General features: G+C 62.3%; 49 protein-coding genes (1 of these 49 running past the window's edge). 21 read left to right on the plus strand and 28 right to left on the minus strand.

Annotation, left to right across the window (positions count from 1 at the left end; all coding sequences use genetic code 11):
* The 11 genes from N2A41_RS31285 to N2A41_RS31335 form a co-directional block, all read right to left on the minus strand.
* Positions 1-698: the 5' portion of a heme-dependent oxidative N-demethylase family protein gene (locus tag N2A41_RS31285; RefSeq protein ID WP_170261551.1), read on the minus strand. The gene continues 343 nt to the left of window position 1, outside the view; the window shows 698 of its 1,041 coding nt (coding positions 1-698); its start codon is at positions 696-698; the stop codon falls past the left edge of the window.
* 31 nt (positions 699-729) lie between these two features.
* A complete protein-coding gene (locus N2A41_RS31290; protein WP_222385305.1) occupies positions 730-1,695 on the minus strand; it encodes a PDR/VanB family oxidoreductase in 966 nt (321 codons plus the stop codon).
* Entirely contained in the window at positions 1,692-2,297 is a 606-nt protein-coding gene (locus N2A41_RS31295) for a dimethylamine monooxygenase subunit DmmA family protein (protein ID WP_017968477.1), read from the minus strand. Before N2A41_RS31295 ends, N2A41_RS31290 begins: the two co-directional genes overlap by 4 nt.
* Positions 2,298-2,308: 11 nt before the next feature.
* Entirely contained in the window at positions 2,309-3,442 is a 1,134-nt protein-coding gene (locus tag N2A41_RS31300) for an aminomethyltransferase family protein (protein WP_222385306.1), read from the minus strand.
* 150 nt (positions 3,443-3,592) lie between these two features.
* Positions 3,593-4,477: a formyltetrahydrofolate deformylase gene (gene purU, locus N2A41_RS31305; protein ID WP_222385307.1), complete on the minus strand. Its 885-nt coding sequence runs from the start codon at positions 4,475-4,477 to the stop codon at positions 3,593-3,595.
* A 94-nt stretch (positions 4,478-4,571) separates the two neighbouring features.
* Complete coding sequence (gene glnT / locus N2A41_RS31310) at positions 4,572-5,879, minus strand: type III glutamate--ammonia ligase (RefSeq protein WP_017968480.1); 1,308 nt, start codon at positions 5,877-5,879, stop codon at positions 4,572-4,574.
* Between the two features lie 79 nt (positions 5,880-5,958).
* Positions 5,959-7,287: an FMN-binding glutamate synthase family protein gene (locus N2A41_RS31315; protein ID WP_027690125.1), complete on the minus strand. Its 1,329-nt coding sequence runs from the start codon at positions 7,285-7,287 to the stop codon at positions 5,959-5,961.
* A 14-nt stretch (positions 7,288-7,301) separates the two neighbouring features.
* On the minus strand, positions 7,302-7,988 hold the full coding sequence (locus N2A41_RS31320) for a GXGXG domain-containing protein (protein WP_260111871.1): 687 nt from the start codon (positions 7,986-7,988) through the stop codon (positions 7,302-7,304).
* Between the two features lie 38 nt (positions 7,989-8,026).
* Positions 8,027-8,935, minus strand: a complete 909-nt coding sequence (locus tag N2A41_RS31325; protein WP_170278951.1) for a class II glutamine amidotransferase — start codon at positions 8,933-8,935, stop codon at positions 8,027-8,029.
* Positions 8,936-9,024: 89 nt separating this feature from the next.
* Positions 9,025-9,708: a helix-turn-helix domain-containing protein gene (locus N2A41_RS31330; protein ID WP_162115110.1), complete on the minus strand. Its 684-nt coding sequence runs from the start codon at positions 9,706-9,708 to the stop codon at positions 9,025-9,027.
* Between the two features lie 79 nt (positions 9,709-9,787).
* On the minus strand, positions 9,788-10,747 hold the full coding sequence (locus tag N2A41_RS31335; protein WP_260111872.1) for a GlxA family transcriptional regulator: 960 nt from the start codon (positions 10,745-10,747) through the stop codon (positions 9,788-9,790).
* 87 nt (positions 10,748-10,834) lie between these two features.
* On the opposite strand from N2A41_RS31335, the gene N2A41_RS31340 reads away from it, so the two are divergent.
* Genes N2A41_RS31340 through N2A41_RS31355 form a run of 4 tightly spaced genes read left to right on the plus strand, consistent with a single transcriptional unit; the run spans position 10,835 to position 15,871 of the window.
* Positions 10,835-12,085, plus strand: coding sequence for a sarcosine oxidase subunit beta family protein (locus tag N2A41_RS31340; RefSeq protein ID WP_260111873.1), 1,251 nt, complete (start codon positions 10,835-10,837; stop codon positions 12,083-12,085).
* 12 nt (positions 12,086-12,097) lie between these two features.
* Positions 12,098-12,379, plus strand: coding sequence for a sarcosine oxidase subunit delta (locus tag N2A41_RS31345; protein WP_162115113.1), 282 nt, complete (start codon positions 12,098-12,100; stop codon positions 12,377-12,379).
* Positions 12,376-15,333, plus strand: coding sequence for a sarcosine oxidase subunit alpha family protein (locus tag N2A41_RS31350; protein WP_260111874.1), 2,958 nt, complete (start codon positions 12,376-12,378; stop codon positions 15,331-15,333). Before N2A41_RS31345 ends, N2A41_RS31350 begins: the two co-directional genes overlap by 4 nt.
* Positions 15,326-15,871 (plus strand): sarcosine oxidase subunit gamma, encoded by a 546-nt coding sequence (locus N2A41_RS31355; RefSeq protein ID WP_162115115.1) that lies wholly within the window; start codon positions 15,326-15,328, stop codon positions 15,869-15,871. Before N2A41_RS31350 ends, N2A41_RS31355 begins: the two co-directional genes overlap by 8 nt.
* Before the next feature lie 23 nt (positions 15,872-15,894).
* Here N2A41_RS31355 and N2A41_RS31360 read toward each other — a convergent pair whose 3' ends face one another.
* Positions 15,895-17,037, minus strand: a complete 1,143-nt coding sequence (locus tag N2A41_RS31360; protein ID WP_032985809.1) for a CpaF family protein — start codon at positions 17,035-17,037, stop codon at positions 15,895-15,897.
* The gene (locus N2A41_RS31365) at positions 17,037-17,159 is read right to left on the minus strand and encodes a hypothetical protein (protein ID WP_260060310.1); all 123 of its coding nucleotides are present in this window, start codon (positions 17,157-17,159) and stop codon (positions 17,037-17,039) included. The genes N2A41_RS31360 and N2A41_RS31365 overlap by 1 nt, the downstream gene beginning before the upstream one ends.
* A 517-nt stretch (positions 17,160-17,676) precedes the next feature.
* Between N2A41_RS31365 and N2A41_RS31370 the strand changes: the two genes are divergently transcribed.
* The 11 genes from N2A41_RS31370 (at position 17,677) to N2A41_RS31420 (ending at position 28,093) form a co-directional block, all read left to right on the plus strand.
* Positions 17,677-17,880 carry a hypothetical protein gene (locus N2A41_RS31370; RefSeq protein WP_018246152.1) on the plus strand — a complete coding sequence of 68 codons (204 nt, stop codon included), beginning with the start codon at positions 17,677-17,679 and terminating at the stop codon, positions 17,878-17,880.
* A 13-nt stretch (positions 17,881-17,893) separates the two neighbouring features.
* The gene (locus N2A41_RS31375) at positions 17,894-18,457 is read left to right on the plus strand and encodes an A24 family peptidase (protein ID WP_162115116.1); all 564 of its coding nucleotides are present in this window, start codon (positions 17,894-17,896) and stop codon (positions 18,455-18,457) included.
* A 5-nt stretch (positions 18,458-18,462) separates the two neighbouring features.
* Positions 18,463-19,260 (plus strand): TadE/TadG family type IV pilus assembly protein, encoded by a 798-nt coding sequence (locus N2A41_RS31380; RefSeq protein ID WP_162115117.1) that lies wholly within the window; start codon positions 18,463-18,465, stop codon positions 19,258-19,260.
* Positions 19,257-20,900, plus strand: a complete 1,644-nt coding sequence (locus N2A41_RS31385) for a TadE/TadG family type IV pilus assembly protein (RefSeq protein ID WP_162115118.1) — start codon at positions 19,257-19,259, stop codon at positions 20,898-20,900. Before N2A41_RS31380 ends, N2A41_RS31385 begins: the two co-directional genes overlap by 4 nt.
* Positions 20,872-21,552 (plus strand): TadE/TadG family type IV pilus assembly protein, encoded by a 681-nt coding sequence (locus N2A41_RS31390; RefSeq protein WP_260111875.1) that lies wholly within the window; start codon positions 20,872-20,874, stop codon positions 21,550-21,552. Before N2A41_RS31385 ends, N2A41_RS31390 begins: the two co-directional genes overlap by 29 nt.
* A gap of 1 nt (position 21,553) precedes the next feature.
* Complete coding sequence (locus N2A41_RS31395; RefSeq protein ID WP_260111876.1) at positions 21,554-22,480, plus strand: hypothetical protein; 927 nt, start codon at positions 21,554-21,556, stop codon at positions 22,478-22,480.
* The gene (gene cpaB / locus N2A41_RS31400) at positions 22,477-23,433 is read left to right on the plus strand and encodes a Flp pilus assembly protein CpaB (RefSeq protein ID WP_260111877.1); all 957 of its coding nucleotides are present in this window, start codon (positions 22,477-22,479) and stop codon (positions 23,431-23,433) included. Before N2A41_RS31395 ends, cpaB begins: the two co-directional genes overlap by 4 nt.
* A 20-nt stretch (positions 23,434-23,453) precedes the next feature.
* Positions 23,454-25,352, plus strand: coding sequence for an ATPase, T2SS/T4P/T4SS family (locus N2A41_RS31405; RefSeq protein ID WP_162115122.1), 1,899 nt, complete (start codon positions 23,454-23,456; stop codon positions 25,350-25,352).
* 94 nt (positions 25,353-25,446) lie between these two features.
* The gene (locus tag N2A41_RS31410) at positions 25,447-26,310 is read left to right on the plus strand and encodes a type II secretion system F family protein (protein ID WP_162115123.1); all 864 of its coding nucleotides are present in this window, start codon (positions 25,447-25,449) and stop codon (positions 26,308-26,310) included.
* Positions 26,307-27,212: a type II secretion system F family protein gene (locus tag N2A41_RS31415; RefSeq protein ID WP_260111878.1), complete on the plus strand. Its 906-nt coding sequence runs from the start codon at positions 26,307-26,309 to the stop codon at positions 27,210-27,212. Before N2A41_RS31410 ends, N2A41_RS31415 begins: the two co-directional genes overlap by 4 nt.
* A 2-nt stretch (positions 27,213-27,214) precedes the next feature.
* Positions 27,215-28,093 (plus strand): FHA domain-containing protein, encoded by an 879-nt coding sequence (locus N2A41_RS31420; protein ID WP_260111879.1) that lies wholly within the window; start codon positions 27,215-27,217, stop codon positions 28,091-28,093.
* A 266-nt stretch (positions 28,094-28,359) separates the two neighbouring features.
* On the opposite strand, the gene N2A41_RS31425 is transcribed toward N2A41_RS31420, so the two are convergent.
* Positions 28,360-28,965: a LysE family transporter gene (locus N2A41_RS31425; protein WP_222385311.1), complete on the minus strand. Its 606-nt coding sequence runs from the start codon at positions 28,963-28,965 to the stop codon at positions 28,360-28,362.
* A gap of 7 nt (positions 28,966-28,972) precedes the next feature.
* The gene (locus N2A41_RS33380; protein WP_311202895.1) at positions 28,973-32,044 is read right to left on the minus strand and encodes a M10 family metallopeptidase C-terminal domain-containing protein; all 3,072 of its coding nucleotides are present in this window, start codon (positions 32,042-32,044) and stop codon (positions 28,973-28,975) included.
* Positions 32,045-32,678: 634 nt separating this feature from the next.
* On the opposite strand from N2A41_RS33380, the gene N2A41_RS31440 reads away from it, so the two are divergent.
* Positions 32,679-33,584, plus strand: coding sequence for a helix-turn-helix transcriptional regulator (locus N2A41_RS31440; RefSeq protein ID WP_260111880.1), 906 nt, complete (start codon positions 32,679-32,681; stop codon positions 33,582-33,584).
* Between the two features lie 9 nt (positions 33,585-33,593).
* Positions 33,594-34,736, plus strand: coding sequence for a helix-turn-helix transcriptional regulator (locus tag N2A41_RS31445; protein WP_260111881.1), 1,143 nt, complete (start codon positions 33,594-33,596; stop codon positions 34,734-34,736).
* A 212-nt stretch (positions 34,737-34,948) separates the two neighbouring features.
* Here N2A41_RS31445 and N2A41_RS31450 read toward each other — a convergent pair whose 3' ends face one another.
* Complete coding sequence (locus N2A41_RS31450) at positions 34,949-35,833, minus strand: LysR family transcriptional regulator (protein ID WP_222385315.1); 885 nt, start codon at positions 35,831-35,833, stop codon at positions 34,949-34,951.
* 125 nt (positions 35,834-35,958) lie between these two features.
* Between N2A41_RS31450 and N2A41_RS31455 the strand changes: the two genes are divergently transcribed.
* Entirely contained in the window at positions 35,959-36,144 is a 186-nt protein-coding gene (locus N2A41_RS31455; protein ID WP_003553363.1) for a 4-oxalocrotonate tautomerase, read from the plus strand.
* A 285-nt stretch (positions 36,145-36,429) separates the two neighbouring features.
* On the opposite strand, the gene N2A41_RS31460 is transcribed toward N2A41_RS31455, so the two are convergent.
* Positions 36,430-37,378 (minus strand): IS630 family transposase gene (locus N2A41_RS31460; protein WP_162115351.1). Its coding sequence is split into 2 segments (ribosomal slippage): positions 36,430-37,041 and positions 37,043-37,378, totalling 948 coding nucleotides; the frame shifts between segments, so codons are not numbered across the junction.
* 307 nt (positions 37,379-37,685) lie between these two features.
* On the opposite strand from N2A41_RS31460, the gene N2A41_RS31465 reads away from it, so the two are divergent.
* The gene (locus N2A41_RS31465; RefSeq protein WP_017968504.1) at positions 37,686-38,126 is read left to right on the plus strand and encodes a hypothetical protein; all 441 of its coding nucleotides are present in this window, start codon (positions 37,686-37,688) and stop codon (positions 38,124-38,126) included.
* A 171-nt stretch (positions 38,127-38,297) separates the two neighbouring features.
* Here N2A41_RS31465 and N2A41_RS31470 read toward each other — a convergent pair whose 3' ends face one another.
* From N2A41_RS31470 to N2A41_RS31505, 8 genes are all read right to left on the minus strand, one after another.
* Positions 38,298-38,609, minus strand: coding sequence for a DUF982 domain-containing protein (locus N2A41_RS31470; RefSeq protein WP_017968505.1), 312 nt, complete (start codon positions 38,607-38,609; stop codon positions 38,298-38,300).
* 168 nt (positions 38,610-38,777) lie between these two features.
* Positions 38,778-41,183: a protein kinase domain-containing protein gene (locus tag N2A41_RS31475; protein WP_260111882.1), complete on the minus strand. Its 2,406-nt coding sequence runs from the start codon at positions 41,181-41,183 to the stop codon at positions 38,778-38,780.
* Between the two features lie 42 nt (positions 41,184-41,225).
* Positions 41,226-42,410 carry a serpin family protein gene (locus N2A41_RS31480; protein WP_260111883.1) on the minus strand — a complete coding sequence of 395 codons (1,185 nt, stop codon included), beginning with the start codon at positions 42,408-42,410 and terminating at the stop codon, positions 41,226-41,228.
* 13 nt (positions 42,411-42,423) lie between these two features.
* Positions 42,424-44,940, minus strand: a complete 2,517-nt coding sequence (locus N2A41_RS31485) for a trypsin-like serine protease (protein ID WP_260111884.1) — start codon at positions 44,938-44,940, stop codon at positions 42,424-42,426.
* Positions 44,937-46,553 carry a caspase family protein gene (locus tag N2A41_RS31490; RefSeq protein ID WP_260111885.1) on the minus strand — a complete coding sequence of 539 codons (1,617 nt, stop codon included), beginning with the start codon at positions 46,551-46,553 and terminating at the stop codon, positions 44,937-44,939. Before N2A41_RS31490 ends, N2A41_RS31485 begins: the two co-directional genes overlap by 4 nt.
* A gap of 22 nt (positions 46,554-46,575) precedes the next feature.
* Positions 46,576-48,504 carry a DUF4384 domain-containing protein gene (locus tag N2A41_RS31495; RefSeq protein WP_260111886.1) on the minus strand — a complete coding sequence of 643 codons (1,929 nt, stop codon included), beginning with the start codon at positions 48,502-48,504 and terminating at the stop codon, positions 46,576-46,578.
* Positions 48,505-48,714: 210 nt separating this feature from the next.
* Positions 48,715-49,092 (minus strand): hypothetical protein, encoded by a 378-nt coding sequence (locus tag N2A41_RS31500; protein WP_260111887.1) that lies wholly within the window; start codon positions 49,090-49,092, stop codon positions 48,715-48,717.
* Between the two features lie 184 nt (positions 49,093-49,276).
* Positions 49,277-49,867 carry a hypothetical protein gene (locus N2A41_RS31505; RefSeq protein ID WP_018071626.1) on the minus strand — a complete coding sequence of 197 codons (591 nt, stop codon included), beginning with the start codon at positions 49,865-49,867 and terminating at the stop codon, positions 49,277-49,279.
* Between the two features lie 258 nt (positions 49,868-50,125).
* Between N2A41_RS31505 and N2A41_RS31510 the strand changes: the two genes are divergently transcribed.
* Both N2A41_RS31510 and N2A41_RS31515 read left to right on the plus strand, forming a co-directional pair.
* Complete coding sequence (locus N2A41_RS31510) at positions 50,126-51,733, plus strand: hypothetical protein (protein ID WP_260111888.1); 1,608 nt, start codon at positions 50,126-50,128, stop codon at positions 51,731-51,733.
* A 547-nt stretch (positions 51,734-52,280) separates the two neighbouring features.
* Positions 52,281-53,354, plus strand: a complete 1,074-nt coding sequence (locus N2A41_RS31515) for an IS4 family transposase (protein ID WP_260111889.1) — start codon at positions 52,281-52,283, stop codon at positions 53,352-53,354.
* Between the two features lie 137 nt (positions 53,355-53,491).
* On the opposite strand, the gene N2A41_RS31520 is transcribed toward N2A41_RS31515, so the two are convergent.
* Genes N2A41_RS31520 through N2A41_RS31530 form a run of 3 tightly spaced genes read right to left on the minus strand, consistent with a single transcriptional unit; the run spans position 53,492 to position 57,612 of the window.
* A complete protein-coding gene (locus N2A41_RS31520) occupies positions 53,492-54,709 on the minus strand; it encodes a methyltransferase family protein (RefSeq protein WP_260111890.1) in 1,218 nt (405 codons plus the stop codon).
* A 14-nt stretch (positions 54,710-54,723) separates the two neighbouring features.
* Positions 54,724-55,008, minus strand: a complete 285-nt coding sequence (locus tag N2A41_RS31525) for a hypothetical protein (protein ID WP_260111891.1) — start codon at positions 55,006-55,008, stop codon at positions 54,724-54,726.
* 24 nt (positions 55,009-55,032) lie between these two features.
* Positions 55,033-57,612 carry a caspase family protein gene (locus N2A41_RS31530; protein WP_260111892.1) on the minus strand — a complete coding sequence of 860 codons (2,580 nt, stop codon included), beginning with the start codon at positions 57,610-57,612 and terminating at the stop codon, positions 55,033-55,035.
* Positions 57,613-57,671: the final 59 nt, after the last annotated feature.

Below are 57,671 nucleotides of genomic sequence, written 5' to 3' on the forward strand. Positions count from 1 at the left end.
CGCGGATTGATCGTCATCGTCCAGTTGAAGCGCCGTGTCGGCTTGCCCTGCTGCAGGTTCAACAGGAATTTCAGCGCCCGGTCGAAGACGCCGATCTGGTGGGCGAGCGGCACCGGCCCGTGCCATTCCATGAAATTCATGCCGATATCGAAATCGAGCGACCAGTCGGCCTGCGTCGTCACCATGCCGGCGTCCATCCAGAGATTGCCGTCGCGTTGGTCGACGATGCAGAAATCGCCCTGGGCCTGGCGGGTGATATATTCGAAGGGCTCATAGGGCAGCGTCGAGGCATCGCCAAAGGTGAAGCTGTCGTCGATGCCGAGCGGGCGGTTGATCCAGCGCCACTGGTCGCCGTTGCGGATCAGCGTGAAATGATCGGGATAACCCGCCGCCTGCTCTTCCATCAAAAGTTCGAGCGTATCCCATTGCGCGCTCATCATGTGCGGCAGGGCCTGATAGCGTAGCGGATCTTCCTTCAGGACCAGCGCCCGGTCGTGCATCTCGGCGACGTAATGCTCGTCGACATCGATCAGGCTTTCGTAGACGGTTCCCGCCCGGCCGTGCACATGCGGCTCCATATTGACGGAATACATGTATTCGTCGCGGTCGAAGGGAAACGGGAAACGCCGAATGTTCTCGGGGCTGTTCCGATAGCTGAAATCGTTCCGGAAGGTTTCCTGCTTGAAGACGATTGCCATGTCCGGTCTCCTTGTTCCGCTTCCGATGCCGCTAGAGATCAAGATGCAGCGTGTTTCCCTCGAAGCGGGAAACGCAGATCATCACCTTGCGGCCGGATGCTTTTTCTTCGTTCGTCAGATATACGTCATGGTGCAGCAGTTTGCCGTCGCAGGTGACGACCCCGGTCTCGCATTGACCGCAGGCGCCGCCGCGACAGAGGAAGGGCGCGTCGACACCCGCCGCCTCGATTGCTTCCAGCATGCTCTCGTGATGGCCGACCTTCACGGTCTTGCCGGACCGCAGCAGATCGATCGCGAAGGGCTTGCCGGGCAGCGACGACAGGAACCGTTCCGAGTGCAGGTTCTGTTCCGGCCAGCCGGCGTCCAGTCCCGCCTTCAGCACGCCGTCGATCATCCCGGATGGGCCGCAGACATAAAGATGCGTGCCGAGCGGCTGGGTGCCGAGCAGGCTCGTCAGGGGCATGGCGTCGCCTTCGGCATCGCAATAGATCTTGATGCGATGTCCGCCATAGCGCTCGGTGAGTTCCCGCCAATAGGCGCCGCGGTCGCGCGTACGGATGGCATAATGCAGCTCGAAATTGGCGCCTTCGCGGGAAAACTGCTCCATCATCGCGATGAAGGGGGTAATGCCGATGCCGCCGGCGATCAGAAGGTGCTTGCGCCCGCGCCAGTCCGGCTGGAAGAGGTTGACGGGATAACTGACCTTGAGCTCGTCGCCTTCGCTGAGCTTCTCATGCATGAAGGTGGAGCCGCCGCGCGAATCCTCGACGTGCAGCACGCTGATTTCATAGGCTGCGCAATCATGCGGCGGCGACATCAGCGAATAGGCATTGCGGCGCATATGGCCGCCATCGTTCATCAAAACGATGACGTGGGCGCCGCCGGAGAAATAAGGCATTGGCTTGCAGTCAAGGCGCTCGAAACGGAAGCGCTTGACGCGCTCGGCGATCGGCGTGATCCGCGTCACGCGGACAGGAATTTCAGTACCACCGCTCAAAGGAACAACTCCTCCGGGTCAGGCGCGCTGCCCGGTTCTTCCGCATCGATATTGACGCCCTGGAAGGCGGCGAGCCGGCGCGAATAATGGTCGCGCACCAGAAGCGGCAGCCCGCAATGGCTACAAGTGAAAGGGCTGGTGGTGACGTCGTCGGTGATGCCCTTGCAATGGACGCATTGCACACGCCGGGCGAGCGAACCGCGATGCTCGGTGATGACGGAGGCATGGTCCATGCCGTAATCGAGCGCCACCAGCATTGCCTGGCCGATGAAGCCTTCCGTGCCCGACAGATAAAGCCGCGTGCCCATATGGGCGGTGGCGAGCGACCCCTTCAATCGGAAGAGCAGCGTGGCGATCGTCGGCGCCGTGAAGAACATGTCGGCGCCGAGGCGGGCCAGCGCCTCGTCCAGGCCGGTGCCTTGCGAGCCGCGGGCGACATAGAGGATCTCGCTGCGGGAAAGCGCCGTTTCGTCAAGCGCCGGCTGCTGATCGAGCAGAGCCTTGGCGCCCTCCCCTTCGAGCGCGAAAATGTGCCGCCGGGCGCGCGGCTGGATGGTCAGGCCCGTGTAGACTGGTCGGCTCTTGATGCCTGCAACGAGCATTTCCGTGCTCCCTAACCTACGGCAATCCTCTTTTTCTTCTCCGGATCGTCGAAGGGAAGTGTATGGGCGGTGGCGCTTGCCTGCACTGTCTTGCCGCGGACTTCGAGTTTCGTCCCATGCACCGCCTTGTCAACGTCCAGGCGGGCAATCGCCATGGATTTCTTCGTCAGCGACGAATAGCTCGGGCAGGTAATGACGCCGACCTTTTTGCCGTCGGCAAAGACGTCGTCGCCGAGATCGGCCGGTCCGTCGGCATTGATCAGCATGCCGAAGATCTTGAAGCGTTCCTTGCCTTTGAGGCGGTCATGTTCCTCGGCGCCACGGAAACCCGTCTTGCCGGGGCTGACGGTAAAGTCGAGGCCGAGTTCCCAGAGACTGTCGCCGGGCGGCTGATCGGCGAAGGGATACATTTGCGAATTGTCGTAGGGGTAGAAGAGCAGGTAGCTTTCGACCCGCAGCATGTCGAGAACCGAGAAGCAGCAGGGGATGATGCCCATCTCCTTGCCTTCCTCGACGATCCGGTCCCAGACCATGACGGCGTCCTGGCCGCGCACGAAGATCTCGTAGCCGCGTTCGCCGGTATAGCCGGTGCGCGAGATCATCACCGGCGCGCCGAACAGTGTCGTCTGCATGTGGTGGAAATATTTGAGATCGCGGATGCCGGGCACATATTTGGCGAGATAATCGACCGCAATCGGCCCCTGCAGCGACAGGTCATGCAGGTCGTCATCGAAGAGCACGGCGCAATTGCGGCCGGCCGCCTGCTTGACGAGTTCCTCGTGGCCGGAGCCGGAGCCATGCACCAGCATCCAGGAATTCGGGCCGGTGCGATAGACGATGCAGTCGTCGGTGAAGTGGCCGCGCTCGTTCAGCATGGTCGCATAGACCGAGCGGCCGGGGTAGATCTTCGTCAGGTCGCGGCTGGTAATATAGTCGAGCACGGCGATGGCGTGCGGCCCGACCAGGTGCACCTTCTTCAGGCCCGAGACATCCATGATGCCGGCCTTGGTGCGGACGGCGACATGTTCTTCCGACATGTCCTTGTCGTAGGTCCAGGCGGTGCCCATGCCGCTCCAGTCCTCGAGCTTCGATCCCAGAGCACGATGCCGATCCGCCAAGACGGAGAAACGCCATGATAAAGCCATTGTCCGTTCCCTTTTATTTCCTCTATGGAATATTTATTTCCTGACTATATAAGTCTTTCGCGCCGTGGCAAGCCCGTCCGGCATGCATTTCCCAAAACTTTGACGGTATCTGTCCTGCGGCGCGATGGGTGCGATGACGCCAATCATCTCTCAGCCCATCCGCTCCGACGCGTAACTTCCGGGGCTTGCCGGGAAAACCACGGTGCGGTTGCCGTTGATGAAGGTGCGGTGGTGGATATGGGCGTGGATGGCACGGGCCAGCACCTGGCTTTCGACATCGCGGCCGATCGAGACGTAATCGTCGGGCGACTGCGCATGGGTGATGCGCGCCGTGTCCTGCTCGATGATCGGGCCTTCGTCGAGATCGGCGGTGACGTAATGCGCCGTCGCCCCGATCAGCTTCACGCCACGTTGATAGGCCTGCTTATAAGGATTGGCGCCCTTGAAGCTCGGCAGGAAAGAATGGTGGATGTTGATGATCCGGCCAGACATCTTCTGGCACATTTCGTCCGACAGGATCTGCATGTAGCGCGCCAGCACGATCAGCTCCGTGCCGGTCTGCTCGGCCACATCAAGGATATGGGCCTCGGCCTGTACCTTGTTGGCCTTGGTGACCGGAATATGATGGAAGGGGATGTCGTGGTTGACCACGACCTTCTGGTAATCGAAATGGTTGGAGACGACGCCGACGATATCGATCGGCAGGGCGCCGATCTTCCAGCGGTAGAGCAGGTCGTTCAGGCAATGGCCGAAGCGCGACACCATCAGCAGCACCTTCATGCGCTTTTCGCTGTCATGAAAATCGTAATCCATTTCGAAGGGAGCGGCGACGGCGGCAAAACCGATGTCGATATCGGTGCCCGAAAGCCCCTCTTCCGAAATGAAGCTGACGCGCATGAAGAACTTGCCGGTATCGAGATCGTCGAACTGCGAGCTGTCGATGATGTTGCAACCCTTGTCGGCCAGATAGCTCGAAATCGCCGCCACGATGCCGCGCGTCGATTTGCAGGATACGGTGAGTACGAAACTCTTCATGCTGTCGCTTCCTTCGCTATCCCAAGCGCAGAGGGCTAGATGACGCCGGAGCCTGTCCGCTCCGGCGTGATGAGCGTGTCTTCAGAAGGTCCACTCAGATGTCGAGCGTACTGTCGCGTTCCCACTGGGTGAAATGCGAGCAGTAAGCGTTCCACTCCTGATGCTTGAGCTTGAGATAGGCGGCGGAAAACTCGGCCCCGATCGCCTGCTTCAAGCCCTCGTCGGCATCATAAGCGCGCAGCGCGTCGAGCAGATTGAGTGGCAGGCGCGGCGCATCCTTCACCAGGTACCCCTCGGCATACATGTCGATATCGTAGTGGCGGCCGGGATCGGCTTGGCTGCGGATGCCGTCAAGGCCGGCAGCGATGATGATCGCCTGCAGCAGGTACGGATTGACCGCACCATCAGGCAGGCGCAGCTCGAAGCGGCCCGGTCCCGGCACGCGCACCATGTGGGTGCGGTTGTTGCCGGTCCAGGTGACCGTGTTCGGCGCCCAGGTGGCGCCCGATGTGGTGCGCGGCGCGTTGATGCGCTTGTAGGAATTGACCGTCGGATTGGTGATCGCGGCCAGCGCGGAGGCGTGTTTCATGATGCCGCCGAGGAAGGTTTTACCCTGAGCGGAGAGCCCAAAGGCCATTTCCTTGTCCGCGAAGGCGTTGACCTTGCCATCGATGTCCCAGACCGAGATGTGGGCATGGCAGCCGTTTCCGGTCAGGCCTTTGAAGGGCTTCGGCATGAAGGTGGCGCGAAGGCCGTGTTTTTCGGCGACCGACTTGACCATGAACTTGAAGAAGGAGTGCTTGTCCGCCGTCTGAAGCGCGTCGTCATATTCCCAGTTCATCTCGAACTGGCCGTTCGCGTCCTCGTGGTCGTTCTGATAGGGCTTCCAGCCGAGCTCGAGCATGTAGTCGCAAATCTCGGCGATGACGTCATACCGACGCATCACGGCCTGCTGATCGTAGCAGGGTTTCTCGGCTGTATCGAACTGGTCCGAAATCACCGAGCCGTCCGAGGAGATGAGAAAGAATTCGGGCTCCACGCCGGTTTTTACCCGGAGCCCTTCTTTCGCAGCTTCAGCGACCAGTCTTTTCAGCACCACACGTGGTGCCTGTTCGACAGGCTGGTCGTCCATGACGCAGTCGGCGGCAACCCATGCGACGTCCTTCTTCCAGGGTAGCTGGATGACGGAGGAAGCATCGGGAAGCGCGAACAGGTCGGGATGGGCAGGCGTCAAATCCAGCCAGGTTGCGAAGCCCGCGAAGCCGGCGCCATCCTTCTGCATATCGGCGATGGCTTCGGCGGGGACCAGCTTGGCGCGTTGGCCGCCGAACAGGTCAGTATAGCTGATCATGAAATATTTGATGCCTTTGTCTCTGGCAAAAGCAGCAAGGTCCAGTGTCATTTCGTTCCCCTTTGGATTTCTTGGAGACACTTTGCTTATGGATGCGAGACGGCCGGGACATTTGCCCGGCCGGTAGAAATCAGTAGCCTCCCTTGCCGGGATACCAGTTTGTGCCGGCGAGCGGGATCTGCGCCATGGCGGCGGCCTCCATCGTCAGGGCGCAAAGATCTTCCGGTTCTAGGTTGTGCAGGTGGTTCTTGCCGCAGGCGCGCGCGATGGTCTGGGCTTCCAGCGTCATGACCTTCAGATAGTTGGCGAGACGGCGGCCGGCGGCGACCGGATCAAGCCGCTTCATCAGTTCCGGGTCCTGCGTCGTGATGCCAGCCGGGTCCTTGCCTTCGTGCCAGTCGTCGTAGGCCCCGGCCGTCGTGCCGAGCTTTTGATACTCTTCTTCCCAATGCGGATCGTTGTCGCCGATCGCAACGAGTGCCGCCGTGCCGATGGCAACGGCATCGGCGCCCAGCGCCAGTGCCTTGGCCACGTCGGCGCCGGAACGGATGCCGCCCGAGATGATCAGTTGCACCTTGCGATGCATGCCGAGATCCTGCAGCGCCTGGACAGCGGGGCGGATGCAGGCGAGCGTCGGCATGCCGACATTCTCGATGAAGACATCCTGCGTTGCCGCGGTTCCGCCCTGCATGCCATCGAGCACCACCACGTCGGCGCCGGCCTTCACGGCAAGCGCTGTATCGTAATAAGGGCGCGCGCCGCCGACCTTCACATAGATCGGCTTTTCCCAGTCGGTGATCTCGCGCAGTTCCAGGATCTTGATTTCGAGATCGTCGGGGCCCGTCCAATCCGGATGGCGGCAGGCCGAGCGCTGGTCGATGCCCTTCGGCAGGTTGCGCATGTTGGCGACGCGATCGGAGATCTTCTGGCCGAGCAGCATGCCGCCGCCGCCGGGTTTTGCGCCTTGACCGACAACCACCTCGATCGCATCGGCGCGACGCAGGTCTTTGGGATTCATGCCGTATCGCGACGGCAGATACTGGTAGACCAGCGTCTGCGAATGGCCGCGCTCTTCATCGGTCATCCCGCCGTCGCCTGTCGTGGTGGAGGTTCCGGCAATCGTCGCGCCGCGTCCGAGCGCTTCCTTGGCATTGCCGGAGAGCGCGCCGAAGCTCATGCCGGCAATGGTGATCGGCGTCTTCAGGTGAATGGGCTTTTTGGCAAAGCGCGCGCCGAGGACGACCGACGTGTCGCACTTCTCGCGGTATCCTTCGAGCGGATAGCGCGAGATCGATGCGCCGAGAAACAGCAGGTCGTCGAAATGCGGCACCTTCCGTTTGGTGCCGGCGCCACGAATGTCGTAAATGCCGGTCGCAGCGGCGCGGCGGATTTCCGCCAGCGTGTAATCGTCGAAGGTCGCTGACTTGCGCGGCGGGGTATAGGGGTTGTGATAGCTCATGATGGTCCCTCGCCTTAATACGCGTCGGCGTTGTCGATTTTGAAGTTGTACAGCTTGCGGGCGGAGCCGTAGCGCTTGAATTCCTCGGGCCTCACTTCGGTCACGCCCGCCTTTTCGAGAAGTTCGGCGAGCTTCGTCAGATGCTCGGGACGCAGCTCCTTTTCGATGCAATCGGCACCCAGGCTCTTGACCGAACCGCGCACGAAGAGCTTTGCCTCGTAGAGCGAATCCCCAAGCGCATCGCCGGCATCGCCGAGTACCACGAGGTGGCCGGACTGGCCCATGAAGGCGGACATGTGGCCGATATTGCCATGAACGACGATGTCGATGCCTTTCATCGAGATGCCGCAGCGCGATGCCGCATTGCCCTTGATGACAAGCAGGCCGCCGCGGCCGGTTGCGCCGGCATACTGGCTGGCATCGCCCTCGATGACGACGGTTCCAGACATCATGTTTTCCGCAACGCCCGGACCTGCCGAACCGTGAACGGTGACGGTCCCGCCATCATTCATCCCGGCGCAGTAATAGCCGACGGACCCCTTCACATCGACCGTCACGGGCGCATCGATGCCGACGGCAACCGAATGGCTGCCGCGCGGATTGACGACTTCGAAGGAAAGATCGTTCGAACCGTTCTGGATGTTGTGCAGGGCGCTGTTGAGTTCACGCAACGGCGTAGTGGCAAGATCAATGACAGGCATGTTTCGATAACCCTTGGAGAATAGGCATGAGGCGCTGGTCAAGCGACCTTCTGGTGATCCCAGAAATAAACCGTTGCAGGCTCCGGCTCCCAGACCCGGGCGTTCTCGATGCCGGGTAGGTTGACCAGCGCCCGGTATTCCGAACCGAAGGCGACATACTGGTCCGTTTCGGCCATGACGGCGGGCTTGCAGGCAATCGCATCGCGCACGACGCCGAAGCCGGATTTCGTGCCGACGACGAAGGTGAAGAAGCCGTCGAGGTCATCCACCGCGCCTTCCAGCGCCTGGCCGAGATTCTTGCCCTTGGCCATCTCGGCCGTCAGATAGGCGGCGGCGACCTCGGTGTCGTTTTCCGTTTCGAAGGTCATGCCTTCGCGCTTCAGTTCGCGGCGGAGATTGTTGTGGTTGGACAGCGAGCCATTATGCACCAGGCATTGGTCGGAGCCGGTGGAGAAAGGATGGGCGCCGAGCGTCGTGACGGCTGATTCCGTCGCCATGCGGGTATGGCCGATGCCGTGGGTGCCGGCCATTGAATTGACCGCGAAGCGCGAGACGACATCCTTCGGCAGACCCGTTTCCTTATAGATCTCGATGGCGTCGCCGCTGCTCATGATGCGAACGTTCGGACGCAATTCCGAAACGGCTGCCTTGCCCGTTTCGAGCAGGTCCCTCGCAAGCGTGATGACGGCATGCGTGCTCTTCACCTGGACGGCGACCGATGCGCCAACCGCCTGGCCGAGCTCGGCCTCGAGGCCGGCGAAATCCTTCTTCGGATTGGACGACTGGATGGTGATCTTGCCGCTGTTGCCGCTGGCGTCGCCATAGATCGCAATACCGGCGCTGTCCGGCCCCCGATCCGTCATCGTCACCAGCATGGAGGACAGCAATGCCCCGAGCTCCGGTTCGAGACTTTTATCCTTGAGGAAGAGACCCACAATTCCGCACATGACCAGACCTCCGTTCGTGTTGAAAAAAGGACTAGCAGGTCTATTTTGAGTTTTCAACTGGGAAGAAAGATTTTTTCCTTTTAGGCAAGTCAGCTTTTCGAGCTCTGCTGTGGATAGCTGATGATCGAGAGGTATTTGCTCGGTAGTTTCACCAGTTGCTCCGGCCCATGCGGCGCATCGGCGTCGAAGAACAGGCTATCGCCGGGCTGCATCTGAAAAAGCTGGTCGCCGTGGCGGTAAACGACTTCGCCCTCAAGCATATAGAGAAATTCCATCCCCTCGTGCTGGAAGGTCGGGAAGATGTCGGAGTCAGTCGTCAGGGTGATGAGGTAAGGCTCGACGATGACGCCGCTGGTATTGTTGTCGATATGGCCGAGCAGATTATATTGGTGGCCGGCGCGCGTGCCGCGCCGTTCGAGCTCGATGCCCTGGCCTGCCTTGACGAAGACGGCGTTGCGCGGTTCCTCGAAACGGCGGAAGAAGGCCGTCAGCGGCACGCCGAGCGCCCGCGACAGCGATTGCAGCGTCGTCAGCGACGGCGAGATGTTGCCGTTCTCGATCTTCGAGAGCATGCCGAGCGAAATGCCGGTCGCTGCCGCCAGATCGGTCACGGTAATGCCGAGTTTCTTGCGGTAGGCGCGCACCTCATGGCCGATCGCCATTTCGAGGTTGTTTTCCTTCGGCTCGCGAACGGCGTGCGGGTCCTGGGAAAAGGGAGCGCGTCCGCCAAGCGCCTGTTCCGGTTGCTCTGCCGCTTCACGCTTGGATTTCATAGGTTTTCCCCTGCCGCCTTCTCTTTTGTTCAAGGCAACCCTATCGCCATAGTGAAAATTCCTCAACCGTGAAGAAAACCTATTCCCGCCGCGCCGCGCGCGGAGCGATGCCGTAGAGGGCACGGAACATCCGGGAAAAATGGCTCAGGCTGGAAAAGCCGGTGGCCACCGCGATTTCCGAGACGGAAAGCGGGCTCTGCTTCAGCAGCCGATGGGCATGCTGCAGCCTGATCCTGCGGTACTGCTTGAGGAAGGTACTGCCGAGGTGAGCCGAAAAGAGCCGGTCGAGATGGCGGGTGGTGACGCCGGCAATGCGCGCCATGGCGGCGCGCTCGAGCGGCATCTCGATCGTCTCCTCCATCCGTTCGAGAACGCTGAGCAGGCCGGGATGATAGACGCCATAGCGCTGCGCCAGCGAGGCGCGCTGCGGGGCTGCAGGCTCGTTGACCTCGGTATGAAGATACCAGTCGCTGACGCGGCGGGCGAAATCCGGCCCCATGCGCTCGGCGATCAGCACATGCATCATGTCGAGCGGTGCGATGCCGCCGCCACAGGTAATCCGGTTGCCGTCGATCAGGAAGCGCGCCTGGCGCGGCGTGAGATCCGGGAAGGCTTCGAGAAGGGCGGCCGCATGCTCCCAATGGATGGTGAAGTCGCGACCGCCAAGCAGTCCGGCGGCCGCCATCAGATAGGGACCGCCCGAGATGCCGCCGATCCTCACACCTTCGCGCGACAGCTGCCTCAAGCAGGACAGCACGCCGGGATAGCGCCAGTCGCGGGGCAAACCGCCGGCGCAGACGAAGGCCGTGCCGAGCCCCGAGCCCCTGACAGGGAGAGGTTCGGCGGGGACGCTGACGCCCGAGGAGGAGAGTGCCGCTGCGCCATCCGGTGAGAAGATCTGCAGCCGATAGATCTCACGTCCGGCCAGAAGATTTGCCGCCCTGAGCGGCTCCGTCGCCGAGGCATAGGACATCAGCGCAAATCCCGGGATGAGGATAAAGCCGATCGTCTGCACATTTCTGCTATCAAGCGAGGACATGTCTCTTTCTTAGCCAATCATGTCCCTTTAGTGCAAGTCCGCCCTCCCCTTTCTGGCATCATGCAGCTGTTCTTTCCGGGGTGACCCATGCGCTATTCCGCTCTTTCGATTTTCCTCAACGGCCTTCGCGGCAACAAAAGCTGGTTGCCTGCCTGGCGCGACCCGGCGCCGAAGCCGCATTACGACGTCATCATCGTCGGTGGCGGCGGCCATGGTCTTGCCACCGCCTATTATCTTGCCAAGGAATTCGGCGTCACCAATGTCGCCGTCCTCGAAAAGGGCTATCTCGGCTCCGGCAATATCGGCAGGAACACGACGATCATCCGCTCGAACTACCTGTTGCCGGGCAATAATCCCTTCTACGAGCTGTCGATGAAGCTCTGGGAAGGGCTGGAGCAGGACTTCAACTTCAACGCCATGGTCTCGCAGCGCGGCGTGCTCAACCTCTTCCATTCCGACGCCCAGCGCGACGCTTATACGCGCCGCGGCAACGCCATGCGGCTGCACGGCGTCGACGCCGAGCTTCTCGACCGGCAGGCGGTGCGCAAGAAATTGCCCTTCCTCGACTTCGACAATGCCCGTTTCCCCATCATGGGCGGCCTGTTCCAGCCGCGCGGCGGCACGGTGCGCCATGATGCGGTCGCCTGGGGTTATGCGCGCGGCGCAGACAGCCGCGGTGTCGACATCATTACCCAGTGCGAGGTGACCGGCATCCGCAGCGAAAACGGTCAGGTGACCGGCGTCGAGACCAGCAAGGGGTTCATCGGCTGCGGCAAGCTGGCGCTGGCGGCCGCCGGCAATTCCACCGTCGTCGCCGATATGGCCGGCCTGCGGCTGCCGATCGAAAGCCATGTGCTGCAGGCCTTCGTTTCCGAAGGACTGAAGCCGTTTATCGACACGGTCGTCACCTTTGGCGCCGGGCATTTCTACGCGTCCCAGTCTGACAAGGGCGGCCTGGTCTTCGGCGGCGATATTGACGGCTACAATTCCTATGCCCAGCGCGGCAATCTCGCTTCGGTCGAGCACGTCGCGGAAGCCGGGCTGGCGCTGATCCCGTCGCTGTCGCGCGTGCGTTATCTGCGCTCCTGGGGCGGCGTCATGGATATGAGCATGGACGGCTCGCCGATCATCGACCGCACCCATATCGACAATCTCTATCTCAACGCCGGCTGGTGTTACGGCGGCTTCAAGGCCACGCCGGCCTCCGGCTTCTGCTACGCCCATCTGATCGCCCGCAATACGCCGCATCAGACCGCCCGCGCCTTCCGGCTCGACCGCTTCGCGCGCGGCTATCCGATCGACGAAAAGGGCGTCGGCGCCCAGCCCAACCTGCACTGAGGACATTTGACGATGGCAAGCCTGATTTCCTGTCCCCATTGCGGCGCCCGACCGAAGGAGGAATTTTCGATCCGCGGCGATGCGGGCCTTATCAGGCCGGCGCCGGATGCCGGTGCGGATGCCTGGTTCGATTATGTCTATCTGCGCGACAATCCGCGCGGCCGGCACAGTGAATACTGGCACCATTCCTCCGGATGCCGGCGCTGGCTGATCGTCGAACGTGATACCGTCACCCATGCGGTCCACGGCGTCAGGGACGCCGCCCTTTCCAAGCTCGGCGGAGAACCGGCATGACGAGCTTCCGTCTTTCCTCCGGCGGCCGCATCGACCGCACGACTTCGCTCGGTTTCACCTTTGACGGCAGGCCGCTCGAAGGCCATCCGGGCGACACACTCGCCTCGGCGCTGCTTGCCAACGGCGTCCAGCTCGTCGGCCGCAGCTTCAAATATCATCGCCCGCGCGGCATCCTGACGGCGGGGGCTGCCGAACCGAACGCGCTGGTGACGACAGGCAACGGCGGGCGCACCGAGCCGAATACACGCGCGACGATGATCGAGCTTTACCAGGGGCTGACGGCAAGGAGCCAGAATCGCTGGCCTTCGCTCGGCTTCGATGTCGGCGCGGTCAACGGGCTGCTGGCGCCCTTCCTCAGCGCCGGTTTCTACTACAAGACCTTCATGTGGCCGGCGGCCCTCTGGGAAAAGCTCTACGAGCCGGTGATCCGCAAGGCGGCAGGCCTCGGCAGAGCATCCTATGAGGCTGATCCCGATTCCTACGAGAAATGCTGGGCGCATTGCGATCTGCTGGTGATCGGCGCCGGCCCGACCGGTCTTGCCGCAGCGTTGACCGCCGGCCGTGCCGGGGCGCGCGTCATCCTCGCCGACGAGGGATCCGACCTGGGCGGCAGTCTGCTTTCCGACAGCGGCACCATCGACGGCCAGCCGGCGGGCGCGCTTCTCGGTGAGTTGCTTGCCGAACTGGAGGGACTTCCGAATGTGCGGCGTCTGCCGCGCATGACGGTGTTCGGCTGGTACGACGACAATGTCTTCGGCGCCGTCGAACGGGTGCAGAAGCATGTGGCGATGCCCGATCCGGAACGCCCGGTCGAACGATTGTGGCGCATCGTCGCCCGCCAGGCGATCCTTGCGACCGGCGCCGAGGAGCGTCCGCTCGTCTTCGGCGGCAACGATATTCCCGGTGTGATGATGGCAGGCGCGATGCGCAGCTATCTCACTCGACAAGCGGTCGCGCCCGGCAGAAGCACTGTCATCTTCACCACCAACGATGCCGGATATCGCACCGCCGCCGATCTCGAGGCCGCCGGCCTCACGGTCGCGGCGATCGTCGACAGCCGCGGGGATGGAGGTGGGAGTTGGCAGGGCCGCGCCGAAGTGCTGGAGGGCGCCAGGGTCATCGATGCATTTGGCGGCGAGCGCCTGCGCGGCGTCACCATCAAGACCGCAGACGGCACCCGCCGGATCGAAGCGGATGCGCTTGCCATGTCGGGCGGCTGGAGCCCGATCATTCATCTTGCCTGCCATCGCGGTGCAAAACCGCAATGGTCGCACGAGGCCTCGACGTTTCTGGCGCCTGTCCAGCAGGAAGGCCTTGCCGTTGCCGGCTCGGCCGCCGGCATGGCGCAAACCGCGACCTGCCTCGGCGATGGCGCGGAAAAGGCAGCTGCCGCGTTGAAGGCGATCGGTTTCGCAGCGGCAGAGCCGGCCTTTGCCGCCGCTTCCGAGACGGCCGCACAGGCAAAGCCGCTCTGGTCGGTGAAGGGTTCGAAGGGCAAGGCTTTCGTCGATTATCAGAACGACGTGCATCTCAAGGATCTGGGCCTCGCCGTCCGCGAAGGCTACGGCCATGTCGAGCTCGCCAAACGTTACACCACATCAGGCATGGCGACCGACCAGGGCAAGCTTTCCAACATCAACGCCATCGGCATCCTTGCCGAGGCGCGCCGCGTGTCGCCCGCCGAAGTGGGAACGACGACCTTCCGGCCCTTCTATACACCGGTTTCCTTCGGCGCCTTGACCGGGGCATCGCGCGGCAAACATTTCCAGCCGGCCCGCAAATCGCCGTTGCATGGCTGGGCCGAGAAGAACGGCGCGGTCTTCGTCGAAACCGGCCTTTGGTATCGCTCCTCCTGGTTCCCGCGCGCCGGCGAGACGACATGGCGCGAAAGCGTCGACCGCGAGGTGCTGAACATCAGGAAGAACGCCGGCCTCTGCGACGTCTCGACCCTCGGCAAGATCGAAATCTTTGGCAAGGATGCCGCGATCTTCCTCGATCGCATCTATTGCAACGGCTTCGCCAAGCTTGCTGTGGGCAAGGCGCGTTACGGCATCATGCTGCGTGAGGATGGCTTCATCTATGATGACGGCACTACCAGCCGGTTCAGTGACAACCATTTCTTCATGACGACGACGACGGCGCTTGCAGCCGGCGTGCTGACCCATCTGGAATTCTGCGCCCAGACGCTGTGGCCGGAGCTCGACGTCTGCTTCGCCTCCTCGACCGATCAATGGGCGCAAATGGCCGTTGCCGGGCCGAAGTCGCGCCCCATTCTTCAGGAGATCGTCGACGAGGACCTGTCGGATGCGGCTTTCCCCTTCATGAGTGCCCGCAAGGTCACCCTCTTCGGCGGCCGCCTCGAAGGCCGGCTCTTCCGGATCTCCTTCTCCGGCGAACTCGCCTACGAGCTGGCAGTACCGGCCGGTTACGGCGAAGGCGTTGCCGATGCGATCATGGTATCAGGGGAGAAGCACGGCATCTGCGCCTATGGCGCCGAAGCGCTCGGCGTCATGCGCATCGAGAAGGGTCATGTCACCCATGCAGAGATCAACGGTACGGTGACGCCTGGCGATCTCGGTTTCGGCCGCATGGTCTCATCAACCAAGCCGGACTTCATCGGAAAGGCAATGCTGGCGCGCCAAGGGCTGCAGGATCCCGAGCGGCCGCGCCTCGTCGGCGTCAAGCCGCTTAATCCGGCAAGCGGCTTCCGCACCGGCTCGCATATTCTTGCCGACGGCGTTGCGGCGACGCTCGAAAACGACCAGGGCTACGTCACCTCAAGTGCCTTTTCGCCGACACTCGGCCATACGATCGGCCTGGCGCTCGTCCGGCGTGGGCCGGAACGCATCGGTGAAAGGGTGACGGTCTGGAACGGCCTGCGCAACGAATTCACCGATGCGGTGCTCTGCCATCCCGTCTTCATCGATCCCGAAAACGAGAAGCTCCATGCGTGATCTTCCGCAACACAAACCGGTTCTGGCCGGCATGGTTTATAACGGCATCTCAGGGGCGGGCCTTCGGCTTGAAGCCTTGCCGGAGGGCCATCTCCTGCATGTGCTCGGCGCAATCGAACCATCAGCGCTCACCGCGGAATTGGTGAAAGCGGGCTTTGCGAAAAGTTCGATCCGCCAGGCGGGTTTCCGGCAATGGTTCGTCGCCGGTGACGAGCCGCTCGTGCCCGCCAGCCTCCATGCTCTCGCGGCAGCGCTTGCGGGAAGGTCCTTCGTCATGGACCAGAGCCACGGCCGCGTGCGTATCGGCGTTTCCGGCCGTTCTTCGCGCGCACTTCTGTCACGAGGCACAGCCGTCGATCTCGATCCTTCCGTCTTTCCGGAAGGCCATTCTGTGCTGACGATGGTCGGTCATCTCTCCGTGCAGATCGTCCGCACCGGCGATGACAGCTTCGAACTCACGGTCCTGCGCAGTTTTGCCGAAAGCCTCTGGGACGATCTCGCGCATATGGCGGCGAGCGCGGAAAAGGACGGCGTCTAACAGAGGAGGGTCTGGGATCGTTATTAAGCTGTATGCAGCGCGGCGGCTCCGACCCATTCGGGGCGCTCCGCACCTTGCAGCTCTTCCAGCGCATCGGCGGCGAAGCTCGGCACGACACCCGTCCACAGCAGTGCGCCGTCGGGATTGGAATGACCGTCGCCCTCGAGCTTGTAGATGCTTTCGACGATATACTGGCCGTCATTGTTCAGGCCCTTGATCTCGGAAATCTCGATCACGCGGCGCCGGCCGGTGCGCTTGAAGCGGGCGATCTGCACGACGACATCGACCGCCGAGGCGATCTGGGCGCGCAGGGGCCGAAGCGGCATGTCGATATCAGACATCAGCGCCAGCGTTTCCAGCCGGTGTAGGGAGTCATAGGGGGTGTTCGCGTGCACCGTCGAAAGGCTGCCGCTGTGGCCTGATGTCATCGCCTGGATCATATCGAGCGCCTCGCCGCCGCGGCACTCGCCGACGATGATCCGGTCGGGCCGCATGCGCAGCGACGAGCGGAACAGGTCGCGGATGCTGGCGCCGCCGCGACCGAAACGGTCGGGCTTGGTCACTTCGAGATAGACCACGTGTTCCTTGCGGATCTGCAGTTCGGACGTGTCCTCGATGACGATGACGCGCTCGTGGTCGGCAAAGGCTTCCGACAGCGCGTTCAGCATCGTCGTCTTGCCGGTGCCGGTGCCGCCGGAGATGATGACGTTCTTCTGCAGCCCGACGGCCGCCTGCAGCAGCGACAGCGATTCCTCCGTCAGGCTGCCCTGGGTGACGAGGTCGCGGATGCTGCGATGTTCTTTCAGGAAGCGGCGAATGGAGATGCAGAGCCCGGTGCGGGCGGCCGGCGGCTGGATCATCTGCACGCGCGAACCATCCGGCAGGCGCGCCTCGATGCTCGGCTCCTCGGGGGTCAGTCGCTTGCCTGAGAATTGCGCGATGCTGCGCGCGGCCGATTCCAGATCTTCGCGACTGGCAAAACGCGTATCGGCGCGTTCGAGCTTGCCTCGCCTTTCGACGAAGATGTCGGATGTCCCGTTGATCAGGATTTCGGACACGCTCGGATCGTCGAGGAGAAAACGGATCGGCCCGAGCAGCTTGTCCAGCGCCCGGGTCAGGACCTGGAAGGTTGCCTGTTCGGCAGCGTCGTCGGAAACGGCCTTCATCAGAGCGGCATCCCGACCAGGACCGTGCTCATGCCGAACAGTGTCGCCATCATCTGGACCGCGGTCGGAAAGAACATCATCAGTGGAATGAGGACCAATCCAAGTATTAAGATGCTGCTCATCGTTTCCATCGTTCTCTCTCCGGATCGACTGGCGGGCGACATCCGCCATTTTCCGAAAGCTTAATCCAGATCGCCAAACAACGCCATGGCCGGGCCCCGCGGAGGCAGTCATTATGATCGCCATATGCTGTTTCTTCTATCGCTTTGAAAGAATTGACCAATTATGGAGCAGTAGACGAGGCCTCGCCAGGTTGGCAAAAACTTCGGCCACGCAGCTAAAATCTTAGCCCGTTCAAGCGGTTAGTTGAAAAAATATGACGTCAACTGCGATTGTGCCGGCGATGCCTCCAAGACAATTGGAACCCTTCGTTTCGTTTGCTTGACGGAGGGCTGGCCTTGGGCGCACTCTTGGGTCTTAATGGTGTTGTTCAACAAACGTTGGCAGCCGGGGAAGATAAGCTGAAGCAGAAAATATCGTTGGATCGAGCAACATGCTCGTTCGGATCGATGGCGTATGCTTGGTTCATCTTCATCAGGGCTTCGAACCGAAACAAACCTGGGAATGAGGAGTAATCACATGTTTGGTAAACTCAAGACTCTCGCAATTGCACTTCACAAGGACGAGCGTGGCGACATGGCCCAGATCGTCCTGGCCGTCGCCCTGATCGTCATTCCGCTGATGCTGCTTCTGCTCGCATTCGGTAAGCAGATCGGCGAATGGTTCAATGAAAAGAACACGGCGCTCTCGGATGCCGAGAGAATTCCTGAGCCGGGTCAATAAGCGGGTCGGGATCATGGATACGACCTATGATCTGACCCTGATGCCTGCGGCGGCGGCTCTTGCCGTCGCCTGCACCATGACCGCGGCGGTGCTCGACCATCGCCACGGTCATATCCCGAACGCCGTCACCTATCCCTGCCTGCTTGCCGGGTTCATGTTGGCGGCAGTCAGCGGCGGTCTCGCAGGAACAGGGCTTGCCTTCGCAGGCCTCCTTGCAGCCGGCCTGATCTTTCTCATCGCCTTCGCAGCCGGAAGCTGCGGCGGCGGCGACGTCAAGCTGATGGCGGCGCTCGGCGCCATTCTCGGCCTCTGGCCCGCCATCGACGTCACCCTTGCATCGCTCATGGTCGGCGGCGTGATTGCCGTTTTCTCCATGGCGCGGCGTGTTCAGTGGAGCGTGCTGGCGCGAACGGTCGGACTGTTTGCGCTTCTCCTGCCCGCCGGTTTCCGCGACGCCGCTTCCGTGCTGAAGCCGCGCGAGACACATCATACCGTGCGCTTCGGCGTTGCCGCTGCTCTCGGACTTCTCTGGTGCCTTTCCATGCCTGATTTCACCCCTCTTTCACTCGTGAGGTAACGGCAATGCGCGCGGAACTCGAACGCCCCATCTTCGACGGCGCCTTCTGGAGTTCGATCCTGCACTCACGGACCTTCTGGATCCCAGAGGATCACGGCGCGCTCTTCGGTACCTTTGCGATCGCCATGATGCTGCTTGCCTCGATGCTGCTGCTGCCGCGGCTTTCCGCCCGCCGGCGCCGGATATCGGAGCTGCACGGCGATACCTCCGGCAGCACGACGATGATGGATTTCGTTCTTGTGACACCGGTCTTCGTCTTCTTCATGTTCGTGGTCTTCCAGTTCACGATCCTGGCCAAGAACCACCTCTTCACCCACTATGCCGCCTATGCGGCGGCGCGCAGCGCCCGCGTCTATTTCTGCCCGCCCCTGCCGATCACCATCCGGAGCATCATCGACGTCAAGACCTGCGATAACGATGCCGCCGCCGGCAAGGCCGATCTTGCCGCCCGCCTGGCGCTGATCCCGGCCGCACCCTACGACCAGCTGAAATGCGTCGGCGCCTGCCAGCCGCCGGAAGAGGCGCTGAAAAGCCTTGCCGATGCCTCGGGCCTTTCGAAGAACTGGCGGGCGATGCGCAACCAGGCCCGCTACATGTTCGATCCGCAGAACGTCACGGTGACCGTCGACCGCGCGCCGATGGCGCTCTATGCCGCCATCAACCGCTCGCCGCATGTGCCGGTCACCGCCAAGGTGGAAGCGCGCTTCCTGCTGCTCGAATATGCCGGCTGGGTTTTTGCCCGCGGTCAGAGGAAGGACGGCCGCTACTATACGATCTCGACGGCGGAGGTGAACCTGCTATGACACCGGCCCTCATCAAGCGCCTGCACCGCGACGAACGCGGCTTCCTGTCGCCGATCATCCTCTATATGACGATCGCGCTTGCCCTGATGATCGTCTGGATCCTGAATACGGGACAGATGATCTACGACAAGCAGCGCACCCAGGACACGGCCGATGCCGCCGCTCTCGTCCATGCCGACTGGGAGGCGCGCTATCTCAACATCATGGCGATGAACAATGTTGCCTCGTCGCAGGCAACCGTTGTCATGGCGACGTCGGTCGCCTTTCAGCTGACGACGGCGGAACTTGCCCTGCGCTCGGGTGTCATTCTGGCGAAACTCGCCGAATATTCGTTCACGGAAGGCTTCGGGCCGGCGTCCCTGCTGCCTCCGCTTCCGCCAATGCCATATTGCCCCGGCTGGCAAAAAGTCCCGATCGTCGGTGGCATCATCTATGGGGCTTGCCTGGCGTTCCAGGGGTTCCGGGCGTTGGAAGCGGCCAAAGCGATCGGATATACGGTGGCGGCGCAAGTCAAATACAATCCTTTGGGCCTCATCGAGAAGTCCAGCGACATCATCGATGCGATGAACGATCTGAACGACTACCTCGTCGAAAGCTTTCCGCAGCGCGTCAGCAACGAAGCCCTGCATCTGGTGCGCTTGAACAAGTCGGATCACGTCGTCTTTCATCCGCCGTGTGAGTCCTGCAACGACGCCGGAGAGGGCGCCGGCGGTAACCTGCCGGTCGATCGTGACGGCATCAATCCCGCCTCGGCCTATGCTGAAATGTGCCTTGCGATGGCCAACGGCACCCAGGGACAGGACCCGTTTCTGATGCGCGGCGAGTTTGCCAATCGTGGGTTCCCCAACGGCAAGGGCCCGCTAACGGCAGGCGGAGTTGATGGCAGCCATATCCGAGACTGGGTCAACCACGAAAGCGGCGTCGACGATGCACTGGTGGAGTTCTACATCTTCTACGAAGCCTTCGGCCCGGCCTATCTCAGCAAGGTTCCGTTCAAGGCGATCGTCGAGCAATATGCCGGCGATCTGAGCTGGCTGGAGGAAGCAGCGCTCGATGTCAGCTTCTGGCTGGCGGACAAGGTCTTCGGCGTTGGCTTCGGCATCACCAACCCCTTCCAGCTACCGATCGACGTGCCGCCGCGCTATTCCGATGCCCAGACGAAGGACGAGAACGATTTCACCCGCAAGTTCGACATGATCTGGAACCAGGTCTGCGGCCCAGCCGGTGGCGCGATTTCCGTGGCGGGTGCTCCCCTGCCCGTCATCTCCTTCCCGAAGCCTTACTGGCTGAAAGGACGCATCCCCTTCAACTTCACGCCTTTTGGAGGCGAGCAGCTCGACGACTACCAGACGCTGGCGATCGTTTCCCGCGCCCCGCGCGCCAGGCTGCAGATCCGCATCTTCAAGGACAAGACACCGTCCGCCTACGCACTCGCGCAGAGCTGGGTCCACAATTACACGGCCTTCGATCTCTACACTCAGGACTGGCTGGCATCGCTTGCGCCCGCCACGCTTGCCGACGATATCGGTGAGGTTTCCAACACCATCAAGCAGAGCCCGGCGGCTGACAGCTTTACCGGGTTGACCCGCGTCTTCGACCGAGGAGGAGCCAATGCCTGGGCTGCCGTCAACACACACTGAGCCTATGGGCGGTCCTGCTGTCCGCGGGCTGCTGATGCGGCTGCACCGCGACAGGCGCGGTCTGGCCTCGATCGAATTCGTGCTCGCCGCGCCTGTTATCTTGCTGATCGTGATTTTCGTCATCCACGCGAACAAGATTTCCACCAAGAAGGTCGGAACCATGCTTGCGATGCGCAACGCCGCCTTCGCCGAAGCAAATGGGTTGGACTGCACGTCGGATTTCTCGAATGTCGTCCCGATCCCGGCTCTGCCGGCAGTGCCCGGGGGCGACGCCATCAACTGCTCGCGCACACCATCACATGAAGGCGATGGCGACCCGCAGCGCACCTTTGTCTGGGACGATGTCCAAAATACCTTGAAGAGCGACGGCCGCGACTTCGGAGACATGGTCGGCGACCTCGCCAATGAGAAGCCGCAGCTCGTCACCGCGACAGCCGACCGCGTCTACAAGTTCAGGGATTCCGACGATCTCGATACGATCAGGAGCCTCCGCTGGAAGGATGCGTTCACGGTGGATGATTCGACGCTGTTTGCCTCGCACAACAATGACACCACGAGCCACGGCTACGATCCGACGCTGCGCCGCGAAATTCGCGATGTCGCCGACGATTCCGGCGATCTGTTCGACGGCGTCTTTCCGGGAGCGAAATAAGATGAGACAGGGCCCCCGCGTCTCCCATCATCCCCTCGGCCATCTCACCGGTTTGGCGCTCGTCATCGGGCTTGCCGCCGCCATGGCCACGCCGGGCCGCGCCGAGATCTACAAGGATTTGAGGGTGACGCTGAATTCGATGCTGGCCGGCATCGTCGGCGCGCCGGAACGCGCGCCGCGCGATCTCGTCATCAACGGCCAGCCGCTTGAATTCACGCCCTATCAGAGCGATCGCAGCATTTCCGATATGACCGACGAATGGCTGCGGGTACTGGCCGTCAATACAAGGCCCGCCATGCCGAAAGGCAATGACAGGCAAGAACTGACTGACGTCATCGCCGCCAACATGCTGATCGTCCCGAAGATGAGCCGCATCCGCGATGATCTTGCCGTGGTGGTACGGTTCTTCGACGGCGACGGCGAGGCGGCCCTCGACTATCTCAGACGCCAGGATCCGGCCAATCCCTCGGCAAGGGCGCCGATCCCCGGCGTCTCGATCATGATCCGCCGTCCCGCCGACGCGCCGAGGACCGAGGTGCTGATGAGCCGCTTCGAGGATGTCGCGGCGACGCTGCCGGCCTTCGCGGCTGCGGCCGATGTCAGCAAGCTGCCGATGTCGCTGCGTCCGCCGGCCGGTGCCGAGGTGCTGAGCGATATCGGCGATCGCGACAAGGGCCACACGTCACGCACGGTCGTGTCTAAAGGCACGCTGTCGGCCACGCGCTGGTCGGATCAGCGCGCCGATCTTCTTGCCCGCGACGGCTTCACCATCGAGACCCCGCCGGTGCAGCACGGCCGGGTCACAGCACTTTATGGCCGGCGCGGCAGCGTCGAGGCCAATGTCTTGTACACCCGCAGTAAAACCGACGGCCGGACCGTCGAAGTCATCCAAATCAGGCAACCCTTCGTCGAAGGAACAACACCATGAACTGGAAGCTCATCGCGGCCGTGATCGTCGGTCTCATTACCGGCGTTCTGCTCTACTTCTGGACCGAGAGCGTCAAGAACGAGCAGGTGGCCTATGCCTTCATGCGGCTCCAGCCCGACAGGAAAGTGACGCGAGGTCAGGCGATCACGCCCGACATGCTCGCCGAACCGGTGATGCTGCCGGAAAGCTTCGGGGCGCTCGCCAAGCTCGCGGTTCCCGCGGCCAGCGCCTATCAGGAATGGTTGAAGGACAGGACGGCGGCCGCCGACATTCCGGCCGGCTCGGTGCTGCTCTTCCAGTATTTCGACGATAACGACGGCGGACGCTTGACGACGATGATCGCACCCGGCAAGCGGGCACTGACCCTTCCCGTCAACGCCGCCTCGGCTGTCGGCCATTTCGTCGAGCCGGGCAGCTATGTCGATATCCTCGGCACGGTCGACGAACCGGTCGAACCTGTGGCGCCGGCCGCAGCAGCCCAGCCGGGAGCTCCTGGCCAGCCCGCTCCCGTGCCAGGTCAGCCTGCCGTTCCGGGCCAGGCGCCGGCCGTAGCCGGACAGCCGCAGGCTCCAGCCCAGCCGCAGTCACCGGTCGAGCAGATGCTGAAGAACTATCTCACCCAGTATCCGGGCGCCGACGAGAACGATGTCAACGCTTACCGCAAACAGGCGCAGGACTATAAACTCGGCATCAGCTCGCGCACCCGCGTCGTCACCCGCACCTTCCTGCAGAATGTCAAAGTGCTGGCCGTTGGCGCGGCGACGACGGCGGAGGGTGCAGTCACCAAGGCCAACAGCACTTACAACAATGTGACGGTCGAAGTGACGCCGTCGGAAGCAGAAATGCTGATCTTTGCGATGGGCCAGTCGAACGGCAGCCTCAATCTCGTTCTGCGCAATCCGGCCGACAATACCGTCGAGGACCTGCCGAGCATCAACTGGACGCGGATGTGACCGTCGCGGGGGAATGAGCCATGCTGTTGAAGATTTCCTATGAGGACGGCAGCGGCCGGGAGGTGATCCCGCTCTCGGCGAACGAGACCTATTTCGTCGGCGAAAGCAGCACGCTGACGTTGCCCGCCGGCGCGGGCGTCGTGCGGCTGCGCGGCAGCCACGTCTCTTCGCCCCAATTCGTGCTGCGGAAATCGGGCCAGGGCTGGTCGGTGCAGCATCACGGCCGCAACCCGACGCGCGTCGACGATCAGCCGCTTCGAGCCGGCACGCCGGTTGCGGTTTCGGCCGGCATGTCGATCTGGGTGCCGAACGTCACGATCGAGCTCGTCGAGCCGGCCGCCGCGCCCGTAGCGGTCACGCAGTTTCCCGATCAGGAACGCGTGCTCGCCTTGCAGATGGAAATTCACGAGCGCCTGCTGAAGGACACGCAGTATGACCGGCTGGTGAAATCCTCCGATTTCGGCCGCGAGGAGACGCGCACCCGTATCCGCGAGCGTCTCGACATGTTCATCAAGGAGGCGCTCGACAGCGCGCCACAGGATCTCGTCATCCTCGTCATCAAGAACGCCGTCTATCGGTGGCTGGCAAAACGCATCGCCCGCACGGGCCGGCGTGACGCCTCGTCGAATGCCGCAAGCCTCTCGCGTGAGGAGCAGGACAATCGCCGCCTCTTCGACGTCGGCAAGGCGCTGATTTCGGCCCTGCAGCTTAAGCTGAACTTCGAATCCACCCGCTCCGACTTCGCCCAGCTCGATAGCCGTTTCAGCGCCGCATTCCAGTCCAGGCAGGCTCTTTTCAACGCCGGCGACCGCTACGAGATCGCCCATATGCACCTGCGCTCCAATATCGAGGAGCTGATGTATCGCTGGGGGACGATCTCCGAACTGATGGATCTCGATGTCATCTCGGAAATCATGGTGACGCGCTACGACGAGATCTACGTCGAAAAATTCGGCCTGCTGGAACGCTACCCCTTCGCCTTCGCCAACGAGCGGCAGTTGATGAAGGTGATCGAGCGCATCGCCGTCGATTCCAACCGCTCGATCAACGAAAGCGAGGCGATGGCCGACTTCCGCATGCCGGATGGCTCGCGCGTCAACGCCGTCATTCCGCCGCTGGCGGTCAAGGGCGCTTGCCTGACCATCCGCAAGTTCGGCGGCAAGTCGCGGCTCGATATCAGCAAGCTGGTGACCGCCGGTGCGCTCAGCGAGCCGATGCGCGCCTTCCTCGAGGCAGCCGTCCGCTCGCGCAAGAACATCGTCGTCTCAGGCGGAACCGGCTCCGGCAAGACGACGCTCTTGAACAGCCTGTCGCAGTTCATCCCGGTCGGCGAGCGCGTCGTTGCCGTCGAGGACACGTCGGAACTGCAGCTCGACGGCATCCATGTCGTCTATCTGCAATCGCGGCCGAAGACGGCGGAGTCCGAGACCAGCGTCACCATCCGCGACCTCGTGCGAAACGCATTGCGCATGCGTCCCGACCGCATCATCGTCGGCGAGTGCCGTGGTGCGGAGGCGATCGACATGCTGCAGGCGATGAACACCGGCCATGCCGGCTCGATGACGACGGCGCATGCCAACACACCACAGGACATGATGACCCGCCTGGAAGTGATGGTGCTGCAGGGGCAGAGCTCGCTGCCTGTCATGGCGATCCGCCAGCAGATCGTTGCCGCCGTCGAGCTCGTCGTGCAGCTGAATCGGCTGGCGAACGGCCGGCGCGCCGTCACCGAGATATCGGAGGTGATCGGCATCGATCCGGATACCGGCCTCATCATCGTCGAGCCGATCTTCAATCTCGTCGGCCGCGCCGGCGGCCAGGCCGTGCATGCCTTCACCGGCTACCTGCCGAGCTTCGTCGCCGAGCTCGTCGAGTTCAACGACGACGGCGAGATCGAAAAACTGGACATGTTCGTCTAGAGCGGTTCCAGAACCGCTCTAGGCTTTTGTTTTTACGCAATTCAGAACGGAAACCGCTTCGCACTTTTCGTGGAATTGCTCTGAGGGGGAAGCCATGGATATCAGCATTCTGCAGATTTTTACGGTCGCCCTCGGCGCGGTCACAGTGGGACTGCTCGTCTGGGGCGCGCCGGTGCGCTGGCCGGCGCCGCTGCTGCGTGCCACCGAGCGTGACATTGCGCTCGCCAGCGAGGCGGCGCAGGTCTTCGGGCGCGATGCCGTTCCGCCCTATACGATGATCCTCGCCTACGGCATCACGGCGATCGTCGTCTTCGCGGTGGTCTCGCTGATCTTCGGGCCGATCTTCGGCTTCGTCATCGCCATCCCGGTCGCGATCTTCCTCCCCAAGGGCGTGATCCGTTATTTTCTGCAGCGCCGCTGGCTGCAGATCGAATCGCAGCTTCCCTACGCCGTCGACCAGATCGTCTCGGCGGTGCGCACCGGCAAGCCGCTCGCCATCGCCGTCAATGCGGTGGCCGATACCGGCCAGATGCCGGCCTCGCGCGAGTTCGAGCGCATTGCCCGCGAACAGAAGCTCGGCATCGGCCTGGTCGAGGCGCTCGACCGCCACGGCCGCAACGTGCCGAGCCTGCATTTCAAGATGGTCGATGCGGCCCTCGGCCTCTTTGCCCGCCAGGGCGGCGACATCTCCGAACCGCTGACCGAAATGTCGAAATCCTTCAAGGAAATCTGGAAGCTCGATCAGAAGATCACGACCTCGTCGTCGCAGGCGCGCATGAATTTCCGCGTCGTCAACGGCGGTGCGCTGTTCATGATCCTGATGATCTTCTTCGGCCAGCCCGAGTTGATCGACAAGGTGTTCGGCAACGCCATCGGCATCGTCATCGCGATCGTCGGCGCCATTCTCTATGCCACCGGTTTCTTCTGGATGCGCTCGATGATGAAGGTGTCGGTATGATATCTCAGATACCCCTCGCCCCGATTGCCGTCGTCTTTGCCGGGATCACCGCTGCGCTGTTCGTCTGGTGGATCGGCGATCTGCTCGGCAGCATTCACGTGGTGCGCCGGTCCGCCGGCGGCGATGGCCCGCCACCCAATATCGTCGACAGCATCGGCATGCGCACCCCGGTCGAATTCGTGCTGACGCATTTCGAGCAGCTCCTGGCCGATTACGGCGCGCAACTCGAGCAGAAGCTGATCTATGCCGGTCGGCCGTTCGGCGGCGTCACGGGGCGGGAATATATCGCGCTTCTCGTGGTCTTAAGTCTGTTCGGTTTTGTCGCGCTCGGCCTGCTGTTCGGCATTGCCAGCGGCAGCGTGATCGGCGGGCTAGTCGCCGGGCTGATCCTCGGCCTCATCCCCGCCATCTATTTCTGGGTCGTCGCCGACGACAAGGCGCAGGACCGCAAGGAACGCATCTCGCGCGAATTTCCCTATTTCCTCGATCTCGTCGTCATGACGCAGCAGGCGCAGGCGACCTTGCCGGAAAGCCTGAGGCTTTATGCCGAGGCTGCACCAGGCACCGTCATGAGCGAGGAGATCGAACAGACGCTGAAGGACGTGGCGCTCGGCACTGGCATGATCGAGGCGTTGCAGCGGCTGGAGCGCCGCATGACCGCCGAGGAGGTCATCCGCGTCATCCGCGCCGTGATCCAGGGCGAAGTCGAGGGCAGCAACCGCGTCGAGCTGCTGCGCGAACATGCGCGCGACCTGCGCTTCCGCCGTTGGGAAAAAGCCGACAGGGCCAGTGAAAAGCTGAAAGCCAAGATCGTCATGCCGGCGATGATGATCGTCGTGTCGATCCTGCTTCTGGTGCTGGCGCCTGCAATTGTCGAGATGATGTCGAGTGGGATGTTCTGATCATGGCCTTTTTTTCCTTCTTTCGCGGAAACAAACCAAGCCTTCTGCAGACCGGTCCCGGCGGCCAGAGCCGCAGCCATGTGCTCGACCGGCCGGAAATGTCGATCGGCCGGGCGGCTAATGCCGATATCGTCGTCGACGATCCGTTCCTTGCGCCGATCCATGCGCGGATCGAGCGGCAGAGCGACGGCGGCTTCATCATTCGCCGCATGGGGCTGAACCCGATCATGCTGCGCGGCGAAGCGCTGTTGCAGACGGCCTCGCTGAAAACAGGCGACAGCTTCCGGCTCGGCAAGGACGTCGAATTCCAATTCGTCGTCAAGGCCGCCGCCAAGGAAGCGCCGAAGAAGCAGCCCTCCAAGGCAAGTGACGACAAGCCGAAGAAGTCGCTCCTCAAACAGCCGGCCTTCCTGGCCGGAATGGGGGTCGTCTATCTCGCCATCGTCGGCATCATCGGCTACGTGATCCTGTCCGGCGGCAGCAGCGCGGAAACTGGCCCGACGGCCGAGCGCATCAATGCCGAAGCGGCCCGCATTCCGACATGCATCAAGAATGCCCGCCGCATGCGTGAGGTTTCCGAGCAAAGTTTCAACGGGGCCGTCGGCGGCCGCGTCGGTAGGGACGGCGAGGCAACCTATGCCGCCCTTTCGCTGGCAGCCGAACCGTCTGACGACGCCGCGCTGGCAAAGGCCGCCCAGCCGATCGTCGAGGCTTACAAACGCACCGCCCTTGCAGCCCTTGCCTCGGAAAACCGCGGCAACAACACGCTGGCGCAGAGCCTCTACCAGCAGACCTACGATCTCGTCCCCGACATCAACTGCTCGGCCGCGCGCTTCGCGCTGCAGCGCCGCGCCGCGGTGAAGCCGCCGGCGCGGCGGTGACGGTGCTACCTGCGCGCTACGCTCGCCGCAACCGTCAACAGCGACATGCAGAACAAGATTGATAAGCTGCTTTCGTGGATTATTCGGTATTCGCCAACGGTCGTCAGATCCTGCCGCGCTTCAAAAGCGTCGAAATCGACCGGCTTGCATTGCCCTCGGTCCACATCTCGCGCAGCTTTTCGATATTGCCACTGCGCTGCTGCCATTTGGCGGACTAATCGCGCATCGCTTCGCGGATAACGTGGCTAGCTTCCCGAGTGATTGGATCAAAGCACATGTTTAAAAAGCAGTACCAAACCATAAAGCCCCATGGCGGCTGCCAGAACGGACTGAGCAGTCTTCGTCCAGATCGTGTCGAGCCGTTGTATGGCGGGGATGGAGAAAACAAGTCCAACCAGGGTGAACCAGGAGAAGGCCATCAGGAAAATGATGCAGGTGGCGGCTTCACCCATACCGGCCCTGAAATCCGGCTGGGCGAGATAAAGTCCCACGAAGAAGGGAACGGACAGGGGATTACTGAGCGCTGTTGCCAAGCCCAAGCTGTAGAGCCTGAGACTCAGGCTATCCGACCCGAGCTGTTGAGGAGGCGCTCCCGCAAGGGGACGGCGCGCAAGCCGGACGGCTGAATAAAGGAGGATTGAGGACAGAACAATCGAAGCCCACAGATCCAGGTCATCCAGCATATAAAGGCTCGTTGCTCCGATCGCAGCGAGATAAGAAGCAATCGCGGCACCAGAGGCAATCCCGGCGGCAACGCTGAGCAGGCGACCCCAAGACGGCCTTACGGCCACGCGAAGCACGATAAGCAAGTTTGGCCCTGGCGCGACCAGAACCAATGCATAAGATAGAGCAAGCGAGGTGAGAAGCGGCATGGCTGTCTCACATAAGCATGTCGTGATGGGCTGCCACCGCCAGGACGGGCTCGGCCGTATCCAGGATGCCGATGGTGAAGGACTTGACGGTCGATGCGCCGAGGCTGTCCGTCGCCTGGGCAGTGATCGTTAGGGCGTGATCGGCAATGGTCTCGTAGTCGATCGCCGCCGTCGTCTGCAACTTGTTGCCGACAAGCTTGAAATGGTCGGCATCATCAACCAGCGACCACTTGATCGAATTGCCTTCGGTGTCCGTCGCCGAGAGCAGCCCGACCGACGAGCCGACCTTGATGTTCTCATTGGCGCTGGCGCGGGAGAATTTGAGGTCGTGCGGGGCGATGTTGACCGCAGGCTCGGCGACATCCTTGACCGAGATCGCAAAGGTCTTGTCGACCGACACCGTGCCGTCGGAGACCTCGACGGTGACCGAGAAAGAGCTCTTTGCCTCGAAGTCGAAGCCCTTGGCGGTGACCAGTCTGTCGCCTTTCAGCGAGAACTGCCCGTCGTCGCTGTCGATCAGTTTGAATTTCAGCGTGTCGCCGTCGCCGTCGAAAGCGGAAAGCAGGCCGAGCGTCGTCCATTGCGGCGTGTCCTCGGCGACGACCATCTTGGAGAGCTGGATGTTGGTCGGCGCGGTGTTGACCGGAGGCGGCTCGCCGGTTCCCAGATCGATCGTACGATCGGCGAATTGCGCGAATTCAATATCGAGACCGTATGTGTCCTTGCCTTCCGCAACGCCGGTAATGGTGTGAAGATCCGAGTTCCATTGGTAATCGGCGTATTTGCCGGCGAAGACGATCGTGTCGCTGCCGTCGCCACCCGAAAAAATGTCGTCACCGCCGCCGCCCGACATCCGGTCGTCGCCTTTGCCGCCACTCAGGATATTGGCGAGCCTGTCGCCGATAAGGGTGTCGTTGTAGTCCGAGCCGGTGAGGTTCTCGATCGAGAAATACTTGTCTCCCGCCGCATCCCCCGTGTTGACCGAGGAGTCGGCGAGACTGGCCGTCACCGCCTGCGTCGCATCCGAATAGGAGGCGGTGTCATTGCCGGAAGCGACAGCACCATAGCTTGGCACATCCACCGAGACGTGCAGTTGGTAATCATAGGCCCTGTTGTAGTAATTATCGACCACCAGGTAATAGTCGCCGGTATTCTGGACCGTAAACGTCAGGTGAGAATCTTTTACATTCGTCGATCCCGGATCGAGCGGCCCCGTCATATCGTCATTGTAGGCGAGGTCGAGCCCGCGCGAGGCGTAGAGGCGGATGTTCGTGTCCGTGGTCACGCTCGACGAAGTGCTGTCGATGTCGAAGGCAACGGTGGTGCCGGCAAGGAGCCGGAGATGGTAGTAGTCAAAGCCATTCTCACCGGTTGAGGCGTCGACCGTCACATGCGGCAGCGAGGTGGCGTTGGCGATGTTGGCGTTGGCGCCCAGGCTGAAGCGATCCGTCAGATCGAGCGCCTTGTCAGCGGAGGAAAGATCGAGCGTGGCGGGTTTGACAACCTCGCCGCTGCCCATGCCGATCGGCGAAACCGGGCCATCCGCCGAGACATGGAGCTGGTGCGCCATTTTGCCGTTGCCGGAATGCGTGATGTAATAATCGCCTGTCGTGGCGACGGTAAAGGTGATGAAGGAGTCGGTCCCGCTGGCCGAGCCAGGATCGAGCTGTCCACCCATCGCCTTGTTGAAGGCGACCAGCGCGTGCGCCGAGTCGTAGAGGCCGACTTGGCTGTAGGTCCCGTAAGGCAGGCCATCGACATCGAGCGTCACCGTCGTCCCGGCGTTGAGATGCACGCGATAATAGCCTTCGCTGTAGGCTTCTTCGTCGGGCAGGTTGATCGTGACATGCGGGACCGTGGTCGAATCCTGGACATTGGCATCGGCAAAGACGCTGAAGCTGTTGGAGATATCGAGCGCCGTGGCGAAGGAGGAGATCGCGTTGCCGAGAGGCTTCGTCACCGAGCCGCTGCCGAGGCCGACGCCCGCAGGCTGGTCGTCGCCGTACAGCACGTCCGCGCCCGCGCCGCCGCGAAGGATGTCGTTGCCGGCCCCGCCCAGCAGTCCGTCATTGCCGGCTCCGCCGTTCAGCGTGTCGTTGCCCTCCTTGCCCGAGAGCGCATCGTTGCCGCCGCCGCCGCTCAATGTGTTGGCAGCGATGTTGCCCAGTATAGTATCCGCTCCGGATCCGCCCTTGGCATTCTCGATCAACGAGCGTGGATCGCTATTGTAGAGCAGCGCGTTGGCGATATTACCCTCGGGCGGGGTGATGATGTTGCTCGCCGAAAGATTGCGAACGGCCAGCTGGCTTTCGGAGAAAGTCGACATCGCACCCGGGGCGAGGTCGATCTTGAGGTCGCTGCTGTAGTTCGACAAATCGTAGGTATCGACGCCGCCGCCATCCCAGACCGTGCCGTAGATCGTGTTTGTCGCCGGCGCGCCCTGGCCGACACCGTTGTGGAATTGCTCGCCGGTGGTCGGGTCCCATGAATAGGTCGTGTCGCCGCCGTTGGTGGCGAAGTTGGGGCCGTAGAGATATTGAAGAGCCGCGATATCCGCCGGCATGAAGCTCTGCTGCGACTGGTCTCCCGCGTAATAGCCGAACGAATGGTCGGCTCCGAAGAAGATGGAATCGTCGGCGCTGTGCCCGCCCTGATCCAGGCCGAGGGTCTGCGCCACGCCCCTCATGATGTCCAGAAAGCCGAAATTGCCCTTTACCGGCTGGCCGAAGAAGAAATTATCCTGGCTGAACCAGGCGTCTCCCGCCTCGGGCGTGTGGCCGGGGGCATTGAACATCGTCGAATCGAAATTCTCGATGGGTGGAGCGTCGCTGTCGTAGACAGTCTTCAACTGGCTGAACCGCAAAATGGCGTGGTCGGTCGCCGTTTCGGTAACTTCGGTAAAGTTGAGGCTCGTGTAGGAGGAGACCATGGCAAGGGCGGAGCGCGTCGCATCCTGCTGGGCGGCGGTGAAGGCGACATGCTGCGCCCACCAGGGCCCAAGTCCGACGCCTGGATATTCGAAGCCGCCAGCGGGATAGTAGGAATAGGAAGAACCTTGAGCGGGAAAGCTGTAGGTCAACGTCGCAGATGTCCAGCGGGTCCCCGAAAGAAGCGGGTCGATATTTGGATTTCCCGAGGGTTTTACGTCTGCGCTATCACCCGTTTCGGCGGATATAAGTGCGGCTTCAGTTATATTCGGCATAACAATTCCTTCTAAATCAACATCTTAGAATTTGACGGTGCATCGAATTCCAGCACTTAAGCCAAAACAGCGAGATTGTTTGCCGCCGACACGACGGTGACCTTCGATCGATCCGGCGTGAAGCTGGCGTTCCCAGCACCTGCCGCATCCAAGCGAACGGTGACTGCTCCGCTCACGAGATTCTTCAGGAAGATGTCGGAGTGGCCATTCCCGTCTCCGGCCACGAGATTGGAGGCGGAGGAGGTGAAGGCCGCCTAGGTTCCATCGGGAGAAATGCTGCCGGTTCCGGCCACTCCCAATTGCCATTGCCGGCTTCGCCGTCAGCGTTCGAAAAGAGAATGATCGGTGTCGTCATGTCGTGCCTTCAACGTTGCTTCAGGGGCAAGTTCCGGCGCGACTGTATGGTGGGCTCTAAACAACGTCGTCCACCATAAGGATGAAAAATAAGTTGAGCCCATTTTTGGACTGCACTATGTTTGCCGCGTCGCAGCAAATCCGAAGAGCATCCAGAATGGCAGAAAATATACCGCCGGATGTCTTCTCATCCGTGCTTGGGCAGATTTACGAATGCGCGCTCTTTCCGGAACGCTGGCCCGCGACGATCGAGACCATCCGGCGCCTGTTGCCTGGACTATCGGGCCTGGACTTCGAACAGCTCTCTCTACCGGCGCCGGCAGCCGACGGCGCCGGTAACGGGAACAGGGGCGGCGGCGCTGGCCAGATCGCCGCCGTTTCTGATCTCGACGCCATCCTCATCGGGCATATCGAGCGGGCGGTCTCGATCGGTCGGGCCGCCCGCGACCGGGCCGTCGCCTCCGACCTGCACGAGGCCAATGTCGACAGCTGGGGGAGCGGGGTCCTGCTCGTCGACGAAGCGCTTTACCTCATTCGCGCCAACCGGGCCGGCGAAAGCATGATCGAGCGCGGCAATCCCGTGCGCTTGCGGGGCCGATCCCTGGAACTCCGGCCTGCCTCGGCGCAGAAGACGCTTCAGCAGGCGGTGGCGAAGGCGACCGGCGGGACGGACGGATCAGGCACGGTTGCCTCCGGCGCGCCGATCAATTTCATCGCCGATGGCGGCGGCGCGCCTGTTGTGATCCAAGTGATGGCGATGCGCGAGGATCTGAGGCCGGAGCTTCCCGTCCTTCGGTCGGCGGTCGCCATCGTTCTCATCTCGCCTATGGCGACACGCTCGCCGCCGCAGCAGGCGCTGAGCGCGCTTTACGGGCTGACGCCGGCCGAGGCACGCGTGCTGCAGCTTCTGGGGGAGGGATCAATGCTCTCGGAGATTGCCGATACCCTGCAATTGAAACGCTCGACGGTGAAGACGCATATGTTGCGGATTTTCGCCAAGACTTCCACGAACAGGCAGGCGGACCTCGTGGGTCTCGCCCATTCCCTGTCCTTAACCGTGTAATCCTTCCCCATGAACATTCATCCACCGCTTCAACTGACATCGAAACTCGTCGCCATGATCTACGACTGCGTTCTCGAACCGGTCAAATGGGAGACCTTCGTCAGCGAACTGCTGTACGAGCTCAACTTTTCCTATGGCCTGCTCAGCATCAGCGCCTTTCCCGAGGGCAACGCCGTCTTCGGCGTCAGCGTCGGGATCGAAGGGCCGTGGATGGAAAAGCTACCGGGCTACTGGGCCGATATTATGGAGATCTGGGGCGGCGATGTGCGGATCCAGCAATATCCGCTGGAAGAGCCCATCCTACAGTCGCAGATCACCGACGTCGGCCAGTTGAAGACCAATCCCTATTACAGCGGCTGGTTCGCGCCGCAGGGCTATATCGACGCGGTGGCGATCGGGCTAGAGCGCAACCAGCATATGGTCTCCAGCTTGGCCCTCGGACGCCACGCCACGGCCGGCCCGGTGAGCGAGGACGAGCTGGGCCAGTTGCGCCTTCTCGCCCCGCATCTGCGCCGCGCCATCTCGATCGCCCAACAGCTGGAGGTGCAGTCGATCGCGGCATCGGCATATGCCTCGGTGGTCGACAGCCTGCCTGTCGGCGTGCTTCTGGTGGACGAACTGATGGCCATCATCCATGCCAATCCAACTGCCGAAAGCCTGCTGTCGCAGCCGGGACCGTTCCGGTCTGCCGGCAGCCGGCTGGTGGTGAGGAGCGAGGGGGCTGCAGCGTTAGAACAGGCCGTCGCCAGGGCCGCATCCGATGAGGCCGCGCTTGGCCGGAGCGGCGGCGCCGGCATTCCCGTGCGCCATGCCGACAGCATCGCCTATGTCGTGCATGTCCTGCCGCTGCGCCAGCGCCAGAGCCGCGGCGCACTCTGCCTGCCGGCATCGGCCGCTCTCTTCCTTGTGCCGGCCGGAAGCCAGTCCTTGCTGCCGAGCGACCCCGTGACCCAGCTTTACGGCCTGAGCCCGGCCGAAACCCGTATCTTCGAGCTGATCGTCCGCGGCGAGACGCCGAAGGCGATCGCCAAACAGCTCGGCTTGTCCGCCAGCACCATCAAGACGCATGTCCGCAACATTTTCGCCAAGACCGGAACGCGCCGCCAGGCCGATTTCGCCCGTATGGCCGCCTCGCTTCGCGTGCTGCTTTGAGGGGCGATTGGAAATGCCTCGCCTGCATGAAAGCCTCGGCCACGCCGCGCCGTAATGCACTCAGATATGGAGAAGCTGTCTTCTCGCACGGTGGAAGGTACGGACCGACGAGGTCATCAGCCGGACATTCTCGAGCGAATAGCTTCCCGCCGGGACGGTCTCGAAGGCAAGGGTCTGGGTCCGGGCAGCCGCTGCGCGCCGACAGCGCCTCGCTACCCGAACCGGTCCACCAGGAAATCGATCACCGTCCGCAACATCGCCGTCGGCCGCCGGTTCGGCGCATAGATGAGGGACATCGGTACAGGCTTGTAGGACCATTCCGGCAGTACCTGCTCGAGCCGTCCTTCGGCGATATCGGCGGCGAGCAGCAGTTCTGGCTGAAGTGCAATTCCCGCGCCGCTGAGTGCTGCCATGCGCAGCGCCGCCCCTTGGTTGGTCGAGAATTTTCCGGAAATCAACACATCGCGCATTTCGCCCTCCGGTCCGACCAGGTGCCAGCGATCTTGCATGCGCCAATAGGAGTGGCCGAGGCAGAGATGGTTCGTCAGATCCTCCGGCGAGGCCGGTCGGCCATGGCGGGCAAGATAGTCCGGCGAGGCAGCGAGAATCCGCCGGTAGGGCGTGAGCGGGCGGGCGACGAGGCTGCTGTCGGAAAGCGGACCGATGTGAATACCGAGTTCGAATCCCTCGCCGACGAGGTCATGGACATTGTTGTCGAGCGTTAGCTCGATGCTGACGTCGGGATAGGCGTTCTGGTAATCAATCAGCGCGGGCACCAAGACCTGCGTGCCGAAGCTGACGGGTGCCACCAACCGAAGCCGGCCGCGCGGCGCCGATTGCAGCTCGCTCGCCGAAGCCTCGGCCAGCGCCACTTCGGAAAGCACGCGCTTGCAGCGCTCGTAATAGAGCTGGCCAACCTCCGTGAGCTGATGGCGTCGCGTGGTGCGATGGATCAGCTTCGCCCCGAGCCGGGTCTCAATCGTCTTGATGTGCTTGGCAACCATGGCAGGCGAGACTTGCGCGATCTCCGCGGCCGCCGCGAAACTGCCATTGTCGATGACCCTGACGAACATCGCCATGCCGGCCAGCTTGTCCACGATTACCTACCTGTCGGTTTCGAATGACGATACCGGGAGCTTATTTATCAACCAGTGAATTTACAACATGGTCGTCATGCCCGCGCCAAGACGACGGACATCACGAACCTGACCAAGGAGAAACTATGCCCATTCTTCACCTACAGATGCATCCCGGCCGCACCGACGATCAGAAGCGCGCCTTTGCGCGTGAAGCGACCAAGGCGGCCGTCGAAACCCTGGCGTGCCCGCCGGAATCGCTGGAAATCCTGATAACGGAGATCGCCAAGGATTCCTGGGCGGTCGGCGGCAAGCTGAAATCTGAGGCCTGAGAGAAGACCCGCAGCGTCGAAGGCTCAAGCTGCGCGACGCCGTCGCCATGGTACTGAACAGGGAGCCGGTACGCGGCTCCCGTGCTGAATGTGGAGCGTGAGGAGATGGCGGCTTTGCGCTCGATGGAGGCCGTAGAAGTCGATCTTGAAGTTGCCTGGAAGCAGACATCTCCTGTGACCGCGCTGTATGCCTCCGAACATAGCTCAGCAACGCGGTCGAAGATTGTGGGTTGTTAAATATTTGCAGCTCTGCGCATGCCCTCGCTTTCGTGGCTCTAGAGCGTTTCAGGTTTTGACGGAAGCGTATCCGGCATTGTCGAAGTAGTTGCTGCATTCGCTGGGCTCGATGGTTGTGACGAGGTGTCCGATGTGGCGCCAGGTGTCATCGATGGTTCGCTTCTGAGCCAGGCGCATCCAGTGCTTGATTTTGGCGAAAGCCTGTTCGATCGGATTGAGGTCGGGGGAGTATGGCGGCAAGTACCAGAGCCGAGCACCAGCGTTGCGGATCATCTGACGGATGGCGACCGACTTGTGGGAGCCGAGATTATCCATCACGACGATGTCGCCGGGTTTGAGCACCGGTACGAGTTGCTGCTCGACATAGGCGCGAAAGCACTCACCGTTGATCGGTCCATCGAAGACACAGGGTGCGGTAAGCCGATCGCAGCGCAACGCGCCGAGGAAAGTCAGGGTGCGCCAATGTCCGTGCGGCGCGAAGCTGCGCAGGCGTTTGCCCTTCGGCCCCCACCCTCGAAGCGGCGCCATGTTGGTCTTGATCCAGGTTTCATCGATGAAGACCAGCCGTCTTGGATCGAGGCCAGCCTGCCAGGATCGCCAGCGCTGTCGCCGTCGCGCGACGTCAGCGCGCGCCTGCTCAAGGGCGAACAGTGTTTTTTTTGAACCGCAATCCCTCACGCCGCAGGAACTGCCATACCGTATCGTGGGATACCTTCACCCCTCGCGCGGCCAGCTCTTCCTTCAACCTGTGCAGTGACACATGCGGCGTCTGGTTGATCCGCTCCACGATAAACGCCCGATGCGGCTCCAGAACCCGCTTGCGGTGGCCGCCCATCTTCCCAGGCGCGACAGATCCGCTCGAACGATAACGCTGCGACCACTTTACCGCTGAAGACACGGCAATACCGAACCGCGCCGCAACCGACCGGCAGCTCTCACCGGCTTCGATTGCAGCAACAACACGCTCACGAAGATCATTGGAAAGAGGTCGCGTCATTCGATGCTGGCCTCCACTCCAGCCAGCATCTTGAATCACAAAACACACAAAAACGGAATCCCTTCCGATTCAACTAAATCCGGATACGCTCTAGACTTCGTGCAGGCAATCCTGAGTCAGCGAAGCGTTACCTGCCACCGAGACTCTGTTTGCCATCCGCCTCGTTTTGTAACGGCCTTCTCGCAGCCGGATTCTGGCCGCGTGTTTGGAACTAATGACGGGCGAGACTGTTTCAGCAGTGTCTTTGGCATGACGCTTACGTTCCCTCCTGGCTGGGTAAGCCTCGATTTTTGAGGAGACTCGCATCATGAAGATTTCATCCGGATTTCGTTCAGTCGCGGCAGCGGTTATCGCTGCAGCAGCAATCAGCTTTGCCGGCTCCGCGCATGCCGACAGCGGCACGATCAGCTTCTCAGTCTACAAGGCTGCCTTCTTTGTGGGTGGTTCTGGAGGCGAGGGCACGCTGACCTTCCATGGTCGCCACTATCCCATCTCTGTCGGCGGCATTTCGGGCGGCCTCGCTTTCGGGGCTTCTAAGACCTATTTCCATGGTGCCGTTCGCCACATTCGCCGCGCCCGGGATGTGACGGGGGTCTACGGTGCGGCGGGCGGTGGCGGCGCGGTCGGCAAAGGGGCACAGGTAATTGTCATGACCAATGACAAGGGCGCCCAACTCGAACTCTCAGGCAAGCAGGTAGGCCTGCAAGTCAACGCCGATCTCAGCGGCATTGCCATCACAGTGAAGTAAGGGTCGTCGCTCCTTTCGTCATCGCGTCAGTCGGCCCAGCTTTAAGCGCGACCATCTAGGAAGCGTCGTTCCACTGTCGGCCTCAAATCGGTCGTTCCTTGACACCGAGCCCAACGACCGCTCCTGGCGCAAACGCAACGTCGATAGGCGGGTAGCCCCTGGGAACAAGGCCTATGTTGGCATCATTGGGGGAAGGTCCGGCCGTCGCTCTCCCATTCCCTGCCGGACGAGCGATAGAGTAGCGATGCCGGCCTCATCGGCCGCACGCAGAAGCGCTTCCCGGAATTGTTCCGGGGCAATCTTCCCGCTCAACGCGTCGACGCAGGCTTTGACGGCTGCCACATATTCCTCGCCGTCATCGCAAGGCCAGTCGTTGATCAGGAGACGCGCCGCGTCGCCCAACGTCCATACGATCTTGCGAGATGCCGGGCCTCGCAAGGCAAACCCAACCGGCGTAAATGCTGATGATGTGTTCCAGCACATTGTCCTCGACCCCTCAAGGCACGGATACTGCAGTCCCCAGTTCAATATACGCGCGTATTTTGAAATTTGGAATTGAAATTTGTCAAATGATGCGGCTTGAACGCGAGCTGCCGAATGAAGCAGAAACGACGCGCAAACTTCCCTATTCGGTCCCATTTTTCGCCGCGCTCACCGCAATTCTGCAGTAACCCGGAAGATGCCGCCGGCCGACGCGTCGGAGCAGACTACGAAGGTCGAGCCCTCCTGCGCCATGAAGGCGACATTGCCGCCGGCTTCGCAGGGAGTGGCGCTCCACTGCAGGATGATATCGCCATTGTCGGGCAGTTTTTCCGGCGTGATCTTCGCCGCACTTGCCATCCATTCCGTCGCCGATGGCAGGTGGACGGGGGCGTTCAGCTGCTTCGACAGCCAGGCGGTATAATTCTGCGCCACGGTAAGCGGCACGTCGTCGGCCGGCTGCTGCGGATTGTCGGCATAGGCCTTTGCTGCGGCGGGGTCGGAATTGGCGATGTAATATTCCGCCATCTCGGCACGGGTGACCGCCTTCGTCTGCATGCAGAAGGACTTGTCGATCTTCACGGCGCCATTGGCAACGCCAAGCATGCCGCCGAGCTCCTTCATCGAGGAGGTCATCAGCCGGACGTTCTCCAGTGAATAGCTTCCGGCCGGGACGGTCTCGAAGGCAAGCGTCTGCGAAACGGGACAGAAGCCGCGTGCCGACAGCGCCTCGAGATCGGCAAGGATCGGCCGGTAGGCAACGATCGCCAGCTTATAGGCTTCCGCGGCGTAGCGGCCGTCGGCCTCGCCGATCTTCGGGGCGAGGGCCGCAAGCGTTGGATCGGCAGCACCGGTGCGGGTGGCGATCGAGGCGTTGAGATCGGCGACTTTCTGCTTCAGCGCCGTCGCCTCGTCCTTTGCCGCCATAACATCGGCGATGACGGCGTCGAAAAGCTTGGCGGCGTCGCCATAGCCTGTGGTCGCGGCCGGCATCTGCCATTGCTCGGCCTTGGCCTTGGCCTCGGTCATCAGCCCGCTCGCCTTTTTAACGTCGGGACTATCGCCGGCGCCGATGCGATCGACCGTTTCGCGCTTTGCCGCGGCGTCCTTTTCGGCCGCCGCCAGCGCGGTGAGCGCCTTGGCGAGATCGTCGAATGTTGTTTTCGATGCGTCGTACGCGTCGACCGCAGCATGCATCTGCTTGGCAGTGGCCGCGTCAGCGGCAGTCTTCATCTTGGTGTCGGCCTCGGCAAAACCTGGGGCCTTGTCGCCGCCGGCAGCCGAAGCATCAGCTTTCGCCTTCTCTGCATTCTCCTTCGAGATGCCGATCAGCGCGTTGCCGAGATTGATGGCGGCCGTCTGGAAGCCCGGAAGCGCCTTTTCATAGTCTTCGTCCTTGAGCAGCGCATCGGCCGATGTCAGCGCCGCAGCACCCGTGTCATAGGCGAGCTTTGCCTGGTCACCGGAAGGGCGCTCCGGCGCCTTGGCGGCGATCGCCTTCTGCTTGCGGCTTTCGGCCTCCTTCTTCCATGTGCCGACGTCGGCGACAAGTTTCGGGTCCGGGCGGAGCAGCTTCGGGATGGTGACGACACCGACGCCGATGCAGATCAGGAGCAGCGCGCCGATCATCGACAGTTTGGCAAGCGTCCATTTTTTCGGTTTCGGCGCCTCCTGCTGCTGTTGCATGCCGCCGCGCGGATCCCACGACATCGGCTGGATGCCGGTCGTGACGCGAGCGAATTCGCCCAGCGCATCGGCGCCCATGCGCGGTCGCTGGGCCGGGTCGCGGCTCAGCATCCTTTCGACAAGGCTTGCAAGCCCCTCGGGAAAACCCGGAACCAGCACGTCCAGGCGGGGAAAGACGTTGGAAGGGTCGAGATGGATGTTCTTCCAGCTCTGCTCGCGCTGGTGTTCGTCCTCCCAGACCATGACGCTGTCGAAGACGCTGGCATAGGTCTGCCGCGGCAGGAAAAGCTTATAGGCGATCATGCCCATGGCGTAGATGTCGAGCGCGGATGAGGCGGAGAAGCTGCCGCTCGCATAGATTTCCGGCGCGCCGAATTCCGGCACATAGGGCGGGATGATGTGCTCGCCGATCTTCGAGATCAGGTGCAGGTTGCCGATCCGGACCGACAGGCCGGAATAATCCTCCGACACATAGATGCATTGGTCCGTCAGGGCATTGTGGGCGTAACCGGCGCCGTGCAATGTCGCCAGGCCTTCGAGGATGTGGCGGCCGATCTCGACGGCGCGCTCGTAAGCCACCATCTCCGTTTCGTCGAGATATTGGTGCAGCGTTTTCGACGGCCGCTTCTCGACAATGTAGAAATTGTCGTCTTCCGGCGACGGCGGGATGAGGTCCTCGATTTCGACGAAGCGCCGTGCCGTCAGAGATTTGGCCTCGTTGATCGAGGTCCAGACCCGCTCGAAACGAGCCTTGTCCAGTTTCAGCGCCACGTCGGGCGTGACGATGAAGACCGCATGGTCCATCCGCTTGTCCTGAGCGGGATAGACGATGAACTCGTTTTCATAGATCGGCTCGCCGATCGTGTAGCGGGCGATCAGATCACTTCTCATGCACGTGTCCCCCTGCATTCATTACATTCATGAAACCGAATTCTATTCGCCCGCCAGTAATGGATCACCGATCAGGCCTGCGGCCAGCAGCAGGCCGCTTCTCGTATCGCGAAGCGCGAAGGCAAAACGGGCATCGGCGACCACGCGAACAAGCTTCGGATCGATGCTGCGTTCCGTGACCACAGCGGTGGCTGCCGCCGCCTCCGTGCCGTTTTCGTCAACCTTGATCATCGTCTTCTGCAGGACGCGCGACAAGCGGATGTTTTCCTTAGTGAAACCGGGGAAACCCGCATCCCTAGCCTTCTCGGGCGCCACTCCCATCGCATCGAGTACCGGCATCAAATCACGCCCGTCGTTCAGGGAAAAGCGGGGCAGGAAGATTTCACCCTTCGCCGCTTCGAATTTTTCCCCTTGCAGCCAGGAAGCGAGCGCCTTCAGGTCCGACCCGGCCACACCCTTGCCGGAGCGCGCCGCCACCACGACCATGCTGTAGCCCTCGCCGGCATAGGCGAGATCGACTGCGGTGAATTTCTCGTCGGAGCGGAATTTTTGGCCATCGCCGGCAAGATGCATCATCGGCACCGAAATCGTCAAACCATCCGGCCGCTGAAAGGGGCTTGCCGGGCTCTCCTTCTCGAAGGAGGTCTTCCAGCGCGCCTTGAAGGAGAGCGCGCCGAGACTGACGAAGCCGCCGCCGGGCGGTGCGTCCAGGATTGAAGGAATGGCGCCCCTCGTGGCGTCCTTGACCCAGCCGTTGATGTGCTCGACCGATTTCGGTCCGTCGAGATCCTCGATCGAGGGCTTGATGTGGTGGCCGGCGAGCATGGAGAGCGCAGCGGGGACGAGCACCAGCTTGTCGTCGAAGACGATCGCGACCACCATCGCCAAAGGCGCATCCGCCGCTGCCGGCTTTTCCGCGGACATCGCCTCGAACGCCGTTTCCGGTCCCTTCACCGCACCGCCGAAGCCGAGGCCCTTGGCGATCGAGGCCTTGGCCGCATCGGAGGCGCCGAGGCTTGCAAGGCCGAGTGCTGCGGCAAGGCTTGCCGGCGATACCATGATATTGGCAGCACCCTCTTTTGCCAGGCTGCGGTCGATGAGTTCGACGGCAAGCCCGGCTTGCGCGGCAAGCATCGCCTTGCTGTCGCCGGAGTTGCCGGCATGGGCGGCCGGGGCAAGCGCCATCAGGGAAGCGGCAAGACCCGCCAGCAGAGTGGATTTCGGCATGGTTCGCTCCTGTTCAGCGGACGCGATAGAATTTGGAATCGAACGACCATTTGCCTTGGGCGCCGGTTTCGTCGTCGCCGACGATCCTGAGGCTTCGGGCGAGATCGTAGACATAGTTGAAGGCGGCGCGCTGGCCGACGAGCGGCGTCGGCACATCGGGCAGGTCGAGCACTTCGATCGGCTTGTCGCTGAGGATGGCAACGACCATGCCGACGCCGGCCGGCCCCTCCACCACATATTCGAAGCCGGTATAGGGATTGCGCGCATCGGGCACGACGACCGGCCGGGCCGGATCGAGCCGGTTGTCGCCGCTTTTGGCAGATGGTTTCAGGCCCATCGAGCGCTTGTTCGGGTAAAGCTGCGTCAGCTTGCCGGAGGCGTCGATATCGACCAGGATCAGGTAACCGGACGTTTTGGTGGAGACGCGCATCGCCACCTTGTCGCCGATGCTGACAGCGGTGCCGGGCAGCACGTCGACGGCGACGCCGGCCTCGTTGTCGCTCTTCAGCGTATTCTCGACGGCGGCGACCGGCGTCTTCGCCTCCTCACCGGTGATGACGTCGCGGCCGAGCGCATCCGGCTGACCATAAAATTGCGGCACCGGCGTGAAGCGGCAATCCTCCGCATGCGTCCGGCAATATTCGTCCGATTTGCGCCGAACATAGTCGAGAAGGGCGGCATTGCTGACATTCGGCTTGTCGGCAGCGCGTGCCACGCCATCCTGCACGCCTTCGATAAAGCGGCGGGTGAAGACGCCGACCGGCGGCTTGGCCTCACGGTCGACAAGCGCCCACTGTCCGGCGTTGACGGCCGACCAGACCATCGCGTTTTCGCCGCCGAAGGAGAATTTCGCTTCCTTGCCAGACTTGTTCGGCGGTTCGAGCGCTGCCAGCGCCGGGCCGAGGCAACGCACGGTGCCGGAGGGTGCGGCCACCGCGCTGCGGCTGCCGGGCCCGACATGGCAGGCATCGATCAGCAGCGTCACACGGCGGTCCTTGAGGCTGTTCAGACGTGCGGCGATCTCGGTTTCGCGGATTTGGTTGGTAACCGTTACCTTGCCAGCGTCGCGCACCAGCTTGGCATCGACGGCCACCAGCGTCGGGCTCGTCGTTTCCTCGGCGCCCATTTCCTCCGAGCCCTGGCCGCTGAAATAGAGGAAGACACGGCTTCCGGGTGTCGACTGGCGCACCAGCCAGTCGTCGATCTCGGCCAGGATCGCTTCGCGGGTCGCCTTGCGGTTGGTCAGCGTGTGGATCTGCTCCGGGCGATAGGCGAGCGTCTTGGCGAGGAAGACCTGCATCGCCTTCACATCGGTCGCGGAGCCGGTCAGTTTGGCCTCGCGCATCTCGTACTCGTCGATGCCGATCAGCAGTGCGCGATCGCCGGGCGAGCTTTCGATCACCGGCATCTGGGCGACCGGCGGCTGCACGGCGGGTTCGTCGGTGACGGGCTTGTCAGCCGGCAAGGTATCGCTGGCGGGCGTTTCGGTGGTCGCGGCTGGCGCGGTATCGCCAGCCGGGGAAGTGGTGATGGCGAGATTGGCTTCTTCCTGTCCGGACTGCCTCTGCTGCGTCCCGCCACTGGTCGTGGTGGACGCGACCTGATCGCCGGCAGCGGGCCCTTCAACGTCAGGCACGTCGCCGTCGGTCTTTGCGGCGATCCAGTCGCGGAAGGCGGCAACACGGGTATAGACGCCGTAATGCTCTGCCTCGGCGCAGCCAGCGCCCCAGCTGACGATGCCGAGCTGGATCCAGCGCTTGTCGGGACGCTGGGCGACGAGCGGTCCGCCACTGTCGCCCTGGCAGGCATCCTTGCCGCCTTCGGCATAACCGGCGCAGACATTGCGCTCGTCGATCGGGTTCATCCGCATCGAGCTGTCGCGATAGGCGGCGCGGCAGTCCTCGCGCGGGACGATCGGCAGTTCGACTTCCTGCAGCTCGGTCGGCAGATATTTGTCGTCCCAGCCGTGATCGGCCTTGGTATAGCCCCAGCCGGTGACGACGGCCGGGTGGCCGGCGGCCTCTACCTCGTCATCCGAGGCCGAGGCAAGGATCGCCGGCTTCGATTTGGCGGGCTCGCTCAGCTTGATCAGGGCGATGTCATTGGCGAAGACCTTGCGGTCGAAATCCTCATGGATGATCACGTCCTCCACAGCAAGCCCCGGCTTGTCCGGCCCGTCGACCGCGATCACCTTGTCGATCTTCGACTTGCCCTCGACGATCAGCAGGTCGCGGGCGAAGAGATCCTGCTTGCCGGAGCGGCCGCTGGTGACGCAATGGGCGGCCGTCAATATCCAGCGCGGTGCGATCAGCGAACCGCCGCAATGGCCGCCGAAGCGGCCGCGCTGTTCGGGATCGGGCGCCAGGATCTTCACCTGCCAGGGCCATTCGCCCTTCTTGGCCGCCTGGCCGCCGATGACACGTCCGCCATCCTCGCCGGCAAAATCGGTGTCCTGCTGCGCCAGCACGGGAGTAGCCAGAAGCAGCATGACCGACGCAATATTGAGGACCCTGCTGATCGACGTGCTCATAGCTTGGCTCCGGCGGAGGTATAGAGGACCGTAAATCCGACGCGCGCGCCCTCAGGCAGGAATTCGCCGAGGCGCTTGGCGATATTGCCGGCGGTGCGGCGCCTATCATTCTGCTTCAGGAATTCCACAAGTTCGGGCATCGGGGTTTCAGAGGTGACGGCGACGAGCAGGTCCGTGCCGAAAGGTGCGACGACGGAAAGATCGAGATCGAAGGTCTGAGACATCGCAGCATCGACCTCCTTGTCGTTAGGATAGAGGAACTGCACGGTTCCATCGCCGGTGACGTCGAAGAGCACGAGCTTGCGGCCTGATAAATCCGAAACTGTGACGCCGACGCGCTCGCCTTCACGATGGACGGCGTCGGAAGGCGTCACCCGCACGGTCTGCGGGTTTGTCTCGGACAGCCGCTTGAGGGTATCGAGCGCGGCCATCCGGTCGACGACGAACGGCATGTCGCCGGCGCCGATGGCGGAGGCGACGACATCGCCGCCGGCGATCGCCTCACGTTTTTCGGGATCGAATACGAGTTCGGCATCAGCATCCTCCGTCAGCTTGAACGGCGTCACGGCTGATACAATCCCCTGCAGCACCGGCTCCGAGCCGAGGGCGGCAACGCTGATCGGCGCGGGCTCGGCAGGCAACGGAGCGTTTGATTTCTCCGCCGCCGCCTGCGCCCCCGCTCCTTGGTAATTATAGACGACGGCGCGATCGAGATCGGTTCCGGGCGGGCTTTCGGTAAAGATGTTCTGCCGCTGATCGGTGAACTGGTAGACCGCCTGGCGCACATATTCAAACAGCTCGCGGCGGCTGACGGCGCCGTCGCCGTTGCGGTCGGCCGCCCCTTCGAAAGCACGGGCGGTGGCATAGCTCAGCGCGCCGCGTTTCTGCGGAATGCCTGGAATTGATATCTCGGGCGACTTGGTGTTCTCGTCGACGGCGGCAAGAAAGGTCAGCCGTTTGAAATCGAAGCCGGTGGACAGCGCATCCGCCGTCGTCGAGATCGGCGCGAGGTCGTCCTCCTCGATCGTATAGGATGGCGCTTGACGCCATGTGATCTCGGCGCTGCGCGGATCGACGTCGCGGGTCATGCCGCCGGCATGGCAGGTATCGGCGATAAAGACGACATCGGCGCCCTTGGTCTCCAGATTGCGGATCAACGCCTTGAATTCGTCGCCGAAGATGCGCTCGCGTGATCCGGGAAGACGGGTGTCGAAGCCAGCGAGCACATAGACCTCGTCGCGGCCGCTCGGTTTCGAGCCCTTGACCCGCTCCGGCTCACTCGACCCGTGACCGGCAATGCCGAGCACGACGAGGTCGCCAGGCCCTGCCCGTTCCGTGACGGCCTCGATCGCGTGGAAGATGCCCTCGCGGTCGGCCGCACCATTCTTCAGCAGCGTCATATCTTCGACGCCGACTGAGCGCAGCGAAAGGGAAAGGTCTTCGGCATCGGCGACAGCGCCATGCAGCGGCGGAACGTTGCGGTAGAGGTCGATGCCGATCAGCACGGCCCTGACCGCGCCGCGCTCCGGCGCTTCGATCACCCTTGCCAGGCTGTCGGTGGCCGCCATGGTGAGGAGGGCAAGTGCTGCGGCCATGGAAACGGATGCGGACATGGCCAAACTCCCCTCGCCCCAGCTATTCGCGGCGCCATTCGACGCGGCGGTTCAGCGCATCGACGTCGTCTTCGGTGAGGTTTGCGGTTGCGGTCACGTCCACCGGCTCGGAGGCTCCGCGGCCCTCGGCGTCGATCGTCGCGTCGATGCCGTTGCTCTTCAGGAAGTCGGCGACGGCCTGGGCGCGGCGTTCGGAAAGCTTCTGGTTGTAGTCGTCACCGCCGCGCCGGTCGGTATGGCCGATAAGGATGACGCGTCCGGGTTTCTGCTCCTTCAGCGCCTCCAGCAATTCCTCAGCGGCTTCGGTGCCGATCGAGGTGAAGCTCGACTTGTTGAAATCGAAGGTGATCGGAACCGGAATGGAGACCGGTACGATGCCGCGCACATTCTCGGAATAGATGCCGCCGAGCACGCCGCTGCGGTGATCCTTCTCGGCCGGCACGAAGCTGCCTTCAGGATGGTCGCTGGTCGGGTTGGCGGCAAGGATGCGGGCCTGGGCGGCGCGCTGGATGAGATCGGAGATCGTCTCGGCCGGCGGCGCCTTCGGCGTGCGGGTCTCGTTCTTGATGATCTCGATCGCCTGCTGGTAGTCGGCGGCGGCATCGGCAAAGCGGCGGGCGGAGAAATAGATCTCGCCGAGCGTGGCGGAGGCCTGCCAGAGCACCTGCGGACTGTCGGCGGCGACAAGCAGCGGCTCGTAATCGGCGACCGGCTGGTTGGCCGCCATCATCTCCTGGGCAGCGGAAAGCCTGAGCGCTGCGACGCGGCGCTGGGCATTCACCTGGAACTGCCCGCAGTCGGCACTGACGGCGATCGTGTCGGCTTCAGCGGCGGCAGCCGTGATATCCTTGGCGGCAACGGCCGTGTTCAGCTTGTCGAGAAGGGCGGTGCAAACGGGCGTATCGGCGTTTGCCATCTCGACCTCCTCGCCGGCTTGGCCAGGTTCGGCCGAACGGCCAAGGTTTAGCTGCGGCATCTTGATACTGAAACCGCCGGGCAGCTTGAATTGCGGCATCTTGATCTGCGGCATCGGCAGTTTGGGCATCTTCGTCTGGGACGTCTGGGTTGGCTGCTTATACTGCGTGGTCGGCTGTTTATATTGGGTCGGGTTGGTGGATGAGGTGGTGTCGGCCGGACCGATCAGTTGCAGTTCGTCGGCGGCAAGCTCCTGGCCGGGCGCCAGATTGGTGACGATCTTGTATTTCTTCGGCGGCTGTTGTGTTGCCTGCTCGACAGGCTTCGGCGTGACCTTTTTCGGCTTTTCTACCACCGTTTCCGGCTTCTCCACCGGCTTTGGCTTCGGCGTGACTGCAGGCTTGGTCGATTCGACCGGCTGTTTTGCCGCCTGCTCGACCGGTGCCGGTTTTGCCGTGGGAGCGGCTGCGACGGGCGGGGCGGCGGGCAAGCTGTCGACTGTCGTCAGCGTCAGCGTCTTGCTGCTGATCTTGGTGCCGAGGCTGCGGGCCTCTTCGAGACTACGGGAGACGGCTTCCATGCCGCCGTCGATCGAGCGGAACATGCCGGCGCCGCTGCCGCCGAGATCGGCGAAGATCGTCAGCGGCTTGGAGGAATAGAAGACCTTGATCTGCTCCTGGCCGACCGGGCCGGAAACCTGCAGCCGGGCGCCGCTTGCTGGATCCGGCACCTGCACGCGCTTGCCGGCGCCGACAAGGGCATCGGTCTGGTACTTGTTCGGGAAAAGCTTCACCACAGAACCGTTCGGCGAGACATTCAGCACCGTGACGTAGGCGTTCTCGGTCGATTGGATGAAGAGACCGACAACTTCGCCGACGGCGTATTTGGCTTCAGCGCGATCGAAGGTGATGCTCACAGGCCCGCTTTGCGCGGGCGCTTCTGTCAATGTGCGTTCGTTCTGCGCCTCGACGGCGGGAACCACCGAAAAGAACGAAAGAAAGGTGGCTGCTGCTAGGATGGCTTTGCGGTTCGGCATTGGAAAACCTCCTCTTCGAACAATCTCACACTGTGTTGAAGATGAGAATAGCACCGACCGGCGAAATTGGGATGGCCTTGCCTGTCTTGCTTGAGGGAGGGTTCCAAATTATTTGGAACGGGAAGAATCCGCCAATGCAAAGACGTGAGCAAGACTCACGCCCGGCAATATCCGGCGCCTTTTATAGTCGGTTCGACAGCAAGGTGACGGTTAGTTCTTGGGTTTCTGCCCGGCTGATTTCAAAATCGAGATCAGGTCGCTCATTCCCTCGGGCGAGGAATTGTAGAGCCAGAGAATATCCGGATTGTCGACCGTGAATTCCTTGCCGGGGCCTGAACCCATGTCGCGGCCGGGCGAGGTCGCGTCGGGCAGCTTGTCCTCGCCGGGTGCCAGCCCCTTGGCGGTTTCGTGTTCGGCGATGATCGCCGTCGCCGCAGCAAAGGCCTTTTCGTCATGTTGGCGTAGCGCCGCAAGCGCGGGGTTTCGCGCCGCAAGCGCGTCCTCAGTCGGGCCGGAATAGGCAAGCCGGGGTATCTGCAGCGCCAGCAGAAGGCCGATCGACAAGGTTATGAGCCAGGATTTCGTCATCGTCGTCAAATCCGTTATGCGCCGCAATAGGGCAAGCAGGACGACAATAGGCAGAGGCCGGAAGGATGGCAACGGCGCTCAGTGCCAATCGATTGGGAGGGTTGAAATCGACTGGCCAAGGCGGTTTCGCTCCTTGTTTTATGCATGTCGTTGCCCGCCGCTGCACACTTCCGGGCGACATGCATTAGAGGATCTTCAATTGCTGCAGGCTAAGGCGCAGGTCGCGCAGCATCTCGCCGAAGATCTCCTCGATCATTCCCGTCGACCAGACGACCATGGTGCCGTAGGGCGAGCGCTTGCGCTGCATGAAGCCCGCCGTCTCGAAATCGATCAGCGTCTTGCGGCAGGTCTCGCTCGACATCACGGCGACCAGGAAACGGGCGAGATTGGACTGGTCGATCGCGCCGGCTTTCTCCGCCCAGTTCTGGATCAGCCGCGGCTTGGTGTCCGCGGTGAACATCGAGGCGAGCGCCCGATCCTGCGAGAGCCCCAGGCGCTGCAGCTTGGCCGGATCGCGGGTAAGCGAAACCACGTAATCATTGTGCAGATCGGCGAAGCGTTCGATATCCTCGGCGGTGCTGATGCCGAAGACCTTCATCGAATAGAGGAACTCGGCCATCAGATAGGTCGGCTCCGAGCGCAACTGCGCCAGGTGCTTGTCATCCTTGCTGGCCGAGGCCGCGCAGACGCGATCGGAGAAGTTGATCCTCGCAGCGCGAACCTGCTCCAGCAAGCTTATGTCGAGCGCCAGTTCGTCACCGTTCCATTCCAGCATAAGCATTCCCTGCCGACAAATCTTCGAGACGATGTTCTTGTACTATCGCCGGTGCAGATCTCCAAATCGTTTGGAAAGCAATAGCTTGCTGACGAGGCGCAACTATCCTACCATTTTAAAGACTTGACGGTCACAGAGCCAGATGCCGAAAAGTGTGAGCGGTTTTCGGACGACATCATGCTCTTGCTTTAATTGAGAACAGGATTCAGATTTTAGGCCGGATCGGCCTAAAATCATCCTGTTCTGGGGGTCGAGGCAATGCGTAGTTTGGGGTCGCATATTTTGTTTGCCGCGGCACTTGCGGTCGCCTCGCCGGTTTTCGCCAAAGATACGACGATCATCGAGCTTCGCGGCGGCGACGGCGCACGTTCGGTCGGCATCATCTCTTCCAACGAGGAAGTCGAGGCATCCGGGCCGGCGGCGATCACCGTCGGTGACGACGGCACCATTTACATCCTCGACCAGAACAATGGCCGCGTGCTCGCCATCGATGCCGAACGCTCGCAAGCCGAACCCGAAATCCTGCCGCTGCCGGAAAATGCTGCGCCCGAGGATCTCGCCGTCGTCCACAACGAACTCTACCTCTGGTCGGACGGCGTCGTGCCGCTCGAGCGCTCCACCGATGCCGACGGCCGGTCGCAGACGCTGCGCGCCGTCGACGGCGGCGATGCCGACGACTACACCCGCTCGGTCTTCGCCTCGATGGGCTCGATATCGCCCGGTCCACTGAACAGCATCATCGACGAGATCGGCCGCAGCACCAGCCGGCCCGAGGCCCGCCCGCCGGTCATTCAGTATGTGCCGAGCCGCGGGCTCGGCGATATCGTTGCCGAGGTCTCGGCTGCTGCAAACGACAAGGCGGAAATCCTGCTGCGACGCAGCAGCTCGGAGGAGAACTTTCTCTCGCTGCAGCTCGCCTCGGAAGGCCGCATCGGCACCGTCGAACTTCTCGACATCGACACGACAGGCAGGCCCTATGCGCTGGTCGAGCTCGTACCCGCCGACCGGCCCGAGCGCACCGGCATGCTGGTGGTGCGCTTCACGCCGAATGGGGTGATGGACCGGGTCTACGACCTGCCGATCGACCCGGGGACGGTATTCTCCCGGCGCTTCGTGGCGATCGGCCCACGCGGCGACGTGCTCTATTTGAGATCGCAGGAAAGCCGGGCGCAGGTGCTGCGGCTCGACGGCCGGGAGCCCGGCCGCAAGCTTGCCGCCGCCCTGCCCGCAAAACAATTGGAAGCCGGTAAGCCCGGCAAGACGCCGAAGGTGGCGATCGTGCCGAAATCGCGCAGCGACGTCATCGAGCGGGCCATCGGCTTCGAGACGCTGAACTGGATGGTGACGCCGACTGCCTACGGCGGGGATCCGGGGCCTGGCTGCGTCAACATGAACCGGCTGCGCCGTCCGATCTACCTGATCGGCAAGCGCGGGCAGACGGTCAAGGGTGTTCCCTATTGCTGGGGCTGCAAGACGCCGCTCGAGAATTTCATCGGCGGCGTCGAAAAGGGCCAGACCGCCGGCAATGTCTGCACCAAGAGCGCGCCGCAATCCAACATCCTCGGCGTCGACTGCTCCGGCTTCGTCAGCGACGCCTGGGGCCTGAAGATGCATGTCTCGACGCGCGCCATCCCCGCGATCACCAAGCGCCTCTCCGACCCCTGGTCGATGCGGCCGGGCGACGCGCTGAACAAGCCGGGCTCACATGTGCTGTTGTTCATGCGCTTCACCGACGACCGCAAGGTGGAAGTGATGGAGGCCTCGCCGAATGCCTGCAAGGGCCGCGTCTGCCGCAATACTTATTCGCTCGGCAGCCTGTTGATGCGCGGCTACCAGCCGGTGCGCTTCAAGGGGCTCGACGGTTGAACGGTGGGAGATCGCCGGCTGCCCCTCATCCGCCTGCCGGCACCTTCTCCCCGTAAACGGGGCGAAGGGGACACGCCGCAACCTCTCCGTCCCCACAGGCCTCTCGTATGGCACGTCCCCTCTCCCCTTGTGCTAGGGCATATACATAAGTCGGTGCGACGGATTGACTCGGTTTGTGGGGGTCGGATTCCTTTACTGCGGGCCGTATGATTGTTTTGGCGACGTTTTGATTTGGGAGCGTCGCCGATGGATGTAGGGCATGATTTTTCGTTGGGCCGGTTTGGAGATCGTCGTCTCGATAAAGGGGGGCGGTGCTGCTCCGTCGCATTGTGCTGCGCGAGACGGTTTGCCTTCGCCAGTTGGCCGAGGGCAACCATTCGCAGGAGATCCGGTTCGGGCGTTTTCTCAACAACAGTGCGGTGAGCGTGGAAGAGATCATTGCCGGCTGGAGCCAGGAGACCCGGTCTGCGGTTGAGGGTCGCCACGTGCTGGCGCTGCAGGACACCAGCGAGATCAAGTTTGCGACGACGCCGACAGCCGGCGGGAATTGGGCAAGATCAAAAAAGGCAATTGCTTTGGCCTTTTGCTGCATCCGATGCTGGCGCTCGATGCCGACACCGGCAGCTGCCTTGGCCTGGTGGGCGGCCGGGTCTGGACGCGGGGTAGCGAAGAGCTTACGCCGCATGCCGAGCGGCCGTTGAACGAAAAGGAATCGCGGCGCTGGGTGGAGACGGCAGAGGCGGCCAAACTGGTGCTTTCGCGTGCGGCCCGGGTCACGGCGATCGCCGACCGGGAGGGTGACTTCTTCATCATGTGGGCGCGCCTGCCCGATCGGCGCTTCGATCTTTTGTCGTCGCGCGTCATGCATGACCATGCGCTCATCGACGGTTCCAAACTGCGCCGCGCGGTCGAAACGGTGGCGTTTTGCGATACTCAGACGATTGATCTGCGCGAGCGCGCCGACCGTCCGGCGCGGCAGGCGACGGTGTGCCTGCGCTTCGGCGAAGCGACGATCCGGCGGCCGCAAAACCTGCGCGAGGCCGGCCTGCCCGATGGCGTCAGGCTGAGCTGGGTCGAGATCGTTGAACCGGCCGCCCCCGACGGTGTCGAGCCCTTGCACTGGCTGCTCCTGACCACCCATTGGCTCAGCAGCCCGGCCGATGCCTGGCAGATCGTCGCCTGGTACAAGCAGCGCTGGATGATCGAGCAGTTCTTTCGGGTGATGAAGAACCAAGGCTTCAAGATCGAGGACAGCCAGTTGCATCTGGCGGCACGGCTGGAAAAGCTCGTCGCCATCGCCGCCAAGGCCGCAGCAATCGTCCTCCAGCTCGTCCAAGCCCGCAGCGGCGGCGATCACCAGCCGGCAAGCCTGACCTTCACGGCAGCCGAGATCGATACCCTCGCCGCCCTCGAAAGCCGTTTCAAGGGCACAACCAAGCTGCAGTCCAATCCCCACTCTAAGGCCTCGCTGGCTTGGGCCGCCTGGATCATCGCCAAGCTCGGCGGCTGGAACGGCTACGCCTCGGCCAAGCCGCCGGGCCCAATCACCTTCTTCAACTGCCTCAAATACTTTCGAGCCGTCGCCGATGGATGGGCTTTGCGAGATATGTATATGCCCTAGCCGTTTTACGGGGAGAGGGCTAGGGTGAGGGGCAGCCATTGGAGCCAACCGGGCAGGCGTGGCTCACGGCCCGGATGACGGAGATTGGGGATGCGTTTCCGTCAAGCTCGCCTGGCCTGCGTCCTCCACGCGTCTTTTCAGACGCGCGGCGCGGTCGGCGCCAACCGCCGCTTCGCCATTGCCAAAAGCCCATGTGCCGCGACGCTCTCGGCATAGTCCCGATAGGCGGGATCCCGGCTCAGCATGCGTTCTTCGGCGCGGGCGCGCATGACGTAGATAAGACTGACGATCGCCAGCATCCCTGCCCGGGCAAGCCCTTCCGCAAGGCCGCTGGCGATGAAGCTGGGAGCCGCAAACAGCCACCAGGCAATGTTCTTCGAGACATAGGCCGGATGTTTGATGAAGCGGTAGGGGCCTGACGTGAGGATGCCGCGATGGGTGAGGTTGGAAAATCGCGGCCCGAAGGCAACGGTTGCCCAGACATAGATCACGGTGCAGAACAGCGTCGCGACGCTCCAGAGGATGAAGACGGCCGATCCTTCCCGGATCACCGTCTCCCAGCCCGGCCCCTCGCCATAAGGCACGAAGGCGTGCGAGATCGCCGGGAAGAACGGTTCGTAACAGATGAGGCAGACGAGCCAGCCGAGTGCCGTCGTCTCGGTTGCCCTGACATGCCATCCGAAAAGCTTGAAGGTGGCGATATAGCCGCCGGCGGCAAGCACGGTGTCGAGAAGAAAGGCAAGCCGCAACAGGCCCTCGAACCAGGCGGCCGAGAGCGGAGGAAATGCCCAGGCCGGTTTGTTGGCAAGATCGGAAAGTGCGGCCATGCCGCCTGAAAACATCAGCACGAGAAAGAAGCATTTGATTGCAAGCAGGCGCAATGCGAACAGCACGTCCTCCTCGCGAAAATCCTGCATCAGCACCACGCGCCCGACCTGATGGAGATAATCGTCGGGCTCTTCTGCGACCAGATCGGTGACCGCGACGTAGAGAATGGTGGCAATCGCAAGTGCCATGGAAATGACGATGGTCGTGTGGCCGGACTCGATGAACCATCGGACCGCTGACGACTGCGTGAAAAACGGAAAGACCGAACAGACAATGACGACCACGCCAAAAAGCCCGGCGAGGCCGACAAGTTTTGTCCCGACGCGCCGCCAGAAGATGGCTGGAGCCTCGTTCCGCCTCTCTCGCGATGCCCAGGCACGACGAGCGGCCGGTGTGCCCTCGACGACGGTCCATGTCAGGAGAAGGCAGAACAACGCAAGGGCCATCGCTATACCGGACTCAAGCCGGAGATACGTGGAGAGTGCGATGCCCATTGCTGCTCCGATGAACGTCGCAGCTTGGATCATGAAAGAGCCTGCCTTTACCAGGAAGTACCGCCCGACGAGCCGCCAGAGCCACCGCCCATGCCGCCGCCAGAGTTGGAATTCCCACCGGAACTGTTCTCAGAGCGGGCGAAAGCCGGTTGATTGCTCTTTGCCGCCACTTTTTTGACGGCGGGCGTGGTTTTCCTGGCAGACGTGGCCGGCTCTTCAGTCGCGAACAGTGTCCTGGCGCCTGGGTCGAAGATGCAGCTCTGCAAGATTGCGCCCGAACCTGCGATGAATGTCGAGCACAATAGGACACGGATGATGAGCTTGCTGTTCATGTAGGGCGCCCCCAGACCGCCGTTCTAGAAGAGATCGTACCTCGGATTTCGCTTTACCCAGGTCGCTTTGGCGAGCTTGACGAGCCTGTCATCGAGCGACTTGGATTTTGAGATTGCCTTTTGCTCCTGAGCGGTCAGCTCGGAAGCAAAGGCGGCCTCCGCCTTCTTCTTCGCAGCGCTAGGCATCGTCTTGAGTTCCGCCAGCGCCTGGTTCTTCGGATCGCCGCTGCCCGGCATGTTGATGGCGGTCGCCAGCGCGAAATAACGCGCCGCGATTGCAAGGCTGTCAGCGTCCGCACCTTCTTCCTTCGCCAGTACCGCGCGGTCGAGCGCCCCCCAATAGTCGCCGCGTTCCGCGCCCATCTCGAGCCACTTCACCGCTTCCGCCTTGTCAGCGGTAACGCCAATACCGTCCCGGTACATGCGTCCGAGATTTGTCGGGGCATGAGGCTGTCCGCCCTCCGCCGCCCGGGTGAAAAGGTCGAGGGCTTTCGGGAGATCCTCCGCAGCGCCTTTTCCGAAACGGTAGACGAGCGCAAGATTGTTCAGCGAATAGATGTCGTTGCGCTGGACGCCGGCCTCGTAGAAGCGGATGCCGCGCTCCGGATCGGCCGGAACGTTGACGCCGTTGAGGAAGATATAACCGAGCTCATTCATTGCATAAGTATGGCCGAGATCGGCAGCCTGCAACATCAGCCGCAACCCCAGCTGCTGATCCGCCTTGGTGCCGCGTCCGTAGTAGAGCGCCTTGCCGTAGCTGTGCAGGGCAAAGGGATCGCCCTTGGCCGCACCACCCTTGGCGATCTCGCTTGCCTTCGCCGCGTCGCGCGGCACGGAGGCGCCGAACTCGTAAAGCCTTGAGAGTTCCTGGATCGCCCGGACATGCCCGGCATCCATCGCCTTCTTGATCGTCGTGAAAGCCGTTTTCGCGTCACGGTTGGCAAGCTGGGCGCGGCCGAGCTGATAGACGAAACGCGCCACCTCAGGATAGGCCTTCACCGCGTCCGTGCAGGCCGGCAGCGCTATGTCCGGTTCGATCTCGTTCGGCAGCTTGCCTGCTGTCACGCCCTGAAGGTCGAGGGGTGCTGCGGCCGCTGTGTCGCAGGCATCGAGTACCGGCTTGAAGGTGACCGTCGCCGGCGGCAGGTCGTCATTGGCAGCCTGCAGCGTCAGGGCGAAAGGCTGGTTTTCGGTGCCGATCTGCGGTTCGTAAGAGAGCAATGGAATATCCGAGGATTCCAACACGTGACCGAGCCCGATCACCCGGTCTCCGGCCCGCAGCGTGCCCTTGTCGGGCAGGGCCGCCACGTTGAAGGTCAAGTCGGCTGCCGATGCCGGTACTTCAGGCAGGCCGGCCTTTACGGAGCCGACCCCGATCGTCGTGCTCACGTCACGCGGCAGCGTCTTCAGATAGGCGTCGGCATCGGCCAGCCGCACCTGCTTTTCCTGCTCGAGTTGGGCGAGCTTTGCGCCGGCATCCGCCGAGACGGTGATCGCGACGACGCCTTGCGTCGCCTGGCCATAGGGGTCGCTGACGGTATAGCCGATGAGGCCGACGGTTCCGGCGGCAACACCTGATGAATCATAGCTCAGTGCCGTCAGTGCCGCGGCAGGCATCTTCGCGCCCTGCTCGACAGGCTTGCCGTCGAAGCTGAGCTTGCCGGTCTTGGGAAGCTGGTTGAGGGTGACGAGCAGCGCCGAGCCGGTCTCGTCATGCGGCGGGGCGATCGGCAATTTGGTCGTGGCCGCACCCTCCGGCACGCTCACCTGCTGCATCGATTCGACGCTCGGCGGCGGCGGCGCCGGAATGAAATAGAAACTGTCCATCAGTGAGGAATTTTCCCAGGGGACCTGCTTGCCATTGGTCATGGCGATCACATCACGGCGCACGTCGGTCAGGACCTGGCGGATTTCCTTGTTGGGTTCGCTTGCCCGCTTGATGAAGGATTCGGAATAGGGGCTCAGCGCCCCGGTGCCATCGAGCGCCACCTGGCCGGGTTCTGTGGAAAAGGCGATCAGGCTGCCGAGATCGCTGTCGATCCGCGCAAGTCCGCGTGTGGCGCCGACCGGTTCCAGTTTTTCCGCCATCCAGAATTTCTGGGCGTTGAAGGGATTGTTGCGGCAAGCGTCGAGGAAGATCAGCTGCACCCGCGAATTCTGCTTGAGATGGTTCAGAATGAGGTCGAGCGGCATCGTCTGCGTCTCGACGTCATAGGGCGTCTCCAGTGTCGCATCGACCGGCACAAGGAAATTCTGACCGCCCACCTGGATGCCGTGGCCCGAATAATAGATCAGGCCGGCCTCGGCGTTGCTGGTCGATCGCAGGAAGCGCCGCACCGTATCCTCGAGCCCGATGCGGTCGACATTGACGCCGATCGTCACATCGAAACCGGCCGCACGCAATGTGCTGGCGACCTCTTCGACGTCATTGGCAGGATTGGGAAGCGAGGGCAGCGTCTTATAGACCGAGTTGCCGATGACCAGGGCGACGCGGCGTCCGCTCTCTTCTTTGATGGCGGCAAATGCCGTGCCGATCGACAGCAGCATTGCTGCGATGATCAGCAGATAAGCGCACAGTCTCTTGATGTGGTGAAACTTGGGCATGGTCGATCGCAAACATTCTATTGTCTAAGTTCAATAAAATTTGCTGGCCTGCTGGTGCT

It is taken from the genome of Rhizobium sp. SRDI969 (assembly GCF_025152725.1).
In the GTDB taxonomy this organism is placed as follows: domain Bacteria; phylum Pseudomonadota; class Alphaproteobacteria; order Rhizobiales; family Rhizobiaceae; genus Rhizobium; species Rhizobium leguminosarum_I.

Excerpts from the sequence above, each read along its gene's own strand:
- N2A41_RS31295 (WP_017968477.1), bottom strand. The coding sequence starts at position 2,297 with ATGCTCGTTGCAGGCATCAAGAGCCGACCAGTCTACACGGGCCTGACC.
- N2A41_RS31495 (WP_260111886.1), bottom strand. The coding sequence starts at position 48,504 with ATGCCGAACCGCAAAGCCATCCTAGCAGCAGCCACCTTTCTTTCGTTC.
- N2A41_RS31330 (WP_162115110.1), bottom strand. The coding sequence starts at position 9,708 with ATGAAATCCAAGCGTGAAGCGGCAGAGCAACCGGAACAGGCGCTTGGC.
- glnT (WP_017968480.1), bottom strand. The coding sequence starts at position 5,879 with ATGACACTGGACCTTGCTGCTTTTGCCAGAGACAAAGGCATCAAATAT.
- N2A41_RS31485 (WP_260111884.1), bottom strand. The coding sequence starts at position 44,940 with ATGAGCACGTCGATCAGCAGGGTCCTCAATATTGCGTCGGTCATGCTG.
- N2A41_RS31480 (WP_260111883.1), bottom strand. The coding sequence starts at position 42,410 with ATGCCGAAATCCACTCTGCTGGCGGGTCTTGCCGCTTCCCTGATGGCG.
- N2A41_RS31390 (WP_260111875.1), top strand. The coding sequence starts at position 20,872 with ATGCCTGGGCTGCCGTCAACACACACTGAGCCTATGGGCGGTCCTGCT.
- N2A41_RS31320 (WP_260111871.1), bottom strand. The coding sequence starts at position 7,988 with ATGCCTGTCATTGATCTTGCCACTACGCCGTTGCGTGAACTCAACAGC.
- N2A41_RS31525 (WP_260111891.1), bottom strand. The coding sequence starts at position 55,008 with ATGAACAGCAAGCTCATCATCCGTGTCCTATTGTGCTCGACATTCATC.
- N2A41_RS31405 (WP_162115122.1), top strand. The coding sequence starts at position 23,454 with ATGCTGTTGAAGATTTCCTATGAGGACGGCAGCGGCCGGGAGGTGATC.
- N2A41_RS31475 (WP_260111882.1), bottom strand. The coding sequence starts at position 41,183 with ATGAGAAGTGATCTGATCGCCCGCTACACGATCGGCGAGCCGATCTAT.
- N2A41_RS31500 (WP_260111887.1), bottom strand. The coding sequence starts at position 49,092 with ATGACGAAATCCTGGCTCATAACCTTGTCGATCGGCCTTCTGCTGGCG.
- N2A41_RS31395 (WP_260111876.1), top strand. The coding sequence starts at position 21,554 with ATGAGACAGGGCCCCCGCGTCTCCCATCATCCCCTCGGCCATCTCACC.
- N2A41_RS31510 (WP_260111888.1), top strand. The coding sequence starts at position 50,126 with ATGCGTAGTTTGGGGTCGCATATTTTGTTTGCCGCGGCACTTGCGGTC.
- N2A41_RS31425 (WP_222385311.1), bottom strand. The coding sequence starts at position 28,965 with ATGCCGCTTCTCACCTCGCTTGCTCTATCTTATGCATTGGTTCTGGTC.
- N2A41_RS31385 (WP_162115118.1), top strand. The coding sequence starts at position 19,257 with ATGACACCGGCCCTCATCAAGCGCCTGCACCGCGACGAACGCGGCTTC.
- N2A41_RS31340 (WP_260111873.1), top strand. The coding sequence starts at position 10,835 with ATGCGCTATTCCGCTCTTTCGATTTTCCTCAACGGCCTTCGCGGCAAC.
- N2A41_RS31335 (WP_260111872.1), bottom strand. The coding sequence starts at position 10,747 with ATGTCCTCGCTTGATAGCAGAAATGTGCAGACGATCGGCTTTATCCTC.
- N2A41_RS31345 (WP_162115113.1), top strand. The coding sequence starts at position 12,098 with ATGGCAAGCCTGATTTCCTGTCCCCATTGCGGCGCCCGACCGAAGGAG.
- N2A41_RS31530 (WP_260111892.1), bottom strand. The coding sequence starts at position 57,612 with ATGCCCAAGTTTCACCACATCAAGAGACTGTGCGCTTATCTGCTGATC.
- N2A41_RS31410 (WP_162115123.1), top strand. The coding sequence starts at position 25,447 with ATGGATATCAGCATTCTGCAGATTTTTACGGTCGCCCTCGGCGCGGTC.
- N2A41_RS31455 (WP_003553363.1), top strand. The coding sequence starts at position 35,959 with ATGCCCATTCTTCACCTACAGATGCATCCCGGCCGCACCGACGATCAG.
- N2A41_RS31350 (WP_260111874.1), top strand. The coding sequence starts at position 12,376 with ATGACGAGCTTCCGTCTTTCCTCCGGCGGCCGCATCGACCGCACGACT.
- N2A41_RS31325 (WP_170278951.1), bottom strand. The coding sequence starts at position 8,935 with ATGTGCGGAATTGTGGGTCTCTTCCTCAAGGATAAAAGTCTCGAACCG.
- purU (WP_222385307.1), bottom strand. The coding sequence starts at position 4,477 with ATGAAGAGTTTCGTACTCACCGTATCCTGCAAATCGACGCGCGGCATC.
- cpaB (WP_260111877.1), top strand. The coding sequence starts at position 22,477 with ATGAACTGGAAGCTCATCGCGGCCGTGATCGTCGGTCTCATTACCGGC.
- N2A41_RS31360 (WP_032985809.1), bottom strand. The coding sequence starts at position 17,037 with ATGAAGGCCGTTTCCGACGACGCTGCCGAACAGGCAACCTTCCAGGTC.
- N2A41_RS31445 (WP_260111881.1), top strand. The coding sequence starts at position 33,594 with ATGAACATTCATCCACCGCTTCAACTGACATCGAAACTCGTCGCCATG.
- N2A41_RS31465 (WP_017968504.1), top strand. The coding sequence starts at position 37,686 with ATGAAGATTTCATCCGGATTTCGTTCAGTCGCGGCAGCGGTTATCGCT.
- N2A41_RS31300 (WP_222385306.1), bottom strand. The coding sequence starts at position 3,442 with ATGGCTTTATCATGGCGTTTCTCCGTCTTGGCGGATCGGCATCGTGCT.
- N2A41_RS31470 (WP_017968505.1), bottom strand. The coding sequence starts at position 38,609 with ATGTGCTGGAACACATCATCAGCATTTACGCCGGTTGGGTTTGCCTTG.
- N2A41_RS31440 (WP_260111880.1), top strand. The coding sequence starts at position 32,679 with ATGGCAGAAAATATACCGCCGGATGTCTTCTCATCCGTGCTTGGGCAG.
- N2A41_RS31355 (WP_162115115.1), top strand. The coding sequence starts at position 15,326 with ATGCGTGATCTTCCGCAACACAAACCGGTTCTGGCCGGCATGGTTTAT.
- N2A41_RS31505 (WP_018071626.1), bottom strand. The coding sequence starts at position 49,867 with ATGCTGGAATGGAACGGTGACGAACTGGCGCTCGACATAAGCTTGCTG.
- N2A41_RS31370 (WP_018246152.1), top strand. The coding sequence starts at position 17,677 with ATGTTTGGTAAACTCAAGACTCTCGCAATTGCACTTCACAAGGACGAG.
- N2A41_RS31375 (WP_162115116.1), top strand. The coding sequence starts at position 17,894 with ATGGATACGACCTATGATCTGACCCTGATGCCTGCGGCGGCGGCTCTT.
- N2A41_RS31380 (WP_162115117.1), top strand. The coding sequence starts at position 18,463 with ATGCGCGCGGAACTCGAACGCCCCATCTTCGACGGCGCCTTCTGGAGT.
- N2A41_RS31520 (WP_260111890.1), bottom strand. The coding sequence starts at position 54,709 with ATGATCCAAGCTGCGACGTTCATCGGAGCAGCAATGGGCATCGCACTC.
- N2A41_RS31315 (WP_027690125.1), bottom strand. The coding sequence starts at position 7,287 with ATGAGCTATCACAACCCCTATACCCCGCCGCGCAAGTCAGCGACCTTC.
- N2A41_RS31490 (WP_260111885.1), bottom strand. The coding sequence starts at position 46,553 with ATGTCCGCATCCGTTTCCATGGCCGCAGCACTTGCCCTCCTCACCATG.
- N2A41_RS31420 (WP_260111879.1), top strand. The coding sequence starts at position 27,215 with ATGGCCTTTTTTTCCTTCTTTCGCGGAAACAAACCAAGCCTTCTGCAG.
- N2A41_RS31415 (WP_260111878.1), top strand. The coding sequence starts at position 26,307 with ATGATATCTCAGATACCCCTCGCCCCGATTGCCGTCGTCTTTGCCGGG.
- N2A41_RS31365 (WP_260060310.1), bottom strand. The coding sequence starts at position 17,159 with ATGAGCAGCATCTTAATACTTGGATTGGTCCTCATTCCACTGATGATG.